Origin of the sequence: Leptospira ryugenii, from assembly GCF_003114855.1 — a bacterium.
Lineage (GTDB): Bacteria > Spirochaetota > Leptospiria > Leptospirales > Leptospiraceae > Leptospira_A > Leptospira_A ryugenii.
Genome location: NZ_BFBB01000002.1, coordinates 575,249 through 632,919 on the forward strand (window position 1 = coordinate 575,249; position 57,671 = coordinate 632,919).

Consider the following 57,671-nt stretch of genomic DNA (forward strand, 5'->3'; position numbering starts at 1 on the left):
AAGGTGGAATTCCTTCGTGTATTGTTCCGGAGCAAAACTTGCAAATATGAGAAATTCGATTTTCTGTGCATCAAAGGATTGAAGAGATAGTTTCGCAGTTTCTGTTGAAAGTGATAATGAGTTTCCATTCCATTTACCGAATTGACTCAAGGAAGGTGAATGAATGTAAACTTTAGTCATGGGTTGATAGTTTAGGCTTGCTTGAAAAGTGAAAGCATTTTATGTTTCCTAATTATAGCGAAGCCGGGCGGGAAAAACAATGAAAGGTAAAAAAGAAATCTTAGACATCTTGGCGGAAGTGTTGGCTGCGGAGTTAACAGCGATCAATCAATATTTCATTCATGCAAAACTTTGCAAAAATTGGGGTTACTTAGAATTAGGTGATTATCTAAAAAAAGAATCCATAGAGGAAATGAAACACGCTGATGAAGTCATTGAACGCATCCTTTACTTAGATGGTATCCCTGACCTTCAAAAGTATATGAAAATCAATGTGGGACAGGATGTACCTTCCATGTTGGAAAATGACTTACAATTAGAGTATAGTGCAGTAGAGCGACTGAACCGAGGAATCGATGTAGCCGTTCAATGTAAAGACAATGGCTCAAGAGAGCTTTTGGAAAAAATATTGGTTTCAGAAGAAGAGCATATTGATTGGATCGAAACCCAACAAAATGTCATCAAAGAGATCGGTTTACCAAATTACTTGTCTCAAAAACTAGGAGATAGTACATAAAAACACAGTCTCACATATACCATGCAGTTTGCGGAGAGGGCCTTAGCCCTCTCGTCGAAGAGGAGATCCTCAAATCCCAACTCACGATTGTTTCCAAAAATCGAGGTGGCATTTTTTTCACCGGAAAAAAACAGAATATCATACAATTTGCACTTTCCACTCGGTTCAGTTCTAGAATCAATTTCCAATTGATCCAAGAAAAGGCTCAATCTTACGATGAGCTCTATGAAAAATGCAAAAAAATTGCATGGGAACAATGGATTGCCACTGAGCATAGCTTTCGGATCGATGCACAAACAAAAGATTCTCTTGGCAACTCTCAATTCGCCGTACACAAATTAAAGGATGCAATTTTAGATCGTTTCCGTGAAAAAAAAGTCCCTTTGCCGAATATTGACAAAAGGATTGCAGATATAACGATAGTTATTCGCTCTTTTTTAGATAAATTCAGTATCGAAATCTCTCTTACGGGCGAGTCAATTGGCCGAAGAGGATATCGTGTGGATGCTGGTAAAGCTCCAGTCCGCGAACCGATTGCCCAAGCTATGTTGCACCTTGGAGGTTGGAAACCTGGTGAACTTTTAGTAGACCCCATGTGTGGCTCAGGAACGATTTTAATCGAAGCTGCTCTCTACCAAAAATTAAATGGAGAAATCAACCGGTTTATTCTAGAAGAATCTCCAACCTTTCAGCTCTTATTTCCAGAATATGAATTCTCACAGATTCTTCAAACAAAACCTAAGGAAGCCTTGTTCTTTGGATACGATATCGATCCAGAATCGATTCGGATCGCCAAGGAGAATGCTTATGAAGCAGGTGTTGAAGATTGGATTTTATTTGAAGTACAAGATGTACTACAATTAAAAAACTCCTTCAAAAAACCTGGTTTTCTCGTAACGAACCCTCCGTATGGAGAGAGGATTGGAAAACCAATAGATAATCTTCGAGAATTTTATTTTCAGTTAGGAAAGCATTTAAAAAATTATTTTCCTGCTTGGAGATTGAGTTTATTGTGTGGTGAATTTTCACTTTTGGGAAAGCTAAACATGAAAGAGGAGTCACATCTACCCCTAAAACATGCCAATCTTAAAGCAAAAATTGTCCAATACCAAATCCGAAACTTAACGAGCTAAGGGCATGGAATCAAAAGATATCCTAGCAAAGGTTTTCGAAATCACAAGAGATCCGAGAGATGGACTCCATTTCTTACAGGAATTTAAGTCACTCTCGCCAGAATCTTTTGCCTTACTCTATGCAGATACAAATACAATATTCGAATGTTCGGAGGCACTTTTTTCTGATATCAAACTATTGTCGCGTTTGGACTTATACCCTGTTGTTTTTTTAGAAGAGGAATCATTTGAATATATCAAATTATTCTTCCAGTCATCCAAATTCCAGGACAATAGAGGGATTGGCTTTGCTTTTGAAGTGATTCCTGATGAAGGTGATTATCTTGGTAATGTAAAATCTTCCATTCGCTCCAAGAAAATTCCCGTCATATTATGGCAAAAGAAAGAGATTGGGCTCGTAGATTCTGTCTATCAGATTATCAATGCACTTCAGATCAATAAGGTTATCCAACTACACCATGAAGGGCCCATCTATGAAGAAGATAGTGGTAAAGTAATATCTCTCATCCCAACTGGCGAGGCATTAGAAAGATACAAATCTAATTTTGCCATTGAAGAATCAAACCGTGATTTGCATTTCATACAATTTGCCGAAAAACTCATCGAACTAAAAAATGACCCTCGATTTTCTGTTGTTTTGACTTCACCTTATACATTATTACGGGAGTTATTTACTGTTAAGGGAAGTGGGACCCTAGTCAAAAAAGAAAACAAAATTTATAAATTCACACAACTCAGCGAGGTAGATACAAAAAAACTATTTCAATTGATTGAAACTAGTTTTAGAAAAAGGATTAGCCCACACTTTTTAGCATCTCACTTTGACCTTCTCTATTTAGAAGAAAACTACCAGGGCTGCGCTTGGTTAAATAAAACCCAGTACGGTTACTTGTTATCCAAATTTGCAGTGAACGAAACTGCGCGGGGTGCAGGTGTCGGACGAGATATTTGGGATTTGATTTCAGTCGAAGCTATCCCCTTGTTTTGGCGATCTAAAACAACGAATACGATCAACAAATGGTACATGAAAGTTGCGCAAGGCATTGAAAAAGATGAGCAATGGTATTACTATTGGTTAGGTTTAGATCGCAAATTGATTCCAAACGTGATCGAACATTTAAAGACTATGCCAGAAGATTTTATTGCCCCATGAATCCAGTTTTTTTTTACGATGGCTCCTGTTCCTTCTGCACCAATCTTAGGTCTTTTTTAGAGAAACGGCTAGTGGACAAAACGATCTCTTTCCAATCCTACCTAAATTTTTCTGAATCAGAATTAAAAAAAATCCATCCCGATTTGCAGCATGCTATTTGTGCAGGAGAGGTACAGTACATTCGAAACGGTAAGAGATACCCCGGTTTTTTCGCTGTAAGAGCACTTTCCCATTCTTTGGCTATCTATCGTTGGCTGTCTTTTCTTTTGTATTTGCCTTTGGTTCCTTTTATTGGAATGGCAGTCATGTATTTTTTAAAAAGGATCAGGAAGTAGAGATTCTAATCCTTTCCAATCCATCGTAAAATTTAACTCTAGCTTGCAGAGCTAACCGATTGCCTTTGATTACTTCCGCTTTTTCACTTTCGGATATACAAATAGAATCTATAAGATTAAATAGTCTCTTGCTGTGTCCCTCATCGGCATCTAAATTAACTTGAAAAAACTTCCCTTCGGGTAAATCCAAATCCTTTTTCAGAAGAAAGTAGGCATTTGAAATTTTTGCATATTCTAATTTTAGCAAATATTCATTCGCTGGTCCTAAAGCTCCTAAACCATAGAAAAAACTCTTTCCAATAATTTCTTCCATTTCACCTAGATACTCTTTGGTTTCAGGCAAGGCATGCAGTCCATTCACATCAATATCTAATTTTTTGAGAAAATCGGTCAGGATAGAAACATGTGTTTCCTCAAGCTTTCCCTCTCCTAACTCTTCCCAAATATTCTCTACTAAAACAATTTTAGCCGATTGATTTTTTGTGAGACTAGCAACTCTTAAAAACCAATCAATGAATCCTATGGAAACAAAATATTCTTGTGACAACCACAACCTAAGGTCATCGATTCCCATAGATTCCGATTTTGCCAAAAGCCAGGGATGCTTTAAAACAAAATGGTCTCTAACTTCTACTTTGAGGGATTCTACAAAAAGACTCATTTTAAAATTTACCTTTTCCATATAAAAATCGTTTTGAGTTCTGATAATTAAATGCGGAAGAATCGATTATCTTTTGGAACATTTCACGCTTTGAAATTCCGGAGGATTCGCAAAGAATCGGCAAACAAGAATACCTAAGAGAGAGTCCAGGTGTAAGATTTGCCTCTAGAAAATAAAAGTTTCCATCCTTTCTCATAAAATCAAATCTGGCAGGGCCTACAATCTCTAGTTCCGTTCCTAAATCTAAAACGTATTTCTTCAAACTTTTTTCTTCGGAACTATTTAAATCAAAGATAAGAGTTTCTGGCATTTCAGATTTTGACTTGGTATGTTCATCATAAACTTTTCCAGGTGTGACAATTCTTGCAGGCTTTGTAGTAAGATACTCTGGGAAATGACCCAAGAGTCCAACTGTAATTTCATCACCTAATAAATATTCCTCGGCGATTACTTCATCGAAGAGCTCAAATAATTCACGGATTTTAGATTCATATTCTTTTTGATTTTGAATGATATTGGAATCGTAGATTCCTAAACTTGATCCTTCGAAATTTGGTTTTAAAAAAATAGGAAATTCTAAATCTCGCAGCTCTCTATGGCCTTTCTTTAACAATTGGGAATTAGATGTAGGGATAGCTAGCTTTTTTGCAAACTCTTTGCAAAGGGATTTATCCAAAGATACGATTTGGGCATAGGCATCTGAACCAGTGTAGGCGATCCCTAAAAATTCGCATAAATTGGGTATGTAAGCTTCCCTATTTCTAGACTGGTAACCTTCTATTAAATTCCAGACGAGCCAATTTTCTCGATCTTCAGGTCGAATGGCCACCAAACGTTCAACTAGTGAGATCCTATCAGAATAGATCAGACTATGGTATCCAAGTTCTTCTAGTTCCTTTTGTATCTCTTGGACCGAAAGTTTGGACTCCCATTCTTGGTTCCAAGGCCTTGGACCTTCTTCATAAAGATCAGCTGCTATCAATATGTTCTTCATTCTAATTGATCCCAAACGTTTTCACCTAGTATGGGATAGGTGAAGGACTCACTACTTTCTGGCTCAAAAGAGTAATGTACTTTGCCTGTCAAAGCAGATCGAAAGGCATGCTGACGGGTCTTGGGATTGTAGCCTAAATACCAATTTGGAGAGAGGGTTATTTTGCCTCCGCCAGCCGGTAGGTCATTTACGAAATGTGGGATGCCCATTCCGCCAATTTTCCCGCGCATATACTCTATGATTTGGATCCCCTTCCCGAGCGGGGTACGGAAACCCCGTGAGCCCGGTATCAATTCAGGGTCATACAAGTAGTAAGCGCGAACCCTCATTTCCAGAAGTTTCTTATGTAATTGGAGCATGGTTTCCTTGTCGTCATTGATACCCTTCAATAGAACTGCCTGGTTGCCGACAGAGATGCCAACCTTTAACAAACGCAAAATTCCTTCTTTCGCTTCCTGAGTGCACTCCTTTGGATGATTGAACTGTGTATTGCAAAAAATGGAAAGTGAATCATCATTGTATTTTTCTAGAATGGTAAGAAGGGATTTTGTGATGCGAAAAGGCAATGTAACTGGGTTCCTTGTTCCCAATCTGCACAACCTAACATGCGGAATCGCATTTAACTCTGCCAATATCCATTCAATGCGGGAGTCTGGGAGATTCAATGGATCCCCACCGCTTATCACAACATCCTCAATTTCGGGATGGTCTTTGATATAGGCAAATGCTTGGATTAAATCTGCCTCTTCCATCCTTTCGTCATTTGCCGAGACCTTACGGCCACGCATACAGTGGCGGCAGTAAACCGTACAAGAATGGTTCGAAAAAAGTAGAACACGGTTTGGGTACATATGGGTGAGTCCCTTCACAGGCGAAAGCCTTTCTTCGTGTAAAGGGTCAGGTGATTCTTCTGGGGAAAGGACAGTCTCATGCGAGTCCGGAACGATCATACGTCGTATCGGACAGTGCGGGTCAAAAGGATCGGAAAGTTTGAGGTAATAAGGACTTGCGGAAACATTGAGGCGAATCGTCTCCTTGATACCGATCTCTTCCGACTCAGTCAGGAGGAAGTATTTATGTAGGTCCTTTGCATGCACTCTATGTTTTAAGTGTGAATGATACTCTGCCCACTCAGTTTTGGCATACAGTTCGGCACGCGCCTGTATGATGGATTCTCTTACATGATTGCCTAACATAACTGGGAATTCCTTACTTGCCTTCTCACAACCGAAATCTTTCATGACGGTAATGCCTGTAAATCTACCGTCAGGAATCAAAATGTTGGCTTTCGATGTGGATGGGACCCTTTTTTCCTCAGAATCCATCATCTTCCAAACATATGTACAGGCAATCGAAGAGTTTGCGGCTAAAACAGGAAAAATTACAAAATTGCCGTCCCACGAAGCCATCATGGCAGAGATTGGAAAACCTGTAAAAACGATCTTTGAAAACCTTCTACCTGATCTTTCTCCAGAGGAGAGGGAAGGCATTTCGCATCGAGTTCTCGAGCTTTTATGTGATTCTATTCGCAACGGTGGTGGTGATTTCTATGCGGGTGTGGGTTCAACGATCCACCACCTAAAAGAAAAAGGGTATACCATCACCTGTGCTTCCAATGGCCGACGTGCTTATGTAGAGACTGTACTTGAGACAGCAGGAGTTCTTGCCTATTTCGAACCCATCTTGGTTGTCAACCAGGAGCATATCCTAACGAAAGGCGACATTGTCTCAGAATATCTAAAGAAATACCAACTCAGTCCAGAATCACTTGTTCTCATAGGAGACCGCTATAGCGATTGGGAAGCGGCGCGGAACAATGGATGTCGGTTTGCCTTTTGCTCGTATGGGCATGCAAACCCAGGTGAGATTCCTGATTTTGATTGGGAATTTGCTGACCTATTTGCTCTAAAAGAGTTTTTTTAAGCCTAAATTTCGTTTTCTCCCGATCTTTAGACTGTGGCCCCTCTCCCAAACCAAGCACAAGACAGAATGAAATCGCTTTCGTATTTGTTAGCGGGTCTTTTCTTTGTTTTGGTATTAATTGAAAAATCTATGGGCTTCCAAGGGACTCGATTACCCAATCCAACGCTCACGCAACAAGGATTTCGAAATCTCGGAAATACAAAAGCCCCCTCTCTCCAACAAAACCAAATGCAAAATCTGGGGGGGAATGGAGATTTAGATTGGGAGGATGATCTATCTTGGGAAGAGGAAGCATTAGAAGGTGCGATTCCTCTCCAAACAAATCCAACAAGCAACAAACAGAGTGTAGACGATTTTCAAATCCCAGAAATTAATTTTCCAGAGGAAGGATTTGCAAAGGGCAAAAAAAAGATTCAGGTAAACGCAGGTTTCGTTCCTATATACTTTCTCAAGTTTTATGGGCAAGGAAAACATTCACAATCTAACCTAGTCAAGGTAATGAGAGAGTTTTCGGGAGGAGATCCCATCCCGTTTGTCCTAGAACAGTTGCAAATAGGTCCGATAGCAGAGGAAAAACAAAAGGGAATTTTGAGCGCCATTCCCAAACGTATGAGGTATGAAAGCCAATACCGTCTCGAAGATGGAATCTTACATCTTTCCTTTTCCAAAGAATTAGGCATCGGTGGTAGCCCTGAAATTTTAAAGGATAGGCTAGACCAAATCACATTTAGTTTGGTGGGAAATTATGGGATCAAAGGTGTTGTACTATATATAGATAACCTAAGATTACGGTCTCTGGGAGGCGACGGCATGTCCTTACCCGATGTTTTGGTAAAAAATAATCGTAAAGTCATCCTTCTTTAATTGTATCTTAATACTTGCAATTCTAAGGAATGAGCTTAGTCTAGCAATCGAGAGTAGAAATGAGAAAGTATAGCCCAAGGAGATTTCTTTTTATAATCAAGAAGCTATTCCTTCGTACATACCACCCTACTTTTATCTCCACAAATTTTTCTGACATTCGATCCGCAGTTGTGATTTACGGAGTATTGAGTGCTTTTACTTCTATGGTATCTTTGTTTTTTGTGGACTCTTTGGTACGCACAAAGGAAGCAAGTTTTTGGATTTCATTCTTTCGTATCTCTTCTCTACTCATCTGCTTCTCCGCTTACTTTCTTGCAAAAAAGAGATTTCGGTTTTTTGAGAGACATATTTTTTCTTTTACCGGCTTCTTCATTACCTCTCTGATACTTATTTATATACCGATGATGGTATATGATAAACCAAACCATTCCTATTACCTCTTTGGATCTGCCATTGTCATCGCTAGCTCAGCCATCATTTTATGGTTAGAACCAATCCGTATCTTTTTCCTTTCTATTCTTTATCTTTGTATTTTCATCCCTTTGCATTTAAATTTTTCTCAAATCTTAGGATTTGATCGTTATGTTTTTTACCAAGATGTTCTCATCGTATGTTTTTTATTAGGTGTTGGTTTCACAGCTAATCTTCTGATAAACTATTGGAGATTTGAGGAGTATCGCTCAAAAATAAGATTGAGAATTACAGTTGGCAAATTGCTAAAAATCAACCAAAAGATCCATGACCTTTCCAGGATTGATTCCATGACCGAATTGTACAATCGTAGACATCTTTTAGAGCAGTTTGACCTCTACAAAAAACGTGCAAAACGGGAAAGTTTTTCCATCGGATTAGTCATCCTAGATTTGGATCGGCTGAAAGTAATCAATGACCAATATGGCCATAAACAAGGCGATCTTGCCATCCAAGCATTTGGGAAAACATTAAAAACGAGAGTCCGTTCCACCGATATTGCCGCTCGCATCGGAGGAGATGAGTTTTGTATTTTAGTATCTCCTGCCGACAAAGCCGGATTGGAAACTCTCACAGAAAGTATCCGCGAAAAAATCGAAGTGCTTCGGATTCCGATCTTTAACCAGGCAGGGGACTCCATACAAATCACCGTATCCATTGGAGCAACTTTGTTCTCATCGGAAGAAGATCCGAGTTTTGATGAACTCTACCATAGAATTGATACCGCACTCTACGAATCGAAAAATGCCGGACGGAACCGAATCACCATCCTTCCTCCATTTGAGCGCCAAACGTAAGCTAGACTAGCTGAGTGATTGTTTGCTCATTGTAGAGCAAATCCCTTCTCACAGGAGAAAAACCACCCTCTTTTAAAAATTTTTGGGCTTCCTTTTCCGTTTTTAAGCCAAAGGATCGGAGCACATTCTCTTCAATGACAACAGAAGAGATATCGTCCGCTCCACTCAGCAAAGCAAGCTGGCCCACACCCTTCCCAAGTACCATCACAGAAGTTTCAATGTGTTTGATGTTATCCAAAAAGATTCGACAAATGCCTAAAACTTTTAAGTATTCATGAGTTGGTACAGATCGTACGGTAAATCGTTTTGTTTGTGGTTGAAAAGTCCAAGGAATGAAAGAAAGGAAACCTCCGGTTCGATCTTGCAAATCTCGAATCACTTGTAAGTGTTCGATCACTTCTTCTTTTGTTTCTTCAGAACCAAATACGACATTGGCAGAGCCTGGCAATCCCACCTCATGGCAAGTCTCCATGGCCCTCACCCATTCGGTTACACTAGCCTTTTTGGGAGAAATGATTTGCCGCATACGTTCTGTTAAGATTTCCGCACCAGCACCAGGCACAGAATCCAATCCATTTTCTTTGAGTTCTATGAGGACATCTCGCAGAGGTCGTCTTCGGATAGATTCAAGGTTTATGATTTCAACGGGACTGAAAGCCCTAATGTGCATTTTGGGAAACCGTTTCTTCACAGCTTGGAGAACATCTAAATAATATTGAAACTCAATATCAGGATAAACACCGCCTTGCAAGAACATCTGGTCGGCTCCCATCTCGACCGCATATTCCATTTTCTCTAAGATCTGCTCTACCGTTAAGATATAACCCTTTCCATTTCCAATTTCATCCATGAAAGAACAGAAACTACACTCGACATTGCAATAATTTGTATAATTCACGACCCGAAACATGGTATATGATGCTTCCGTTAAAGGGCGAACCTTAGACCGAAGTGCCCTTGCCACCATTTGGACTTTCAAAAAGTCAGCGGACGAATACAATTCTAAGGCTTCTTCCGCTGTAATGCGTATGCCCGCGAGGGCTTTTTCCAGTATATGATCTGTTGGCTCAGACGGAACAAAGGAGAGGGAAGAAGATTGGCTCATATATGTATAGGACTGGGGAATCGCCCCACGAATCACGTTAAAATTTGAATTTTCCTAGACATTCATTTTTCTATGTAAATCATAGGAAATACCAACACCCTCAAAGGTAAAAACATAAATGGATATCGGAAGAATTCTCTTTCACTTACTCTTTACAGCGTTTTTTATCGTCGCAAATGTCGTCTTTGTAAGAGCCATCCTCTACAGACTTCGTTTGATCTTTCACGGAAGACCAGCCTTCTTCAATGAAGATGCTAAGAAAAATCTCAATCTTCCCTTTCGTCTAAAATCATTCTTCGAGAATGTAATCCTACAAAAGAAGAACTTTCGTGAGCCTGTCCGCGGAATCATGCATGCCTTTATCTTCTATGGATTCATCGTCTATACGGTACATACCACAAGCCAGATGATTGCTGGTGTGTTTGGCTATGGAATGGATGATCCATATCGCTTCATGTTGCCAGAATTTCTTTTTGGTGAATCGGCAAACCACATCTATGAGCAAACCGTAAATTTTGTGTCTATCCTTGTCCTTACTGGGCTTGGCTTCTTTGCTTGGAGACGATGGATCAGAAAAGCGAAAGGATTAGATGTACACTCTCCTGCCTCTGCTATCGTAATCGGCATGATTGCCACTCTAATGGTGACAACTCTACTCGGAAACGGAGCAAAAACTGTTTCAGCAGTATATTATACACATGCAGGTTTGATTGACGGAGCCATCGGCTCTGTTTGGGAAAAGTTAGGTGTAGCCAATTCAAGTGCCGATTTGGTTTTCCAAATCATGTGGTGGGGCCACATCTTGACTGTATTCTCGTTCATGTTGTACGTGCCAACTTCCAAACATGCCCACCTAATCTTTGCGCCAATCAATTACTTCTTCGCGACAGACACTCCTAAAGGCCAGCTATCAAAACTCAACCTGGAAGATGAGAATGCGGTTTGGGGATCGAACCGTGTCGAAGACTTTCCTTGGCCAAACCTTTTGGATGGTATGTCTTGCATCGAATGCGGACGTTGTCAAGTGGAATGCCCTGCAAACCGTACAGGGAAAATGTTAAATCCTAAAGCAATCATCGTTGAATTGAAACACCAACTATTGGAAAAGATGCCGCAGGTGGATGCAGCTCGGGCAGGAAAGACAAATGAAGAAGCACAGGAAGCAGTTGCTGCCTTGGATACTGGAGTCATCAATTCACATGATGGACTAAGCGAGGAGTCGATTTGGGGATGTACCACATGTTATGCGTGCGTAGAAGCATGTCCAGTTGGGAACAACCAAGTCAACGCAATCATAGAGATGAGAAGGCATTTGGTTTTAGCAGAATCAAAAATGAGCCCTGAACTCCAAAAAGCTTTCACAAACATGGAAAACAACTCAAACCCTTGGGGTGTTGGAGCGCATACTAGAGCAGATTGGGCACAAGGCCTAGATGTTAAGATCCTTAGCGAAGCAGAAGACAAGAATGTCGATATTTTGTATTGGGTCGGATGTGCAGGCGCTTTTGATGAAAGAAACAAAAAGATTAGCCAAGACTTCGTAAAAATCATGAAGAAAGCGAATGTCAACTTTGGTATTTTGGGTACAGAAGAAGGCTGTTCTGGCGATTCAGCAAGAAGAGGTGGCAATGAATACCTATACCAAACTTTGGCTCAACAAAATGTGGACACGATCAATGGCTATGGCATTAAAAAAATAGTAACAGCTTGTCCGCACTGCTACAATACCATTAAAAACGAATATCCACAATTTGGTGGAAATTTCGAAGTTGTCCACCACTCCGAGTTCATCAACCAACTTTCTAAAGATGGTAAGATTGACGTACAAGTGGCAAACGACGCCTCACAGGGCAAATACACTTACCATGACTCTTGTTACATTGGAAGGTACAACAACAATTATGAAAACCCAAGAGATTTAGTTAAAAAAATCTCGGGAGGAAAGATTGAAGAGGCTGTTGACCACCATGGCAAGGGACTTTGTTGTGGAGCAGGTGGAGCACAGTATTGGATGGAGGAGCATGTCGATGAATCCAATCCAGAGAGTATGCGTGTTAACATGAAGCGAACCGGGCAATTACTGGATACTGGTGCGAGTACGATTGCGACTGCCTGTCCATTCTGTATCACCATGATCACAGATGGCGTCAAGGCTGCTGAAAAGATCGACGCCGTGAAGGTAAAAGACATTGCTGAACTAGTTGCAGAAAACTTAAAGTAAGATGTCTCCCAGAGCAAGGGCCCTAAAGAATCGGTTGAATCTTTTGGGGTCACTTGCTCTTTTTGTTTCAACTTCCTTTCTCCCTCTCCTTTTTGCAGAAGAATCCAACAAACAAGGCGAAGGTGGTATTACCATCGTTGTAGAAAAAGGTCAGACCCTGTCAGTCATTTCCAAAACCTATTTAGATGACCCCAGGAAATGGAAAGAACTTCTTAAATCCAATCAGATTGATAACCCAAACCTAATCCTACCTGGTAGAAAGCTGTGGATACCAGCGAGTTTAGGAAAAAAACCAAAAGCAGAGGTGAGTTATTCACAAGGAAATAGCTCTGTTTTTTTGCATTCCCAAAAAGAAAGCCAATGGAAGGGAGCAAGCTCTGGCATAGGACTTTTCATTCGAGATGAGGCAAAGACTGAGACAGAATCTATCCTAGGACTAAGGTTGAATAATGGTTCTGAATTGGAACTATCTCCTAACAGCCATCTAATGGTTGATAAACTAAAAGGAAATGAATCGGAAGAGGCATTCTTTCTTAGGAAAGGTAGACTGAAAGCAATCGTAAGTAAATCAAATGGTTCCACAAACAAAAAAATGCTTATCTTAAATACACCTGCTGCTACCGCAGATGTTAAGGGCACAGAATTTATCACACTCGTGGATGAAAAAGATAGTACGATCTTAAGTTGTTATGAGGGATTGGTGACGGTAAGTGCGCAAAATGTATCCGTATCTGTGCCAGCCGGCTTTGCCACTTTCGTGGAAAAAGGGAAAGCGCCTACCAAACCTTTTTTGATTCCAGAAGCGCCTGTGGTCCAACCGTGAGAATTTATCTATTTTTTTTCTTTTGCTTACTATTTATCCAAGGCTTGCTCCTTTCACAGACAGAGCCCTTTCCTATGACTTTATTTTTAGAGGACCAAAATCCGCTCATTGCATTCTATGAAATCGAATTTTTGCGTTCCGAAGATGCAAAATCAAGCCCCCTCTTTCCTATACAAACCCTTAAACCTGGAAGGTCGATAGTGAAAGCAGATGCCCTTGCAAAGTACTTTCGCGTGCGCGCCGTTTCAAAACTAAATGTTAGAGGGCATTGGTCAAAAATCCAAGAAATCAAACGCTACCCTGCTTCAAACGCTAATCTTTCGCAGAGAGAATATGCAAAACCCGCAGAACCCAAAGACCTTTTTGTAAAAACGCAAAGGCCTAACCAACTGGAACCAGATCTCTACCTTTCCAAACCAGAGATTTCATTTTTTTCCCCAAAAGCAGAATCGCAAAAAGTAAAGTTCTATTACCGGTATGCTGATGTGAATTGGCGATTGCTCACAGAAACCTCTTTGCAATTTACCGAGGAAGGCGAATACAACCTAGAATACTATGCAATGGATGAATTGGGAAACCGAGACACAATACAGAAATATCATTTTTACGTGGACCTAAAGCCCCCGAGAACCTCTTTAAAGTTTCTTCTAGAAGGCAAGGATTTCTCAAATGGCCAAAATCAGGCTTTCATGCATCCGAACACAAATATTCAACTTTCCGCTGACGATTCTGGTTCTGGCGTGCAACAAATTTCCTACCGAATCGTCTGTCGGATAGATGAGAAGAAAGATTGGCTTGTTTACACAATTCCAATTCCTGTGAGTGAGATCCAGTCTCTTGCTTGCCCATCAGATTCTTTTATCCAGTTTAGAAGCATAGACTTTGTAGGTAATCAGGAACTCGACCAATCCATACGATTTCAATTTAATCAAAAATAAAGGACTATGGGTAGACTCAAATTCCTACTATTTCCTTTTAAGCTCGAGATTCTTAAAACACCATCTTTCTTAAAACTATTCTTTTCTCTAGTCGTATTCATTGTGCTTCCCTATGCGATACTGATCTCAATCTTTATCTATCAGAATTATAAAGAAATTTTGGATTGGAACTATCGCTTTCAATTAACAAGAGTTCAATTAATGTCAATTGATTTAGAGAACCAAATACGAGATCAATTGCTAACATTTTCAAAGGAACGAACCCACATCTGGAAAGGAAGCCGCATAGAATTATCGGAAGAAAAAAATTTCAGTATGTGCTTAAAGGATTTGTATCTTTCTTCTATAGATACACAGAGGAGTGTTCAATTGTTTTATTGTCCAAAGGATAAAGCAGGGAAGAACTGGATCCTCCTAACGCAAGAAAATGTGCTTTGGATTTACTCGGCAAATTTTTTAGAAGATTCCCTATTGGCGAATTCATTTAGTGATCCAGAGGATCAGATCTTTCTCATCAACCAGGATTCAAACTTTGGTATTTCAAGTGAAATTTCTGATCAGTTCCAATTATCCGAAGATTGGTCAAAACGACTTTTAGGTCAATTGTCTGGAGAACATTTACCTATCATTAAAGAGATTGAAATTCTAGACAAAACGTTCTTTCTTTCTAGTTTTCCTATGTATGGGTTGCCATTCACTCTCTATGTAGCTAGCCCAAAAGAAAACGTTTTAAGGCAACTCAAAGAAAACTATCGAAACCATTTGGTTTTAATCATAAATTTATTTCTCATTAGCCTTTTCTTCTCGGCCTTCATTTCTGGCAGAGAGCTAGAAGACAAGCGCAAATTGAGCATAGTATTCAGGGAATTTCCTCATGCCGCTTTACTGTATGACGCGGAAGGCAATGAACTATTATCAAATCCTAATTTAGAGTCCAAAATTGATATTCGATCCCTTGAATATGAAGGAGAATCTGTTTATCACAAGGTAGCAATGGAAGCAAGGAAATTCATTTCGCTTGCCCGTGATACTATCTCAGACAATACAAAATCAAAGATGGAAGAATGGGAAACTCTTTATAAAGATGGAGAAAAAATTACCCTGGCAGTAGAATTTCATTTATGGTTCTTAGAAAATGCAAGTCAGGATCCAAGAGGGAGCCTTATCATCATCGAGGATATATCAGCAAAAAAATTAGAATTTGAGAAGGAGATGGTCTATGCAAAGATTCTGCAAAAAAAATACCTTCCAGAGAAAAAGTTATCAATCCCTGAATTAGACTACGATCTTTTTTACTTACCATTGCTGCACGTTAGTGGCGACTATTATGATTTTTTAAAACTTTCTGACCAAAAATACTTATTCGTTTTGGCTGATATTGTTGGCCATGGTGTGCAAGCTGCAATGATGATGACTGTATGCAAAGTTTTGTTCCACCAAATAGTTGATGCCTACGATCAGCCAAGCGACATCCTAGAAAGGATGAATTTAGGAGTGAGGGGTCACTTCCCAGAAGCATCCGCATTTGTACCCCTTCATTTTCTCTATTTCGATTTTTCTCAGATGATGGTTTACTATGCAAACGCAGGCCATCCAGGCGTGTTCTATCTGAAAGCTTCGGGCGAGGCTATGGTCATCGAGAAACTCAATCCTCTCCTTGGGATGTTTCCCAAAATACAAGCAAAGGTTATCTCTATGCCTTTGCAGAGAAAGGATAGATTCTATCTATACACTGATGGATTGTCCGATGTAAGAAATCCCGAGGGGGAAGCTTTCGGAACAAAGGTTTTGCCCGAATTTTTAAGGCAAACAAAGGACCTTTCCATTGCAGAAATAAAGAAGGCTTTGCAAGAAAGAATCAAGGATTTTGCCAAAGGAACGCCAGCAATTGACGACATCACTTGGATTGGGATCGAAATCCAAGAATCAGTTTAATTCCAAAGCGTCAATCGGTGGTGCATTCAAAAGTTGAATCGTTTCGTTATTCTTTTGGAAGTAATTCATATCCCACTCCGAATCAAATAGCAAAGATAAATTTCCGAACATATCCTCCACCAAATTTACGTTACTTGGCAGTTTAGTCTGGTCTGCTCTATCAATCCAACGAGAAACAGTATAAGGCAAAATTTGTAAATTTGTATCGGCATTGTATTCATCCTTGAGTCGCCTCTGGAACACTTCGAATTGAAGTTTGCCCATGGCACCAATGATGGGAACACCACCCCCTATAGTCCTAGAACTAAACAAGTGCAAGATGCCCTCTTCAGCTAACTGGTCTAAGCCTTTTTTAAAGGACTTTAACTGTAATGTATCCTTACAAGAAATAGTGGCAAATAATTCAGGAGCAAAACTTGGCAAGGGGCGAAGGGCTGGAGCTGTTCCTGAAGATAGAACGTCTCCTATCTTAAACGTACCTGGATTGACGAGCCCTATAATATCTCCTGGATAAGCTAAATCCACTGTATTACGGTCTTGGCCAAAAAATGCGAATGAAGAAGAAAGTTTCACCTGTTTCTCAAGTCGATTGTGGTTCACATTTAAACCACGCTCAAAAACACCAGAACAAACTCGTAAAAAGGCTATCCTATCTCTATGCGCTTTATTCATGTTTGCTTGTACTTTAAATACAAAGGCACTAAAGGGCGCCTGAACTGGGTCAAGATATGAACCATCGCGTAGAGGAATATGGTCAGGCGGAGGAGCTAAATTAAGGAATTTGTTCAAAAAAAGCTCGATACCAAAATTATTGACAGCGGATCCAAAATACACGGGAGTTTCGTTGCCTTTCAGAAAGGCATCCACATCCACAGCACCTATACCACCCGATACCAGTTCGATTTGGTCACGGAAGGCCTGGACAATCTCTGCATCAAATTGTTCGTCTAGAGTTTTGTCATGCGGACCGGCTACACGAAAGCCTGCCTTTTGTTTGCCACCAGGGGTTCTATCAAATAGGTAGAGTTGTTGGTCACGCAAATCATAAACACCTTTGAAATCAAAACCAGTTCCTAGGGGCCAAACATCGGGCACAGCCTTGATGCCCAAAACCTTTTCAATCTCATCCAAGAGTGAGTAGAGGTCCTTGGTAGGCCGGTCCATTTTGTTGATGAAGGTGATGATGGGTATCCCGCGGTCTCGGCAGACTCGGAAGAGCTTCACGGTTTGTGGTTCCACTCCCTTGCCCGCATCTAAAACCATAACAGCTGTATCCGCAGCCATCAAAGTACGATACGTATCCTCCGAAAAGTCTTCGTGGCCAGGAGTGTCCAAAAGGTTTAGGATAGAGCCGTTGTATTCAAATTGGAGAGCAGCGGAAGTAATGGAAATGCCCCTTTCCTTCTCCATGGCCATCCAGTCCGAGGTGGCTGATTTGCCTTGTTTCCGTGCCTTTACGGCCCCTGCCAGCTGAATGGCACCCCCATATAGAAGAAGTTTTTCGGTAAGGGTGGTTTTCCCCGCATCCGGGTGGGCGATAATGGCAAAGGTGCGCCTGCGTTTGACCTCAGTTTCTATTTCAGCAAGGGACATAAAATGAATTCCATCTTGTGAAAAAACCCTTCTCTGTCGAGAATAAAGAAAGGCTTGCTCGAAATCGAGAGCCTGGTTTAGTTCCGGATTGACTTAATCATTATGTCCCATTGTATAGGGAGAGGGAGGAGCCTATTTTGATCAGATTTCTGAGTTTATTTCTCCTTCTATTGACCACCCAGATCCTCTCGATAGACTTTCCGAATTTCACCTTACTTGAGGAAGCCGCCAGGGAAGAATTCAAAAGAGGACTCACCTATAAAAACTTACGCCAATATTCTGCGGCAAAAGAACGATTACAAAAAGCCATTCAACTCAAGAAAGACTTCCATTTGGCCAGGTTAGAACTCGCAAACAATTACTACCTATTAGGCGAATGGGAACAAGCGCTGGAAGAGTTAGAAATTTTAAGCTCCCTCAGAAAAAACGATCTACTAATACAAAGCAAGATTGAAGTCTTACGTCTGGCGATTGCCGGAGGAAGTACATCTTTAGAGCGGATTTACTTCAAATCGATTGAAGGAGATGCCCTTCGGCATAATCGGTTTCGCAATCCTTCTGATATTACCTTTGATTCTTTAGGAAACTTTTATATCGCAGGTTTTGGGACATCTAATATCATTAAATTCAATTCGGATGGTGCTCCCATCGCAAATTGGAAAGGCTCTTTTCGCCAAAAAATTGAAAAGCCAGTAGCCTTGGCAAACTACCAAGATCACCTTTATGTCTGCGATTTTGCAAGGGATGAAATCTTAGAATTTGATCAAAATGGTTCCCTGGTAAGAAGTATTGGTGGTTCAGGCAATCAAAATGGTAAATTTCATGGCCCTTCAGGAATCGCATTCGATGAAAAAGGAAGTTTCTATGTTAGCGATTCAGGCAATAATCGTATACAAAAATTCAATTCTAGAGGGGAATTCGAAATTTCTTTTGGACAGGATGTACGCTTTGCTCTTAAAAATCCTGCGGGCCTAAGTTTTTATAAAAACCAGATCTACGTCGCAGATAAAGACAATAAACGCATTCTTATTTTTGATACTGATGGAAACACCAAAGGTCAAATCAAAAAATCTGAGTGGGAAAAACCTAGAAGTTTACGGATTATACAAAACCAACTTTATGTTTCTGATGAAATCTCAGGGATTTGGTCTTATGGTTTGGATGGAGGTGAATGGAAACAAAATTCAAAATTTAGAGACCAGAAAGGCGTATATCGAATCTTAACAAGACCCTTTTCAGTGAATATCGACTCAACTAATACATTTTATGCGGTTGACTATGCACGTCATAGAGTTGATATATTTACAGATAAGAATACACTGCTTTCTAATTTAGATCTACGCATTGAATCCATTGATACGAGTGACTTTCCAAATGTACATTTATATACAAGACTACGCAATCGATCAGGTGAAGAGTTGATAGGAGTGGATCGCTTGGCTTTTCGAGTCTATGAAAATGATAATATGACTCCCCTTTTCTCTCTTGCGAGACGACAAAAGTTGAACGAGAGGATGAAAATTGCCCTTGTCTTTGAAAATAGTAAGACTCTTGAAAAATCATATTCACTTCTTAGTGATTCACTCCAACCATTCTTTTCCTCCATTACGGATTGGGATGATATGAGTTTGTATCGTTCAGGAAAAGATTCTGTTCTAATTCTACCCAATACCCAAAGTAAACTAGATATTTTAGCCAAGATACGCGATACAAAAAAGGAAAACAATTTTAACTTTGGTAAATCTGGGTTTCAAGCTTTAAGCAAATTATCCACACACGTAGGACCGAAAGCTCTGATTTATTTGGTTTCCGATGAAGCTGGCGAGCAGGGATTTTTACAGTATTCAAAAACTCGCCTTGTAGAATTTGCCAAGTCGCATATGATCCCAATCTACGTCCTATATGTTGGTAAGAACTTAGAAAAGAAACAGTTCTGGTCTGATCTAACGGAACCTACAGGTGGAAAGTGGATCTTGTTAGATGGAGAAGGTGAAGAAAGGGATCTCTACCAATCTTTGAGAAATCACTTTGACAACCGCTATATTTTATCTTACAAAACCGATATCAGTCCGGATTTGGTCAATCGATATATAAAACTCGTTGTGGATGTAGAACACAGAAACGTTAAAGGTAAAGATGAGGCAGGTTATTTTGTTCCAGCTCCGTAAGCCAACCAAAGTCTTAGTTCTTTCACTCCTTATATTTGTATTTGCAGTATTTGCGGAAACAAAGGATATGGACGAACTTCTGAGACTTGGAAAGGAAAGCCGCCTCCAAGGAAATTGCAACGCAGGCATCATTCATTTCCAAAAAGCTCTACAAATCAATATGAATTCGTTGGAAGCAAAGCTCGGTTATGCGCAATGTTCCAAACAATTAGGCTCATTCTCGGATGCAAAGAAAGCTTTTGGAGATATTTTAAAGAGGGATCCTAAATTCTTTGATGCAGTCATCGGTCTTTCAGAAATTGATTTGGAAGAAAATGCACCAGACAAAGTCGAAAAGCGACTAGAGCCCTTACTCACAGAATTTCCGAATCATACGGGTTTGCGGATTTTAGAAGCAAGGCTACTTGGGAAAAACGGAAAACGAGAACTTGCAATCTATAAACTCAAAGCACTTAGCGAGAAACTCAGCAGGCCAGCAGATGTTGAAAAAATGCTTTCTGAATTGTACATAGAGACACAGAAGTGGAAGGAGGCCGAAGAGAGTTTAAACCATTATGTGTCTAAAGCACCTAGTGATCCAAGCGGGTTTACCTTACTTGCTAAGCTCAATCTCTATAGAACTTATTTTTCGGTTCCCGACCTTTTGGCTATATTACCAAACGCTGAAGAGTATCTACAAAATGCCTTAAATCTTAACCCCAAAGAAGAAAGTGCGCGGTTACTTTTAGTACATTTAAAGATGATTGAAGCATACCAAAATCGATCTAAAAACACCATGGTACTTGAAAAAGCATTTCGTAATATTTATGAATTAGCTCGTGAATTTCCCGAAAACCAGTACTACCATTCACTGGAGGCTAGCCTTGCTGATGATTTGGATCGAAGCAGATTTGCAGAATTCCATTTCCGAAGAACCCTGCAATTGGACGATTTAGATGAGATTACACGCTTTGAAGCCGAAGAATATGCAATCCGTCAACTAAAAGAGGAATCAAAATTTCGTCGTGAACTAGGAGATTATCGAAAAGAGCGTTTTCATGCAGAGAAGCGTTCCCTTTATTATAAAAGTGCCGTCTTTCATCTGTTACGTGCAAAAGATTTAATCCCTGGCAATGTTCGACAAGAACTTCTTGAATCGTATGATACTTCTGGCAATTTAATCGATTATATAAATCTGCTGATAAAATTACGTGATGAGGATCCCAATCACTTCAAACTTCAAAACAAATTAGAATTTGCGATCCAATCATTAAAGTCTTCCCTCGAGTATAAGGAAGGCCTAATCTCCTTAGAACCCAAAGGTGTAATTCTAAATCGAGTCTCAGTCAGTCCAGAAATCTTTGTTTTTGATTTAGAATCGAGGGTTCCCTTTCCAGAACATTATCCAGGGGGCCGCTTATTGGCAAAAGCCCTTAGATACGAATTGAAGAAAGTGTTCGATGTTAGGCTTCCAGAAGAAAGTGAATTCCAATTGATACGAAATTCTTTGCAGGAGACTAATTTCCATCCTTTCACAAAGACGATTCCTTTTTCTATAGAGTCCTTGTACCAGCTTGACCAATTGCGGAGGAACAAGACAAAAATTCGATATGTATTGCACGGGAATTATTCCTTCCATGATGACGTAATTGATTTAGAGATCAGTCTGTATGACAGAAACACATCAAAAGACATCGGAAAATGGAAAACGAGCCAAAAAGGACGGGATGGGCTTTCCGTCCTCTGCGCAAGGATTTCTGAGAAGGTAAAGCAACTCCTTCCCATTGAAGGGAAAATCTACCGCATCAAGGATTCAGAAGTGCTCGTGAGCTTAGGAAAAAAAGATGGGATAAGGTCCGATGCCAAAATCCTTTTCCAGAGGAAAGGTAAGGATTTGATGGAAGGAGAAATCACAGAACTAGGTATGGAAATTTCTCGTGTTCGGCCTCTGCAAAGAGGATGGGAAAAGGAACTCGCTACTGGTGATTTTGTGACTGTTCGTCCAAAGGTGGAAGTAAGTCCATAAAGTAATCTAAAACCAAATCAGAGATTTGCCTTTCGGTACCGGGACTTAGAATAAAACCTTTCCTTGTTTCAATTTGTAGCACCTTATCTCGAGCATACAGAGAAAGCACGGCCTCCACTGAGAAAAGCTCTGCCAAAAATCGTGGGCATTGGCTTTTTTCCACGGCTGACCATTCCTTGCCCGGGTTCGTAAACCTTCTGTTTGCTACCAAAGAATGGATCTCCGCCCTTGGAGTTTCCTTCCAAACCAAATCTACATAGGGAAAAAAATAAAATCTGTTTTCTTTCTCTTCAAAGGAGACTTTTCCTTCAGATAAAATTTCTTTCTCCGAATCTGCAAACACAAGCAGTTCTCGGCTTTTCAATGGGCGCGCTTCAAATCCTATGCGAATGGCAGGGTTGTGATTTGGCTTTCTATCAATTTCTAATCGTAGGCGAAGAGCTTGGTTTTGTTTTTTCTCCTCTGCTTGGAGTCTAATCAAAGCGGACTCCTCTAAATGTATTTTATGCTTTGTGCCGAATTTTCTTAAGAAATGAAACAAGGAATCCTCTAAAGGAAAGTGCTATATGTATTTTATCTGTAAGTCGGAGTTTTTTACGAGCGCAAAAAATTTGTTTGCCTTTCATGAAAGTCCAGAGGGTTTCACCTCTCTCGTAGCTGCTGTTGGAGGTGTGGATGTTTTACAAAGGCCAATTTCTTTACAGATAGGAGAAGTGGCCATCCTACGAGTTCCTGTATTTCCAGGGATCAAATTAAAATGGATAGCAAAACATACAGCTTACGAATCGGGTAAACTCTTTGAAGATACCCAAGTAAAAGGCCCCTTTCTTAGATTTGTCCACCGCCATATCATGAGAGATCTACCGAATGGACATTCCATCTTAGAGGATCGTATTGATCTCCAAGCTCCCTTCTGGTTTGTATCTCGTTTTATTGTCCTTCCTATACTGAAACGACAGTTTACCCAAAGACACCGCATAACGGCTCAGGCTCTTGACTGTCCTCATCATTTAATGTTTTGCGGGTATTCGAGTACCGTAGTCGATTAATTGACGGTTGTACTCTTTGTCCATCAGCGGGGAAGAAATTAAAAAATCTGCGCTTGATCGGTTGCAAGCCATTGGTATATTATAAAGGACTGCTACACGTAACAATGCCTTTACATCTGGATCATGTGGTTGTGCTGTTAGAGGGTCCCAAAAGAAGACCATAAAATCTATCCCGTCATCTACAATCTTTGCACCAATTTGTTGGTCGCCTCCGAGAGGACCAGAAATGAATCTGTAAACAGGCAATTGGGTTTGTTCTTGGATCAATTTGCCAGTTGTGCCAGTGGCTGAGAGATGGTGCTTGGAAAGCGTCCCTCTATTGTATTGAACCCAATCAAGTAGGTCTTGTTTGCGATTGTCATGGGCAATTAGAACGATCTTTTTTGCGACTTCCATTTTTCTTTGAATAGAGCTCATATTGTGATAGTTCTTGCCAAGTTCCAGGATTCAAGGAAACTTTCAAAATGAGCCTGAAAAGAATGAAAAACTGCGTTAGATTGCCCTTTTTTGCTCTCATGCTCTTGTTACATACAAACCAAACATTTGCATTCGAAACTAAGGTAGAGCAAATCCTCCCAACCAAACCAGAGAGAAATTCTCCCTGGGGGGAAGAGCCCGACCGACTGAAAGATCTAAAAATTCTGGATGGAGTTGATGAAGCCAATTCACTGGAACGTTGGAAAGAAGCGAACCGAGAATATTCACAAGCCATCGAAGGTTTTGAACTGCAAGAAAAGAACTTACTAAAGAAACACGAGGAAGCTCTCAAAGCATTTTATTACGAAGATAGGTATGATTGGCAAAAAAAGGCAAGAAAGGATAGGCTGGAAAAAGACTTACAGAAAAAAATTTTCGAGGCACGTAACATTGCAAATGCGAAACTAATCAAAGGTATCCTCTTACTAGATAAAATTGAAAATCCCAAGATCAAAGAAGGAGAGTCTTACCAAGATTTAAAGGCAGGGCTATTTCGGGAGTATATCAAACACCAAACAGCCTTTAAAAATTATATCCAAAGCATTGATTTTTTGGAACGATATATCGCATTGGGGGAAAAGTATGAAAAAGAGGCGGAGCCTCATAGACTCCTAGCACTTTCTTATGAAAAGCTAGAGACCACAGCCACCAAGGCAAAGAATGTCCCTCTCGCCGAGGAAACAAAAGCGGCTAAAAAGAAACACCTACTGCGGTTTGCTGAATTGCACTATGGAAAAGAATCAAAGGAATATCTAGCGATCGAAGAAAAGGTTTTAAAAGATATTTAATTGGATTTAAGTGAGTCCAAGCTGTTTTTTTAATCGTTTGTTTTCTTCTATCAACTCTTTGATTTCAGACTCTGTATAAGCGAATAATTTATCTTGTGCCCTGAGGATTTTGTCCAACTGCATTTCTTCGATTCTCGAATAGTTCAGTACTTGCTCAGTAGCTTTCTGTAACTCAAGCGCCTGTTTTAATTCTTTTTCACGCAGTTGGTCTAGTTGTTCGCTGGCCTTGACACGCTCATGCAATTCGATCAATTCTTGGTTTTTGAGATCAATCATCCGATCCATTGCAGAATTGATTCCTAGTTGGGATTTTTTCACCTGTTCTTCATAGTCCAAGATAGACTTCAAGGCAAGATTCTCTTTTTTTGAATCTTCGTATTCCTTGTGGGCAAGTGAAAAAACACCCTCAAAAAAACCAACGTTCTCTAAGCAGGTATTTCCAATTTCTAGAGCAGTGTGTTTGTAGAATTCCGTTTGGATGGATCGGTCTAGTATGATCCGTAATTCTCTAGTATGAAGCGGATTTTCCAAGACCAGATATTTGCTCTGGGTTTTGACCTCATCATAAATAACTTCGGATGCATCCTCCGAATAGACTATGATCAGGCTGAGGTAAGGCTGTGAATCAAAGCTTTGTTTTAAAATAGGCCGAAGTTGTTTCCACTCGGAGGCATTCACTTGTAAGAAAAGGAAGTGAAAGGAATGGGAATCAAAGGAAAGACTTTGGATGTCCGCGGTTTTAACCTGATTGACTTGGATGGTGATCTTTGGGTGCTTCCATAAATCCAAAGGAAATGGTTTTCTGTCTGAGACATTCCAAATGACCGACGTCTTCAAAAATTAGCTCCTCCGCTTCCTTACCTATACATAGAGAAAAGCAAGAAAGAGGATTTTTCCAGCAAAATTTCTTTTATTTTTTCCGAGGAAAACGGTTTTTTACTGCCTCGAATTTTGTTTCCCACCAATTCCGAAAGCGAAAGTAAAACCCCAGGTGCCTACGGATGGATTCCGGGAGTTTGGCATCAGTCCTTGTCATCATAATATAACCAGAGATCGCTGAAATGACGATATTGGCGGACCAGGGGCCAAGCCAATCAGGAACATTGGCTTTATACGAAATCCCTGTCCCAAAGATAAAAAAGAGATAGTATACGAGTAAAAACACCACGGCAAGGGTAAAACTCATTCCCTTACCCGATCGTTTGACGACAAGACCTAAGGGAAAGGATAGAAAGAAAAAAATCTGACAACTGAGAGGTGTTGCAAATCGTTTGTGAACCTCAATATTAAAGGCAGTGAGTGTCTTTTTTGACTCGTTCAATAGTTCCGAAAGCTGCGAAAAGATGGCAAATTTTTGGGTAAGGTCATCTTGGCCTCCTCCGCTTTGTGCCCCCATAAGAATTTCGAATTTTAATTTTTCTACAATTTGTGCGAGACCGTCCACACCTTTGATCGACATACCCATTTCATTCAGCATTTCCAAACCAGGTATCTTTTCCAATCCTTCGCTTTCAATCGCGGCTCTGATTTCAAGTAACATTGGTAAGGAGAAGGTATCGGGTTTCACATTGATGCCTAAGGTTTTGACTTCCTTTTTAGAAGGGACATTATAATCCATTTCTCCATTCATGAAATTTGTGATGTTGATTGATTCGGTTTCAGGATTCCACTCGATCACAAATCCCTTTTTTAAACGAATCGATTTTTCATATTCACCTTTCGCATTTTTCTTCTCAACAAGCAATCCTTCATTCGCATTGATGATTTGTAAAACCCTAGAGCCACCCATCGGAACCATTAGGTTATTTAAAACGATATAATCTGTACCTGAGGCTGAGATTTGCCATTCGCGGATCTGCACCTTACTTAGGTTGCCATTTGAGTCGACCCCTCCCGAATACATCGTTCTTCCCTTTTCCGCAAAAAGGTCTTGGGTTTTATCTCCTGAAAATTGACCTGGCTGGATGGCCAATAAGGGATTATAGGTTGCAATCCAATTGTCAAACTCCTTCATCTTACGCGTGTTTTCTGGACCAAGATAAAAGTTGAGATAAGCAACGATAAGAGTCGTAACAAAACCAAAGATTAAAAAGTTAGAGTAAATAAATGGAAAGGAAACACCTGAGGCTCTCATGGCGGTGATTTCCGAATCACCTGACAAGCGACCTGCAGCCATAATGCCCGACATTAAACAAGCCATAGGGATGGTCATCGGTAAAGTATTTCCAAAGACGTATCCCATATAATCTAAAAGTCGAAAGAAATCGATACCCTTACCAACAAAGAGTCCTATCATCTTTTGGATAGCGACTGCCATATAGATCATTGTAAAAAAGGAAAGGGCAACAAGAAAGGGACTGAGAATTTCTTTTAAAATGTAGAGACGGAGGACAGGTAGTTTGAACTTCCGAAAAAACCCTCCCCTGTCGGTATCGACCATAAAGCCTTCAGGAAGCTGGTCTTTGGAAAAGACACGGACGGTCCTTAAGTCTACTTTTTTAGGACTTGAATCCAGTGAAATTACCCTTTAAAGTTGCACTAGTTGCTGCCGTAACTTCCACAGTTACGATTTTCCCAATCCATTGTTCTAGGGACTGGTTCATACCTTCTGGAAGGGGAAACACCACCATACGCCCGCAATGCGTTCTTCCGCAGAGTTCTGATTTGCTTTTTTTGGAAGTATTTTCTATGAGTATTTCAAAAGTTTTGCCAACTTTTTCTAAGTTCTTCTGAAGTGAAATCGAAGTCTGTAAATCGACTAATTCTATCAGTCTTCGTGATTTGACTTCTTCTGGTACATCATCTATAAACTTCCGTTTCGCGATCGTTCCTTCTCTTTCTGAATATTTGAACATGAATGCCATGTCATAGCCGACCTCTCTGACTACCTCTAAGGTTTCCTGAAATTCTGCCTCGGTCTCTCCAGGAAATCCCACAATGATGTCAGTGGTAATGCCTACATCCGGGATCTCATTTCGGATGTTGTTGACTAGATCTAAATACTCATCCTTTGTATAACTTCGTTTCATATCCATAAGAACCTTGTTCGAGCCTGCTTGGAGGGGCATATGGATCTGTGAGGAAAATCTGGGCTCATCTTTCATGAGCTGAATAAGGTGCATGGGAAAGTCTTTGGGATGTGGTGATGTAAAGCGGATTCTTTCGATGTTTGTGCCGTTTAAAATCAACTTTACTAATGCTGCAAAATCATAAGACTCATATTGGTAGCTATTTACGTTTTGGCCTAAGAGAGTTACTTGTTTCACACCAGCTAATTCTAGTGACTTGATCTCCTTTACGATGGATTCGGGTTCTCTACTTCTCTCCCTACCCCTTGTATACGGTACCACGCAGAAGGTACAGAAGTTATTACATCCTCGCATAATGGTCACAAAGGCTTGGATTCCGTTGACCACCTTTGGTTCCAGATCATCATAGGTTTCCGTTCGGGAAAGTCGAGTTAGAGAAACATCCTTTTCTCCCGTCCTGATCTTTCCAATGAGATCTGGGAGGGAGCGATAATTGTCTGGCCCTACGATAAGATCGAGAGGCAATTCTTGGTGGAATAGATCCTCTCCCAGATTTTGAGCCATACAACCCAAAACTCCGATGACTAAGCTAGGATTTTTCTTTTTCAAATATCCCAATGATTGTAAGCGGCCATATATCTTTGCATGGGCATTCTCACGTACAGCACATGTATTCAGGAAAATAATATCAGAATCTTCTACGCTGGTTGCGGGCTCATAGTTTGCCTGACGAAAGAGCTCTTTAACGATCCCCGAATCATACTCATTCATTTGGCAACCATAGGTTTCCACAAAGACTTTCCCTAAGCTGGGTACTATCCCTGTATTGGGTGCTTCCACTTCCTGCAAAACTGGCTTCATAATTCTATCATTTTCAGAAAATAATCCTTGTAAAGCAAAGATCATGGCATACACAAATGGAGGTCTAGCCTGATTTATGTCATTGGTCCGCAAAGAAAATTATTACGAAACCCTAGGACTCCAACGGAATGCAAGTACCCTGGAAATAGTAGAAAGTTTTGAGAGGAGCAAAACATTTTGGGAGCAGTTAAAGTCGGAGCATCTGACAGTTGCGGAAGAAAAAATTTTTGAAATCACAAATGCATACTCCACATTGATCGATCCAGTCAAAAGAAACCTGTACAATGAAACTTTAGATTACGAATTTGTGTTGTTAGATGGTAAACCTATTGATGAAGACATGGAATTTGCCTATGTCAACTACCAACAGAACCAACGTAAGTCCTATCCAGAGGTATTAAAGGAATTCCAGCTGTTCAAAAAGGGTCTTGGCCAAATGCTCTGGCTTTTAAAAATGACCACTGCCTACTTTCTTTTTAGCCTCTTTCTCTACTCTTGTATCGTTCTTGTCTTAACCTTTCTCTGGGAGCAAAAAGAGTGGGAAGACTCGCCAATCTTTATTCCGAGCTATATGACCATCACATGGATCATTTATGCGATCCTACGAAAGTACTATCTCATTCCAAAATCTAAAACAAAACATAACATTCCCAATCAAGGAATAGATTGAAAAAGGATCGGCAGTAGATTTGGAAAACAGGCTCCACTTAAATGGAGTGAGTCCACAAAGTCTTTACAAGTCCATCGAGAATCCTGACTGGGATCAACGATCCGAAAGTCTGCCTTATATTTCTGTTTTGATTCCAAGACCAAAGCTGATGTTGCCTTTTGAAAATCAGCTAGAAGGGAATTTTTTTCCATCCGGCTTCGTAGAGGTGGAGCTACTACAGGGTAATAAAAAATCACAGGGATGTTTTTATCCTGAGTGATTTGAATCATTTGTTTGAAAAAATAAATTTGAGTGATGGATATTTGAAATGGATTCAGGTAGGTTTCAAACATATTCTCCGCATCTTTTTCTAGAAAAAAATCTGCATTGGCAAATTTGATTTCGTTTGGCATCGCACCTAATAATTCTCGATTGGCCATCAAAATTTTGCTTAGAAAATCTCGTTTGTGTTCTTTCCCAGTAATATTTGCACTCAAGCCTGGTACGAATCCAATTTCAATATTTTGGTTGTTTGCTTTGATTGCACCGAAATCTAGAGGATATTTGTACAGGGCAAATAGCTTCTTTAAAAAATAAGTTTCAACTTCATCAACGCTAAATCCATTGCTTGAAACGGTCCAAGGGTCTCCTTTGTTTTCCCTATAAAGATCCATATGTGTCAAAACAAATGAAGTCTCATAGGAACCATTGAGGGAATACTGTATCGCCGACTTGGTAAATAAAAGAGGATCTATCTCAACCATAAAGTAGGCAATTGGGATATCTTCACTAAGAATCCTCTCCATCCAATAGTATTGGAAGGAGATAGGACCAAATGGTGCGGCAAAGTTATAAGTATCTGTATTCGCCACAAATCGAGAAATTAACTTGGTATCAAACTCACCCGACCTTGAGCTTCCTAAGATAACACCGATTCGCCGATTTGGATTTTTTTGATGATTCTCCTTCATCACTTGGAAGAGATCTTCTTTGTATTCATAGAACGAGCGTTCTATTTTTTTCCAGCTATGGGTATTTTCTACAACGATTGGCAAAAAAAAGATCTTATCTACTAGAAACAAACATCCAGAGAGAAGAATTGGCAAAAAAAACCATGGATTAAACTTTTTTATCATACTTTAAAACTGAAAGTAAATGAATTCAGTTCCTCCTGGGGATAAATAGCCTAATAAAACAATGGCCAAAAATCCAAATCCAAATAAAAAGAAAAAACTCTTTTGGTTGGACCAAGCTTCTTTTGGGAAAAGAGGCTTCTCTTGTAAATAGTTCAAAAGAAAGGTGATTACTAAAGAATACAACAAAAGTTCTAATTTGGGTGTCCTTTGTCCAGAATGTCCGGTTAGAGAATTGACCCAAAGACTCCATCCATTTTTGACATTTGGTGCATTGAAAAAAGCGGCGGCCAAAGAAAAGACTGTAAAGGAATATACAACTCCTAGTATACTTTGTGTTCGCTCCGTCCAAACATTAGATTGTTTGAAAATTGTAATTTGCATTAGCTTCCATTTTCGCTCCAAACAAAGGAAGAAACCTTGGATCAAACCCCAGATGATAAAGGTAAAGTTCGCTCCATGCCAAAGACCTGTAAGCGCAAACATAAGGAGTAGATTAAAATAAGAACGGAGCTCGCCTACTCTTGATCCACCCAATGGAATGTAAATATAGTCTTTTATCCAACTGGCAAGTGTCATATGCCATCGAGTCCATAGTTCACTTACAGACTTGCTTAAGAAAGGAGCTCTGAAGTTTTCAGGCAACTCTATCCCCAAAAGTTTTCCGAGACCACGTGCCAGATCTGTATAACCAGAAAAATCGCAAAAAACACGGCAAGAATATCCAAAGTAAGCTGCAAAATTGCTGACTGCATCGTATTGATCTGGGTTACGAAAGATGGGATCTATGACCAAAGCAATATTGTCCGCTAACACGACTTTCTTTAATAGGCCTAAAAAGATTAAGAATGTCCCTTGGTAAGCTTGTTCCCGTTTGAGGTTCCACTGCCCTAGTTGGTGGAAGAACTCACCATGCCGAACAATGGGGCCCGCAACCAATTGAGGAAAGAAAAATATAAATAAAGCAAATTCTGCAAAATTAGGATTTTCTTCAGCTTCACCACGTTTGACATCTATGTTGTAGGCAATCATCTGGAAGGAATAGAAACTTATGGCAAGAGGCAAAGTGATGGATGCAAAACCAAACTGGTTGCTAAGGAAGGATTCCAAAACATCCTTTGCAAATACTGGAGAGGCAGTGATGAGAAATACAGTCTCCCATACAAAGTAAAAGTATTTAAATAAGAAAAGATTTCCAAAATTCAACAATAGAATCAAATAAAACCAAAAGGAGCCTTTATTTTTTAAAATTTGTTTGTTAGCGAAGTGATTGAAGGCAACCAAACCTAAAAAATGGAATGCAAAGGGAACCGACCAAGCCGCATAAAACAGAATGGAGGCGATCAGTAAAAAACCGATCCTGAACTTTCCTCGCAATGCCCAATGGATGCAGTAAACTAAAAAAAAGAAGAGTAAGAAACTAAGGGAAGTAAACTTCATGGACTGAGGTTTCCATTTTCTAGGTCCTACCCTCTTTCATCAACCTGAATCAGAAAGCCCTTTAAATATTCTCCTTCCGGATGGAAGATGCTAAATCCGTGGTCTGGACTCTGGGATAAGACTTTCAAAACCCTTGCTTCCCGTCCCGCATCCTTTGCGGCCGCAAAGATAATTTTTTGAAATAAATCCCGTGAGATATGTTGTGAGCAAGAGAACGTAAACAAGAATCCATTTTTTTTAATTTTCAGCAAAGCTTGTCGGTTGATCTCTTTGTAACCGCGACTCGCCTTTTGGATTGAATCTACGGATTTACTGAATGCTGGAGGATCCAAAATCATTAAATCATATAAATCTGATTCCATATTCTTCAGGAAAACAAAGGCATCTTGCTGGATGCTTCTATGATTCGCTTTGCTTGGAACCAAAGCATTGCTGTGTAAGTTTTTTTCTAGGATTTGAATCGCTCTCTCAGAGATATCTAAGCTATCTACTCGTACTGCGCCTCCCACAAGCGATGCCAAGGAAAATCCTCCAGAATAAGAAAATGCGTTCAAAACGGACTTCCCTTTTGCATACTGTTTCACTAAGTCTCGATTTTCCTTCTGGTCTAAAAAGAATCCTGTTTTTTGGCCTTCTTCCCAGTCCAAAAAATATTGGATTCCTGATTCATAGAAATAGACATCCTTTTGTTTGCCGTATAAAATGTTCGTTTTCTCCTTCACCAAATGATCTTTAGCTGGTTTTTCTATGATTAGTTCGACGCCTTGCTTTTTCAAAAATGTACACAAAATTTCCTTTCGCTCTCTTGCTTTGGGTGTTGTACATAAGATGACGGCTGTTTTGTCATAACAGTCCACTATCATCCCAGGGGAAAGATCCGATTCGGAGAACAAAAATCGGAATGCATTGGTGTCTTTGCTCAGGAAGGTTGAGACCTTTCGATTCCAAATATCAGCCCACCTCTTATGCCAAAAGGATTCATCGAAATTTGTTTCTTTGTCAGTCCAATGGAAAACGCGGACTCTGATTTGGGAACCCCCATCCCAATCACCAAAGGCTAGACGTTCGCCTTTTGCGTTTTGGATCTCTACGGGCGCAGATGATTTTGGATTGATTTCAGCTTCTTGGATAGCACCGGAAAAGATCCAGGGATGTCTAGATAGGACCGACTTCTCTTTTCCGGGTTTTAATTTAACGTACATAATATTGAAATGTCATTGATTCGTTTTGATAAATTGTAAAATAGGACGACTCCACGCCTATGATATTTTGCCTGCCTCTCATTTTGATTCTAATCAGCACAGAAATATTTTCGGATAAACTCCCTATCAGTTTCCAAATTCAGAATGTAGACCAGGTTGTCAGCTTGGATTCTGATCCCTACAAACAATCATTTTGGTATGTCACCGAAGGAGATAGATCTTTAGAGGCACTTACGGACATTTCAAAACTTCAGTGGAGTGAAGTGCTAGTGCCTGGCAATGCCATCAAGTCAAATCCCAATCTGGCAGGCAAAAAAAACATTCTTCTACTCAAAAAAATAAAATTACCAAAAGAGCAGAGCGGAAATTTGGCTCTTCGTTTGGGAGTCATCAATGATAGGGATGTTGTTTACTGGAATGGCAAAAAAATTGCGGAAACGGGCAAATGGGACTCAGAAGAACCACAATCTTATGATAAGATTAGAATCTATTCACTACCTAGCCATTTAGTTCGATTTGGCGAAGAGAATACACTTCTGATTCATGTCCAACCATACTTCGATTATACGATAGGGATAGAACAAGATACAACCGCGATTGGTCCTTCCGAGCTAATATATAAAAAATTCTATACGGAAGAATTTACCAAGTTACTATTTTTGGTAGTATATCTTTCTTTTGGTAGCTACTTCCTTTTTTTGTTTATCAGAAGAAAACGAGAATCCGAAAATCTTTTCTTTGCACTTTTCGCTTTTAATTTAGTATTTTACAATGTATTAAGAAATCAGATCAAATACGAATTTGATCTTCCTTTTCTTTTTATGAAGCGTATTGAATACATGCTTCTCATTTCACTCATCCCTTTAATGTTTCATTTCATTCGAAACCTGTTTGATTTTAAATATTCCAGATTCTTTCAAATTCTTGATTGTCTTGAGGGTTTATTTCTTCTCGGATTTGTATTTTCGAAGAACATTGAATTCTACAATTGGTTTACGACAAAATTTATACAACCGAGCTGGATTTTTTATACGATTGGAATTCTTTACTTTCTAGTTAAACGTATTTCTCAAAAAAATAAAAAGGCAACTGTCATTTTAGTAGGTGTCTTATTCGTTTTAGCTGCGAGTATCATAGATATTCTTTCGACGAGAGGCTACTTCGTTTTTCCTAGATTACTTGGCTATGTTTTTTTAGCATTTATCATCTGCCTTTCACTCATTCTAGCAAATTCCTTTGTGAGACTGCATGAAGAAGTAGAAGATTTGAATAAAAATCTTGAGAAAAAGGTAAATGAAAGAACGGAAGAGTTGAACCATACCTTAGAAAAAGTGAGCGAATTAATGGAAATCCAAGACGGAGATTATTTTTTAACTTCTCTACTCATCAACCCACTTGCACGTAATGACAACCAAAGTAAGCTCATTACAACCGAGTTTTACTCAAAACAAAAGAAACATTTTTCCTTTAGGGGAAAAGAATCCGAAATTGGCGGAGATATCTGCATTTCCGATAGTATCCAAATCAAAGGACAGAGATATACTGTATTTATAAATGGAGATGCTATGGGCAAATCCATCCAAGGAGCTGGAGGAGCACTTGTTTTGGGAGTGGTCTTCCATGCGGTTGTTACACGAACCAAACTTTCCGAGAATGAGATTGATTCACCGGAGATCTGGTTACGAGATCTGATTCTGGAATTGCAAAGGATTTATGAATCCTTTGATGGCTCGATGCTTACATCAATATTTCTCGGTCTCATCGAGGAATCAAGTGGCTTTATGTACTATGTAAACGCAGAACATCCTTGGAGCATACTCTATCGGGATGAAAAGGCATCCTTTATTGAAACTGAACTCTCCTTGCGAAAATTGGGTTTTCCAAGAAACTTAGATTCCTTTCGGATCAAAACCTTTCCCCTATTGCCAGGTGATATTTTGATTTGTGGTTCGGATGGTAGGGATGATCTAGCGATCGAAACTCAAATAGACCAAAAAGGAAGAACCATCAACGAGGATGAAACACTCATTCTGAAATTTGTAGAGACAGGGAAAGCAAGATTAGAATCGATTGTAAAGGAATTGGAGACGTACGGAGAATTGACGGATGATTTAACACTCATTCGAGTAGAGTATTTTGGTGAATCAGAGAAGCAAATCTCTCATTCACCAACACTTGAAGATTTAGACAGGATCCGATCTCTATACAAATCACAACACTATACGGAGGCCATTGTTTTTATAAAAGAACTTGTCAAAGAGTATCCCAATCATACCAAACTGTTACAGTATCTAGGTAAGTTCTATCTGAAGACTAAAGAGTGGTCAGAAGCATTGCAGATTTGGGAGGAGATACTCAAACAAAATCCATCGCAAGAAGAGATTTTACTACTCATGAGTTATGCGTATTCTAAACTAAAGAAGTACGATTATGCATGCACCAGTGCAGAGAGACTTTATCTAAGAAATCCAAGACATTTTCGAAATTTTATGAACCTTATCGCTCTAGCAAAAAAAACCAACCAAAGCCAAAAGGTTAAACAACTCTTACGCACTGGGGTAAAATTATTTCCTGAAAATCCTGAATTACAAGCTTTGCTTTAGTCTTTAGGAACGAAGAAAATAAAGAATCACTAGAGCACCAAGAACGATTCTGTAAACACCAAAGGCAAAAAAACTTCTTCGTCTCAAAAAGCTAATGAATAGCTTGATCACAAAATAACAAAGTAAAAAAGAAACGATAGAACCAAACAATAGAATACTGATTGTTTCTTCATTTAAGATACTACGGTGTTTATACAGTTTGTATACGCCAGCTAACAAAAGAACTGGCACTGCCAGAAAAAATGAAAACTCTGCGGAATCCTTTTTGGACAATCCCAAAAGGCGTGCCGTGATAATGGTCGCCGCACTTCTAGAGACTCCTGGCATTAGAGCTAAACATTGAAAAATACCAATCAGGAAAGCATCCTTGCGATTCAGATGTTTCTCCTTCTCTCCTGCTTTCTCTCTCCACTGTTCTACAAATACCATAACCAAACCACCTAGGAGCCATGCCACACCTAGGATCATCAACAAATAGGGGCTTTCTTTGATGCGATCTAAAACAGATTTAAGAGCAAAGCCTAGGCAAACGATGGGAGCAATGCCGATGGCTATGTTTTGGTAGAATAAAGCGCCTGTACCATCTTCTTTCTTTTGAAACCAGAAGTAGTATGCTTTTCTAGCTTCTTCCCAAAACTTTTTGTGGTAGAGAACCAAAACAGATAGAATGGCACCCGACTGAATGAAGATATCAAACAAGTCTTCGAAAGAGGCACTTCTCTCCCCTAAACCTTGGAAAGGAAAAAAATAGCTGAATAAAAATAAGTGGCCCGTTGAGGAAACGGGCAGAAACTCCGTGACCGCTTCAATTACAGCACGGAGAAAGGCATTGTACTGGTTGTCCAAAACGGTTCCTAAGTGAGATTATTGTTTCTCTTCTGGTTTTGGTTCTACTTTCTTCTTAGGAGCAAGGTATGCATCTAAATCGAATTTATCATTTCGTTTAATGGTAACTTCCTCTTTGATGCGTTCCACAACAAGGGGTAGTTCTTCTCGAGACTGTTGGCCTTTTAACTGTGTTTGGGCAAACTGAAGGCATTTATCAATTGTTAAATTGCTTATGTTCTTGTCCAATCCTCGCAAACGCTCGCACTCCGCTTTGATTTGATCGTCGGAGATGCGGATTTTTTTGTCCACTTCTTCGGAGACATACATCTGTGCAATGGTCTGCATTTGGACTTGTTTGAGTACTTCTTGTACATCTGGTCTGGAAGTGTAACCCTTTTTCTCAGCAACGATTTGGGTCATTACCATTTGTCGGTACGTCTGGTAGAAGTTCTTTTTTTGGAGCTGCAGGTTGAATTCCCGAAACTGTGGAGGAACTTCTTCTGGGCTCTTTTCGATGAATTCAATGAGTGTTTTTTTATCGATATTTTGCAACCGACTGATGGAATTTAGAGCCGTATCATACTGTGCTTCGAAATCCTTTACTGTAATTTTGTGCCCATCCAATGTTTCGATAACGGCACTGTCGTCGCCACAGTGGACGACAAAAATAAAAAGGGAGAAGAGTATGGTAAGTTTGTTTGTTAGGGACATGGAGGCTTCCAAGGCAATTTAAAATCTATTGCTTGAGACTGTCCTGATTTCTAGCAGCAATGTCTATCATTTTTTTGACTCAGTATTTGTACGAAGGGCGAGAAAACTGAGCAAACTAAAGATTTTAGCAATTTTTTTGCTATCGTCTTCCTCCTTTATCGAATAACGAAGGATAGATGGCTCCTGCGGATGGATGGACAGTCCTTTAAATTCGTTGATGGCTTGGATGATTGAGCTCGGTTCCCCTCTAAAATAGGTACCACATTTGAAAAGAACCTCCCCACCCTTTTCTGCCACAGACTCAAATCCCAAGGAGGAGGATAGTGTCCGTATCTTTTCGAGTTCCACGAAAGTTTTTGCGATCATGGGTAGCTCTCCAAAACGGTCTTCCATTTCCATACTCAATTCAGCGATCTCATCTAAATCGGTTGCTCCCTCAAATCGTTTATAAAATTCGATTTTTTGCTTCGTGTCGGCTATGTAATCATCTGGTAAGTAAAAATTAGCGGATAGATTGACCGCCGTACGGACCTCTACTTTTACATCCTCACCTTTTATTTTTGAAATCGCCTCTTCCAACATCTTCACGTACAGATCGAATCCCACTTCCATGATATCGCCAGATTGCTCTCGTCCTAAGAGATTCCCCGCACCTCGGATATCCAAATCTCTCATCGCCACTTTGAAACCTGAACCGAGCTCCTGGTATTCGAATATGGTATTTAGCCTTTTTTCTGCGACCTCTGTAATCAGAGACTTTGATGGATAGAACATATAAGCATATGCCTTTCGGTCACTTCTTCCCACTCTTCCTCTGATTTGGTAGAGTTGAGAGAGTCCGAACATGTCAGCACGTTTTACAATCAATGTATTGACATTGGGAATGTCGATTCCAGATTCAATGATGGTTGTCGTGACAAGGATATCATACTTCTTGTGATAAAAATCCACAAGGGTTTCTTCAATTTCATCTTCTGTCAATTGACCATGTAAGATACCAATGGAAACCTCAGGTACAAGAGAACGTACGTAGTTTGCCTCCTCCTCAATGCTTTCCACCCGATTGTAAACATAAAATACTTGTCCTTGTCTTTCCATTTCCTTACGGATAGCTTCTTGGATTAAAGTATCATCTTCTTCTAAAACATATGTTTCTACACTTTGTCGATTTTTGGGAGGTGTGGAGATGATGGAAAGTTCCCGAATCCCAGTAAGTGCCATATGAAGAGTCCGCGGAATAGGGGTAGCTGTTAATGTTAAAACATCGACAAGATTTTTAAACTTTTTGATTGTTTCTTTGTGAGTAACACCAAACTTTTGTTCTTCGTCGATGATGAGAAGCCCTAAATTCTTTGGTCTTACCTTGGAAGATAAAATTGCATGTGTACCGATCAACATGTCCAATTTACCTTCAGAAAATAACTTTAAATCATTTTTGATTTCTGTTGCTGATCGAAATCGTGAAACAAATCCAATACTGATAGGATAATTTTCGTATCTAGATTGGAAGGTATTAAAATGTTGTAAGGCCAAAATGGTCGTCGGTGTAAGTAACATCACCTGCTTTCCTGCCATTATGACTTTGAAAGCAGCTCGGATAGCAACCTCAGTTTTTCCATAGCCAACATCTCCGCAGACCAAACGATCCATTGGCCGTTCTGATTCTAAATCTTGTTTTACCGATTCAATGGCTACAATTTGGTCTGGTGTTTCCTCATATTCAAAAGCAGCCTCAAACTCCTCTTGCCAAATGGTATCTGGAGGGAAAGCAAATCCTTGTAATTTCAATCGATTGGAATACATTTTAACCAATTCTTCTGCCAATTGGTCAACACTTGTCTGAACCCTATCTTTTGCTTTTTTCCAAGAATTTTTACCAAGAGTATCTAACCTAGGTGAGTCGGTGCCTCCGATATACTTTTGAACGAGAGAAATTTGGTCAAGAGGTACAAAAAGTGTATCACCCCCAGAATATTCTAATTTTAGAAAATCTCGTTCCCGTCCATCTGCTTTTGTTCGTTCAATCTTTACAAACTTTCCGACACCATGATTAACATGTACAACATAATCCCCTTCCTTTAGGTCAATAAAGGATTCTATCATGCGGGAAGCTTGCTTTTTATATCTGGTTTTTCTTTTGTATTGCCTTCCAAAAAGATCGTTATCTGTAAAGACAAGCAAACCAGCATTCGTTGCCTCAAAGCCTCTTCTCAAATCAGAAAGTACAAACTGTACTCCTTTTGACAAGCTAGTAAAATCTATCCTTTCAGGCTCTTCTTGTTCTGTACTTGGTTTGGGCGGGACTTCCGATGGAAATAATCCCATCATTCGATTGAGTTGGGCAGAAAAGGAAGAAGTTATCAATATCTTTCGAGAGGGATCTTCTAGTAAGAGTTCATCGAAGTATTCCTTTGCCTCTCGAATCTTTCCTCGAAAACTCTTCACCTCTTTGAAAACATTGCATTCAAAATTATCGTTCTTTTCTGGTAATAAGGAAAACTGAATCCCAGGCGAATCTTGAGAGGTAAGAGAAGTCCATTCAGTTCCAAAAGATAAGAGTTTTTCGGGAGGGAGGCAGATGCTTTCCCCATTCTTTTTTTCAAAGAGAGTCTGGTATTCTCGCTGCATTCCAAATGCTCTTTCTTTGCTATCAAGAGGTCTTGGAAATAATAGGATGGGCTGGCTCTTAAACAATTGGAAAAGACCAGCCATTTTTCGCACCTGCGGAAAATGCTCTTCGATAATGTGAAAGGATTCTAGGACTGGCTTCTTTTTATCTGAAAACTGCTCAATGAATTGTTCATAGGCTTTGAACTCATCTTCGCTGGGTACCGATTCGTTCGCTGCTGTGATATTTACCTCATCAATCTTTGCAATTGACTTTTGGGTATTGGGATCGAAAGTCCTCAATTCATCAAGTGTGTCCCCAAAAAAATCCATACGAACCGGTTGGCTAAGATATGGAGTGTATATATCTAATATACCGCCTTTTAAACTGAATTGACCAAATTGTTCACAGACCTCAACTCTTTCGTAACCAAGCCTAACCAGCTTTAAGGTCAAATCATCAAGTGAATACTCTTCACCTAATTTCATCTGTATGGTTTTTCCTGTTAGGCTCTTTTTTTCTGGGACTAACCTTAAATAAGCAGATACTGACGTTACAAAGACTGCAGGTCGATTGGTCAGAATCCGATTGATCGATAGGATACGGTCGCGTTTCCACTCTTCTTGCCATTTTGTATATTCGTAGGGAATATTCTCTGGGCCAGGAAAAAAGAAAAAATCCTCCAAAGGAAGAAAGCTGACCAATTCTTTATAGAAGGCTTCCGCTTCGGAATTTGTTGGCAAAACAACAACACAATTTTCTTTATTGTCTTGGGAGAGAAAAATCTCAGCTACAAGAATAGAATGCGCCTGATCAGGGACTGCGCTTAGGTTGATTCTTTTTGTATAGGCAGACTTTACAATCTCCTGAAAAGAAAATGAATATTCAAATATACTTTTTTTAGTTTTCACAAGTTCCAAACTTTAGCTGATTCTAAGGAGTCGATTATCGATCAATCGTGTTTGGCCTACAAAGATAGCAATTGCCAAGAGAGAGTTGTCTTTTAACTCATCTAACTCTTGTAATTGAAGAGGGTCTACAAACTCTATATAATCAATTTTTATCATTGATTCTGATAAAAAAAACTCTGATACAATCTCTCGTAAAGAAGATACCTTTCTTTCCCCACCCTTCACAAGTTTTTCAACCAAAGAAAACATGCGTGGGATCATACTAGCAACTTCTCTTTCTTTTGGACTTAGCCTTACATTGCGTGAGCTCATCGCTAAACCATCTGCTTCACGTAAAGTTTCAATTCCTTTGACTTCAATCGGGAAGTTTAAGATCCTAACCATCTCTTGGATGATTCTGAATTGTTGGAAATCTTTTTGGCCGAAATATGCTAGATCCGGTTGGACCAAATGAAATAATTTTGAAACTATGAGCATCACCCCTTCAAAATGACCAGGCCTTGTCCTACCGCACAGGTTTTTTTGTAAGAGGGGAAGAGTCATAACCAGCTCAAAACCTGTTGAAGGATATAGATCATCTGTTGAAGGATAAAAGACAAGATCCACACCTGCCTGTTTACATTTGTTTAAATCACCATCCAAATCCACAGGATATTTCAAAAAATCATTGGGATCATTAAATTGTTTAGGATTGACAAAGATTGACATGACCACAAAGCCAGATTCCCTCTTTGCCTCTTCCACCAAACTGATGTGACCTTGGTGCAAATAACCCATAGTCGGAACAAATCCGATCTTTTGATTCTTTGCTTTTGCAGAATCAATAGACAATTTTAATTCAGAAAGATTCTTGGCGACGATCAATGTTGATGTCCTTCCGTTCTCACTTTAACACTTGTTCCGTGCTCTTCATCTAAACCTTCGAGCTCAGACATCGTTTTAACATATGGATAAAGCCTGGAAAGAGATTCTCTACTGATTTCCTGGAAGGTCACCCTTTTTAAAAATGTATCGACTCCTAAAGACGAATATATTCTACTTCCCCGGGCTGTGGGAAGGATATGATTGGTTCCACTGATATAATCTCCCATTGCTACTGGTGAATAAGGACCCAAAAAGACAGATCCTGCATGTAGAATGCCTGCAAACACTTGCTCGGGGTTTTTGGTCTGGATCTCCAAATGTTCAGGCGCAAGTTCATTTGAAAAGCTGATACATTCTTCTATGTTTGGCATTACTAGGATTGCTGAATTCTCATAAATTGCTTTTTTCTTCATGGCTAGTCTCTTGGGACGTTCTTCAAAAGCTTTCTCTAATTCTCTGGAGACTTCTTTTGCCAAAGCTTCACTATCTGTGAGTAAAATTGCAGAGGAATCTTCTCCATGCTCTGCTTGGGATAACATATCGCAAGCAAGCCACATAGGATTGGCAGACTCATCGGCAATGATGCAAACTTCCGAAGGCCCAGCAGGGCTATCAATTCCAATTAAACCCAAACCAGCTAAATATGATTTGGCGGCTGCAACATAGGTATTCCCTGGCCCTACTACAAACTCAGACTTTGGCACCGACTCTGTTCCATAAGCACAAGCAGCTATCCCCTGGGCACCGCCCACCGTGATGATCCTTTTGATTCCCAATATCTTTGCTAACCAAACTAAGATGGGTGGTAGACCTTCTTTTTGTGGGGGTGTGACCAATTGGATTTCTGGAACACCAGCAATGATTGCTGGAATGACACCCATAAGAACACTCGAAGGATAAAGAGCCGTGCCGCCTGGTGCATAGACAGATAGGGAGGGAATTGGGCTATGTTTCACTCCCAAACGATTGCCATCTACTTGTATGGACCAATCCTTACGCAATTGCGCTCGGTGAAAGGATTCAATATTTTCTTTTGCTTTTAAGAAAGCTTTCTCGATGTCCGGATCGATATGAACCTGAACATCCATTGGGTTCCAAACGATAGATTCCAGTTGAATCCCATCAAAGGTTTCTGTAAATCGACGAAGAGCCAAATCACCCTCTGTTTCTACGGACCTTAGGATGGGTAAGATTTTTTCAGTTGCATCCTTCAAATCTGATTTCGCAGATTTTAGATACTTACGATACAAAGAAGAATCCACTCGATTGGTTAGGATGATGGGAATGGACATATCTAGACTCTATTCCAGACAGCTTTCCGATGAAAAGTTTTTTTGCTCAGAAACGATACTGGATTTCTAAAGAATACCTAGGGTCTTGAGAAAAAATCTCATTGCCTCGCATGGGATTTAGTTTGGCTTGGGACTCAACCTTAACATCCATTCTCAAGTATTCGCTGCCAAGTGCAAAGCCTGGGTCTGGCATCGTGGCACTAGCCACATTCCGTCTTGCACTAAAGTATGCGTCTACCAGATTGTACAAGGCAAATGCAGCCAATGCACCTATTCCAGCACGGATTCCATTTAACTCTTGTTTGGCTTGACTATAACTGGATTCTGCGCTGTTTCTATTGAGGAGCCATAACAATTGCGTATCTTGGCTCTCAGAGAGAAAAAAACCTAATAATGATGCACTTTCATAATTTGATTTCGCAGAGAGAAACTGATTATAAGACGATGAATAAGCACCAGCAATACCCACTGCAATAAGGGGATACGCGATTAACTTCCAACGACTACCTTCTATATAATTTTGACCCCAGCCAGGAAGGACACTAGCTCTCCAAAGTGTCGACCAATAAGGTGTCTCGTAATAGTCCTCAGGAATTTCCTTTTTTAAGATTCTCTCTTGTCGTTCGGCAAATCTTTGCGCCTTTTCTTTACTTTCACTTAAAACAATTCTCTGTTTGGCATTGAGAGTTTTCTTTCTGGGATTTTCGAGCACCAAATCATATATTCCAGTCTCCATACCAGATTCAATATCAAAAACCGCCTTCGCTGAATTAGGTGGATCTACAATGACAGATTTTGCAGGAATCTTTCTTCCTTCAAGGATCATAAAAACTTTCATGTCGGGTAAAAAGTCTTTTCCTTCTAATTGAAAAGTTTTTGTCTTTTCTTCTTTTGAAATTGAATATACTAAATCTTTTGTTAAGGTTGGAATTCTGGAAACAACAACCTCAAAACTCACCCACTCAGAAAAGGATCCCACCTTTCCAAATTTATTGATTACACCCACACGGTGTTCATACCTACCTGAAATAAAATTCTTTAGGATATAGTATGGCACTTCTGTCCTCTCTGAAATCACAGTATATCCACTGGAATTTTTGATTTCCAAGAGATAACCCGTAGCTCCCGGAACCTCAGCCCACCTAAGCTGTGTAGTCGTTTCCTCTGTACTAACCTCCTCAGCCTGCAAGGAATAGAAAAAAAGGAGGAAACAAATTCCAATCAATCTATTCCACATAAATGGTACCAGGTGTTAAAATTTTTGGTGGACTCAACTTTGGTAGATTGATAAAGAATTCGGAACGAAAAGGAAGTGATTCCTTTTCTCCCTCTGGGCTTGGGTAGAGTGCCAAAAGTTCCAGTCGATGGCGACCTTCATTTAATTTACCAAAATCCGTAAAATTAAATTTTGTTTGTGTGGTTCTCTCGTTGATGATTAGCCTTTCCTTGATCCCACTTACATCCCAAACTTTCAGTCGATAAGCAGTGGCGCGCTCCTCGGCTTTCCAGATAAATCCTATCGCATTCTTTGCCCCTAAATCAATTGCTTCATTTCTTGTCGGACTGAGTAAACTAGGTGTTTCTCTCTGAAAATTCAAAGTGAAGGAGTGTATGGGGCTTGTTTGTTCTTTCTCATTCTTTTCCGCTATGACGCGCCAAAAAAATTTACCACCATCTCGGTTCGTCCACTCAAAGTAAGGGAGTGTCACTGTGTCTTGCGCAAGCAATGGATTGAAATTATTGTTTTTCGAGATTTCAATCCGGTAATTTACCTTTCCTGTTAATTTTTTCCACTTAAAGATTACAGTTCCCTTCTCATTACTATCCAAATCCGCGTTGTTGCTTGGACTTAAGAGGACTAGTTCTTCTTGCTTTACTAAAGTGAAATTGGAGACGAGAGAAATAGATTCTAAAGAGGAACTCGTGAGACCTCGGACACGCCAATAATATTCTCCTTCTTGCAGATCTTGGTTTAATTTCAAGAATGGAGCATCTGTTGTTTGTTTGACGACTAAATTTGCGAAATTAGCTGACCCACTTAATTCAAATTGGTACTTTACATAATCGGGATTATCCTTCCAGGAAAAAAATAGATTCCCCTGCATTTCCTCTTTTGAAAGTACCTTTCCTTTATTTGGCTCCACCAATACAGGTGGCTCTAAACTTTGTCGTTTCCCTATCGTAAATTTACTTACCGAAGAAATCTTTTCATTAACATCCGTAATATTGGAACGGGCAATGACTCTCGCATAGTACGTTCCATCGCTCAATCCTTCAAAGGAAATAGCTTGTCCCTGAATAGATTTTGATTTTAGTTCTTGGGTAAACCCAACATCCCTTGCAATTTGAGCGGTATAACTTGAATACAAATCAATCTCACTCCATGCTAGTTTAATCACGGGAAGTTCAGAAGTGTAAGAAAAGATTTCTCCATCTTTGGGAAGGTACAATTTCAACTGAGGGATTTGTAAGATACGGAAGCGGTGAGTTTCCGAGACAGCCCTTGTGTTGGATTCTGGATCTATATAAGCGATTCGCCAAAAATATGTGCCAATAGATAAAGGCTTACTTACACTTTCAGATTTTAGGTTTTCTTTTATGAGGATGTTTCGGAAATCCACTTGGCTAGACACTTCTAAAATTGGCTTTACCGCCGATTGGTTACTATTGTTTAGACCCGCGATTGTAAAGGTAATCGTCTCTTTCCCAGATTCGGATAAGATATTCTTTTTATCAAGAGGATAGACTAGATTAAATTTTGGTTTACTTACTCTTAATCCTTCGTTGGTAACGTTTGCTACCTCATCTTTTGAAACCTTCTCTTCCTTTCCATTAGCAGTGACTTTCGCTTCACCTTCCCCAACTTTTAGACTTAAGGAATCTTTTGTCTTGTCGAGTTTAATATCTCCTTTACCAACTTCGACTACTTTGTCGCCCGCCGTGATGTTGAGCTTAACATCACCATCTTTTGTTTGTTCTCTTGCCGCCTCAAAAGATCCGTACGCAAAATTGACGTTAATTTTTTTATCAGAAATATCCAATAAAATCATGGAATTTTCTGCTATATTGATTTTGGTTCCATCGTTCAAAGTAAGAACAGCATCCGAGAGATCTTCCGTACGTATTGTATCTCTATTTTTTACTTCCTGGTTTGATTCAATACTATCCCAAACCACCTGGTCATTGTATTTACGTAAAACGGTTTTTGTTTTAAATGTTAAAATTCCAATCGTTGGATTGTCTGAACTTGCTTTTTTTTCATTTAAATTTAAGTACAATAAAGTAGAAAAAAAGACAATTAGAAGCAAAAGGAGCGGAATCACAAATCTAGTGTCGTTTAGAAGGCGCATCGATTTATTTGTGTGTTCGTGTAAACACACCATCCCATGACTCATCTGGTTTAGAGATTTTATATTCTTCGCATCTTTCGATTAGGACATGACAAGCTTTGTCTTTCATTCCCTTCGCACGTTCTGACTCTTCAAAATAGGCAATTGCTTTATTCCAATCTCTATCTAGATAAGACTGAAATCCTTCTTCATACAAACGGGCAGATTGCAAAAGAGATTCAGAAATATTGGATCGATATCCTATCAGCTCATGTATCCTGACTGGTTCATTTTTTCCCTTGACTCGGACTAAATCTAAATATCTCGTTACCATCTCGTCTTGGAGTTTTGCTTGTACTGAGTCTGTGATAAGAATGTTAACACCATAGTCTTTTCCAGCCGCTTCCAGTCGGGCAGCTAAGTTTACAGTATCTCCCATCATGGTGTAGGATGCGAGCGCATCTGTGCCCATAAAACCAACCTTAGCTGGCCCAGAATTTAATCCAATTCTGCAATCCATTTCTTGGGCTTCTCTTGTATAAAGTTGATTGGCTTTCCAGTATGCACGAAGGTCTTTGAGCTTTTCAATCATGTCAACACTCGCTCTAGCTGCCTTCAGCTGGTGCTCTTCAACAACAACTGGTGCAGAAAAAATTCCGACAATCGCATCACCAATGTATTTATCCAAAACCCCCTCATGTTGTTTCAAAATGATGGTCATTGCACTCAAGTATTCATTCAATAGAGCTGCCAAATCTTGGGATTTTAACTGCTCTGAAATCGTAGAGAAACCGGCAACATCTGAGAAAAAGGCCGTGATCATTGTCTCAGAGCCTCTCTTCAAGGCCGCAAGATCAATCATGGCCTCTTTGACCACAACAGGATCGATCATACTTCCTAAGATATTTTTTACTTTTTCTCTCTCTTCTAAACCTTTGCCCATCTCTATAAAGTATTCAGTGAGTAAGCCTACCTCATCTTTCGTAGTCGGCTTGATCCCGATGCGAAAATTTCCCCTGGCAATTTGCAAGGTGGCAGTTAAGAGCTGCAAGATGGGTTTTGTAATCGTTTTTGAGAAAAGAAAGACAAATACCAAGGCAGCACAAAGACCAATTGCCATGATGTATAAATTCTTTTTTTGGATGTCATAGACTGCTTCGAATGCTTTGTCCTCAGAAACGATCGTGATGACTCCTGTGTCCGCAAAGCCAATCTTTTTAAAAGAGCCTAAGAAAGAAGTTTTTGTGTCCTGGTCTAGATAACTGCTTTGGCCTGTTGGAGCCGCACTTGTTAACATTGTTTTAACAATAGGCATTTGAGAAAGATTGGATGCAGATAAAACCAGATCTTCTTTTGGATGCGCAATGACCATGCCAGAGCCATTCACAAAAAATGTAGTTTCGATTCCCTTTTTTTCGAAAGCCCCAATGATCTTTTGTAATTTGATGATCATAATCAATATATTATCCAATCTACCGTTCTCTTCTGTGGGGATTGCTAGCGAAAAGGATGGTTCAGAAAATCCTGGACTAGTATTTAAAAGTACAGGTTGTCCAGTAAATGCCTCAGAAAATGCATCTTGGTTCCGTTTGACAACATTGTGAAAATCTTCTTCGGTGACAGAGCTAAGTTTCAATTCTTCTTCATTGAATACTTCCTTTTTTAGACTGAGAGCATCTCCTTGTTTTTCATAAATCCCTAGATAAATAAACTCTTTGTCGGCTAAAAAATACGAGTCGATCAATTTCCGTTTTTGGTCTTCTGGAATTCCTATTGTGGTTAAGGTAACAGCGATTTGTTTTCCTCTCTCCGCTGCATTGAGTACGTCTGAAGCTACTTTAGAACCGACTATTTCGGCGATTCTTAGGTTATTGTCACGAAGTTGCAATTCGGTTGATTTGCGAAAGAAGTTTGATGCAAAAAAGATAATAGCACTTACGGTTAAAATGAAAAGGATTGAAATCACTCCCATCATTTTTAACTGGATTGAAAATTTCGTATTACCAACTTCTTGTGGTTCACTACTAGCGTCCACCTGAGTTGATTTTGATTCTTCCTTAACTTCTTGTTTTTCTGGCTCTTGTGCGGGCTCCGTCTCCTTTGCGGCAATCGCTTCCGTCTTTTCCTTCTCCTCTTCCGGGGAACTTACTTCTAAGGCCACAGCAGGAGCATTCTCTCTCGAATCCAAAGGTGCTTCGTGGATCTCCATGGGAGTGGAAGGCAATGTATTTACAGGTTGTACTTGTAATTCCACTTCTCTCGGACGAACACTTTGTAATATTGCTTCCTTCTTTATACCGCCAACTAAACGGATAGGAGGCAGACTCTCAAAAACTTCTGATGGGAATAATGTAGTCTTCTTCCACTGCTTAGCAGTTTCTTCTAGCTGGAGATACAATTCCCCGATCAAACCAAAGTTTTTGGCCGCCTCCTCCCAAGCCAAATTCGGCAGAGAAGATAAAGACAACTTTGCAAATTCAAATCGAATCCTTTGTTCGTCCTCTTGTGGGCAGAGTACGATTACTGTTTCTTTGGAAAGGGTTTGTGACCAAACTTTTTCGATTTTTTTATAAGAATGTAAATCCTTCGTCGGTACAAAAGGATATTCAATATAACTTATATTAGATGGTATTCCCCAAAGAGGAGCACCAAACCTCATCTCCGAATATAAACTTTGAGGACGAAATTGTACGAAGCAATAGATACCTTGAGACCAATCCCAAGTATCAAGGCTACGGGGAGAGCGATCCCAAAGCAAAAATTGCAATCGAGAATCATGCAGAAAGGAAATCTCTGGAGAAATTTCTAGCATACTAATTTAAGTATCGACCAAAACTTTGATTTATTCATTCGAATTCCTTATGAAAATCCTGACTTTAAATTGCAATGGAATCCGTTCAGCAGAGAGCAAGGGCCTATGGGATTTAATCCATAGCGAAAATCCTGACATCATTGGTTTCCAAGAAACAAAAGCCCCCGCCTCAGAAATCTTAAAACCCAAATGGGAGGAGATGGGCTATCTTGGCTACATTTGTTTAGCAGAAAAACCAGGTTACAGTGGGGTTGCCTTTTTTGTGAAAGAGAAACCAAGTAAGGCACAGGTAGGCTATGGAGATGGTCGATTTTCTTCGGAAGGTCGGTCCATACTCTTGGAATACCCAAAGTATCTTATTTGGAATCTCTACTTTCCTTCCGGAACGTCTGGAGAGGAAAGACAAACGATTAAGTATGAGTTTCTAGACCAGGTACTATTACTTTCCCAAGAATTACGAAAAAAGAAAAAACCTCTCTTACTCATGGGAGATGTAAACATTGCCCACCAAGAAATGGATATCCATAACCCAAAGGCGAATGCAAAGAATAGTGGATTTTTGCCAGAAGAGAGAGCATGGCTCGGCAAATTTCTGGCAGAAGGATTTATCGATTTTTATCGGATGTTAGAACCAAACCAAAAGACATACACTTGGTGGAGCTACCGAGCAAATGCGAGACAACAGAATAAAGGTTGGAGAATTGACTATATCTTTGGCTCAGAACATTGGAAAGGTAAGGCGAAACGATGCTATGTTAAAAACGAACCTATCCTTTCCGACCATGCTCCCCTCGTTTTAGAACTTCAAATGCCTTGACAAGCATCCTTTCTCTCATACAAAGAAAGAATGTTTAGCAAGCTTTTCCTTTCGGTCTGTTGTTTTTTGTTGGTTCAATGTTCCATACTCGGAGTCCTTAAGGATAAGGTACCAAAACCTGAGTTTTCTTTTGAATCCATCTCCATCAAAGAAGTTACCTTAACTGACCTAACCCTCAAAATGAATACTCAATTTGAAAATCCCTACCCAGTCAGCTTACCAAAATCGCTTTTAAATATGGATTTAAAGATTGAAGGTACAAAACTGAGCCATATTTCCACTGACCTGGGAGAGATCCAGGCGAAACAAACGAGGCAGCTCCCTTTCGAAATCAAAATCAAATATTCTGATCTACTTAAAATCTACCAAACTATACCCGATAAACAAGTATTAGCTGTTTCTCTCATTGGTGATCTAAAAGTGCCTCTTCCACAATCCATTGCGGCCCTTGGCAAGGAATCAGTCAGCTTTCCCTTCCAACAAGAAAGAGTGATCCCCGCAGTTTTACCAAATGTTGACATCCAAAACTTTGCGATTGAGATGCCCAGCCGAGAAAGCATTGTGTCCCAGACAAACACATCTGCACTCGCAGAAACAACGATCTCTTTCCTGGATGGATTGTTGTCTGGGAAATCAAAAACCCAAAGTGCAAAATCAGCGGCAAGTGCTGGGCTTTCCAATCTTAACTTAAAACTGAATACCAATTTTGATTTGAACTTTCAGAACAAAGCTGCTTCCGAACTGTTGTTCCAAGACTTTGCCTACCAATTGAAACTTGCCGGAGAGCCCTTTCTAGACGGTAAACCAAAGGAAATCGTGAACAATGGTCGGCAGTCCACTGTGAAGATTAACACTGCCTTTCCCATCGCCCAAATCAGCCAGGGACTTTACAAAACCATCCAGTCCAAAACTGCTTCCTTTGATTTGAACGGAAAATCTGGTATGAAAGTTCCTGGAATTGAAGATACAATGGACTTCAACTACTCCAAGTTAGGAAAGTTTAACTGGTAGTTATTTTTTCTTTTTTAACATCTGTTTGATTTCGTCTCTTGATTTGTGAGGGTAGAGACGAATCTGGTAGCTAATCAAAAATTTTGTTACGAGGGGCAGTCCATCTTTTGAGACATGCTCATAGTTCCATCGTGAGGCATCATTTTGAATGATCTTTGCCAAGTCATTCATTCGAGGGACCCGGCGGTCAAATGCGATTGTTTCCAATTTGCCAGTGGTTGCGTTTAGACCAATGGCAACAAATCCATCATCTACAAAATTCAATAGGTCAAATCGTTTGATTTCTTCTTTCGCAAGCTCATCACCACCCGGGTCTGGTTTTCTACGGATTTTGTCAGAGGAGCGGATTTGTCTCACCTGGTAGGAATCGGAGGCAATATAGACTCGGAATAGTTCCGCAGGGTTCTCCGACTTCTTTTGAAAGAAAGGAAGTTCATTGGTATGATTGCTTACAATCTCTCCGTTTTCATTAAAGAGAATCTCGCCTACACCACCTGGAGATGGAAGTTGTTCACCTTGACTTACAACCGATTGATTATTTTCCGTTGAACTTTTATTAGCTGATTTGCAGAAATACAAGCTTGGGAAAAGTACGAAGGCAACGAAAAAGGTAAAAAACTTCATAAATCAGTAGGTTTGTGACACTCTGTTTTCGAGCAAGTAGAATTCAAATAATAAGGTATTTGTAAAAAATGGTCGCAAGTCCCAAGAAGAAGAAAAATCCACACACATCTGTAGTTGCCGTTACAAATATAGATGAGGCAATAGCAGGGTCGATTTTAATAGCCTTCAGAAGTAAAGGTACCAGTGATCCAGAGAGAGAAGCAACTAACATATTGACTAACATGGCAGCACCAACTACTAGCCCCAATGTCATATTTCCTTTTACAAAAAAAATCAAACAACCAGTGATAGAACCAAGAACAATTCCATTGATGCAGCCTATCATAACTTCTTTTCGAACTGCTTCCCACCAATTGGAGACAGTTAGGTCTCCCAAAGCCAGATTTCTGATAACAACTGTTACGGACTGAGTACCCGCATTCCCTCCCAATCCAGCAACGATAGGCATCAGGGTCGCAAGTACCACAATTTGAGAGATTGTATCTTCAAAAAAAGCAACCACAGTACTAGATAAAAATGCGGTAAATAAATTTACATTTAACCATAAGATCCGTCTCTTTACGGACTGCATGATGGGCGTGCTCAATTTCTCATCCTCAGAAACCCCTGCCATGAGGAGGATATCTTCCGAGGCCTCTTCTTCGACGATTTCTAGAACATCATCGAGTGTAATTCTTCCAATCATACCTCCGAGATCATCAACAACAGCCGCACTGACAAGGTCATACTTTTTGAACATCCTTGCCACCTCTTCCTGGTCTGTATCATAATGAAAGGAATGCACATCCAGGTTAGTGATCTTCTCTACCTTAGTGTTGATAGGGCTTAAAAAAAGATCCTTTAAGGGAATAAATCCTCGCAAAATCCCATCTTCATCTGTGACATACACTTGGTAGATATCTTCAATCTCTTTTGCCTTTTTTCGCACATTGATGATGGCCTTTCTTACAGGATCTCCGAGACGGGCCGTTGCGAAGTCTTTAGACATTAACCTGCCTGCACTGGATTCGCGAAAACCCAACTGGGACCTAATTTCAAAACTATCTCTTTTTGATAGTTTGGAAAGAACCAACTCTCTTCTAGCGGATGTTAGATGTGTTAAAAGATAGGTCGTCTCATCGGTCTCTATGTAGGTCAGCGCTTCCGAAATTTCCTCTATCTCCAAATCGTCCAAAAATAGAGATAGGGTCTCATCGTCCATTTTGATCAGAGTATAGGCTTGGTCTTCTTTGGGAAGCGAGCGGAAAAGTAATAGTGATTCTTCGTGTTCAAGAGAAGGAAGTAAACTTGCAATATCCGCAGGGTGAGCTCCCTCCAGCAACTTTTTTAAGCCAGATGGTTTTTCTTCCCTTAATGCGTTCTGAAGTTCCTCGAGGAACAAATCGAATGACTCAGATTCTTTGTCGAACCTGTTTCGAAAGAGTGCCTCTTTGCTTACTTCTTCTTCCATCTAATGCCCACTCACCAAAATTAACTATTGACGATTATGTCACAAACTACATGTCTATGTATATGTCCCGATCTACTATCATTTCTCGGAGCCTTTTTTTCCCAAGCCTACTTTTTTTTCAATGTGTGCTCTTTGAGCCAAAATTGACCACAGTTCCGGATGCCTACGTTCGTGAAGAGGTCATGAATGAGGAACAAAAAACGGCAGTGAAAGCCATTAAACAGAGAATCATAAGTTTAAATAGTGAAATCAATGCCCTCAAAAAAACCATAGAAGTCAATGCTCAGTCCATCAGAATCTCCAAGTCCAAAATCCAAAAGCATATTGCCTCCAAGGATCTTGCAAACGAAAAGGAAAAACTTGCCCTCATCAAAGAAGACCCAAGCCTCGCCAAACGTTATTTAGATGAAAGCCAATCGGCTGAATTGGAACGCGGGAAGGAAGAGAGTAGACTCCAAGCTTGGAACCAAAAACAAAGTGAGGACCAGGCTAACTTAAAATTGAAAGAAGCAACTCTTTCAGAAGCCATCGCCGAATTGGAATTGGTTCGATCGGAAATTGGGATTAAATACCAAGAGTTCCAAGGCAAAACAACAAAAGATCCAGAGTATATAGACAAAACAAAATTTGATACTCAATACAACGAGCGGAAATCGGAGACAAGAAGAAGAACTGCAGAATGGGAGAAGATTAAAAATTCTGCACCGAAGATTCCCAAGATCAATATAGAGGACACCTATTCCGATGAGATTAAATAATCGCTTACTCTCGACAAGCTTAGTACTTTTATTCCCCAGCCTAGTCTATGCAGATTGGATCTATTTCCCTATCGAGTACAACCAACTCTATAAAGAAAAGTATGCCTTAGAATTGCAACTCGAAGATTTGCGAAAACAATACCAAAATGATTTAAAACGCCTTGAAGAAGAAAACCGCAATCTGCAGGCAAAAAACCAAAACCTCCAAGAAGATTTGGAGCTTGAGAAAAGAAATCGCAATGCTGACAAAGATGCTTACGCTGACAGAATTCGTGATTATGAAATTCGGATCAGAGGATTAGAAAAAAAGGGATCAGACAAAGAAAAGTCTTTGTTAGATGATGCAAAGCGAAGAGAGGAAAAGGATGCAAAAGAGATTGCAAGTTTAAGAAAGAAACTTGAAGACGATGAAAAAGCCCACCTCCAGAAAGAACAAGAATTACGGGAGCAATACGAAGCAAAAATCAAAGATCTAAAAGACCGCATTCGCAATTTAGAAAACGAAATTTCTGAACTCAAACAGATGAACAAAAACCAAAAACGAGAGTTAGAACGTTTATCTGACCAAGCAAAAGAGTTGGAAGAGAAATTATCAAAAGAGATCAACAATGGAGAGATCAGACTCAAACGATTCCATAACAAATTGATCATCAATATTGATGATAAAATTTCCTTCGATAGCGGTTCTGCTGAGTTAAAACCAGCAATCCTTCCAGCCATTGATAAAATAAAGGACATACTTGCTGCCTACCCTGAAAACTACATTTCCGTAGAGGGCCATACGGACAACGTTCCTATCAAATCTAAATACCGAAATAATTGGCAGCTCTCTACAGAACGAGCCTTGGCAGTCTTGGAACAATTGCTCACCAATAAGAACTTGAATCCCAAGAACTTCTCTGCGGCAGGTTATAGTGAATACCAGCCAATTGTTCCTAACACAAGCAAAGAAAACAAAGGTTTAAACCGCAGGGTTGATATTGTTGTCATTCCTCGGGCTATGAGCCAATCAGGTTCCTCTGAATGAACGATCACCACAGCCACCACCAAGAGAGTCTGAAATTGAAAAAAAGATCCAAACTCCTCTTATTCTTAGGTCTATCTGGTCTTCTTTCGATTGTAATCTTTTTCATCGAAGCGATTGGTTCACAAGAATCTGGTAGCCTTGCTCTCTTTGCTGATGCAGGCCATATAGCAACCGACATCTTTGCGCACCTAATTTCACTCTTAGCAGTCTACTTCTCTGCCAAAAAAGCAAACGATCGATTCCCTTTTGGATACTATCGAGTGGAAGTGATCGCAGCTCTTTTTAATAGTTTATTATTGGTTTGTATTGGATTTTTTATTTTATATGAGGCATACGTAAGGATGTTACACCAAGTTCCGGTTGAACCTCATTCTATGCTTACATATTCACTGGCAGGTCTTGTAGTGAATATCATTTCTGCGCTCCTGCTTTCCCAGGTAAGCCAAGATAGCTTAAATGTAAAAAGTACATATTACCATGTACTCAGCGATCTTTTAGGAACAGTGGCAGTTGTGATTGGAGCCATCATTATCCAAAACACTGGTTATCTTTTGGTGGATAGTATTTTGAGTTTATGTTTGGGTATTTTTATTGTGCGCTCTTCTTATCTACTCTTAAAAGAGAGCATTCAAATTTTACTCGAAGCAAGTCCTAAAGACTTTGAACGGGATCATTTCCTAAACCACCTAAGAGAGACCAAACATGTCATCGACATTCCCTCGATAAAAATTCGAAAATTGACATCAGGCGTTTTCACGGCCGAATTGCAGATCGTAGTTGAAAAAGATGCTGATAGAGATAAGGTGATTCTAGAGATACATAAAATGGCAAAGACACATTTTGGAATTCCCTATGTATTTGTAGAATGTATCGGTGATGGCTTGGCTGAGCATTTATCTCAAATCCTAGTGAAGGAATTGGACCTAAGCCACAATCACCACGGGCACCACCACCATTAATTGTTTCTTCGTGCCTTTCGTTTGAGGTACCTGGTGAATGGGTCTTCCCATACAAACATTTGATAATTGGGGTCTACATCGATGAGTGTTTTTCCCATTGAAATCTCCCTCGTGTTTTGGATGGCGTCAAGAAGAGGTTTGATTGGAAAGGGAAACTTGTCTTCGAGTATGCGCCTAAAGTCTCCTTCTACTAACGAATAGGCAACTTCATCTCGCCAATCCTCAAGTGTTTTCCATGCAAATTGAATTGATTGGTCTAGGTTCACATAATTCTTTCGTTCTGTATCACCTAACAATAATGAAACAAGACTAAAGAGCTCTCTCAATCTAATCTCAATTCCCAAATCTCCATAATCTTCTAAAACCAGAGATTCCGATGTTAGATGATAATTCTCAAGATGTAACTTCATGTGATTGCAAAGAGGAAGGAATGGAACCACCACTCTCTCTTTTTGGAACTCTACTGCTGGAGATTTCATAGGAATTCGGTATACGGGGAACTGATCACCGATTTTCAGCACCCAAAGGATCGAATCAGCAGAAAAGCCATTCGAAATGAAGGATTTAGTAGCGGTTAATGTGCCTTCCAAAGAAGGAGACTTTAGGTTCTTTAAATTGCCTTCCCAATTTGGTTCGGATACACCTGTTGCAAAGGTTTCTTGGCCTAAGGACAGCATTTCTAAGCTATGTTTCGCACATTTTGTCTGGCCCTTTCGCAATATTGTCCTTGCAACATTGATCTCTACCATAAGGCACATTGCCAAATCCATACCATGTGAAAGAGAGGAGAGTTTTTGGAGGTCTTTTTGGAAGCTAAGGTAATTGCCCTTTTCCAGAAAGGAATCTTTGGAATTGGGAAAGAGTTTCTCTTCGAAAAGATACTTCTTTGCCGATTGGTAAAAATCAACTTCCCCAGTCCAAGATTCTAAAAAAGCAAGGATCGAATTCACTTCTTTGCTTTTTTCCATTTTTGGTCAAAGGTCTTCTCTTCTTGTAAAACTTTCTTAAGATACTTCCCTGTGAAAGAGGTTTTAACTTCTGCAACTTCTTCTGGAGTTCCAGTTGCAATCACCTCGCCACCGCCGTCACCACCCTCAGGTCCAATATCAATGATATAGTCACATGCTTTTATCACATCTAAGTTGTGTTCGATGATGACCATAGAATTGCCTTTATCTACCAACGTTTGTAATACTTGCAGCAATTTTTGAATGTCATCGAAATGAAGTCCCGTAGTTGGCTCATCTAAAATATATAAAGTCTTTCCTGTAGGGCGTTTGGATAGTTCAGTAGATAGTTTAATCCTTTGCGCTTCGCCTCCAGAGAAGGTTGTGGCCGCCTGACCGAGTTTGATATATCCTAGCCCTACATCCAAAAGTGTTTCCAACTTTCGTTTGATGCTAGGAATATTTTCAAAAAAAACTGCGGCATCTTCGATTGTCATATCTAAAACATCAGAAATATTTTTGTTTTTATATTTTACTTCTAAGGTTTCTCGGTTATAGCGTTTTCCTTTGCAAACTTCACATTCAACATAGACATCAGGAAGAAAATGCATTTCAATTTTTAGAATTCCGTCTCCTTCGCATTTTTCACATCTACCCCCAGCAACATTGAAGCTAAATCGACCAGGACCATAGCCTCTAACTTTCGCTTCTTCCAATCCACTGAATAATTCCCTAACGAATGTAAATAGACCTGTGTAGGTAGCAGGGTTAGAACGTGGTGTCCTTCCAATGGGAGATTGGTCTATATTGATCACCTTATCAATGTTTTCTTTTCCTGTAATCTTTTTGTGTTTTCCCGGGACTAGCTTTGTACCAAGAAGAGAACTAGCCAATTCTTTATATAGAATTTCATTGATAAGTGTTGACTTACCTGAGCCCGAAACCCCAGTCACTACAGTCATTGTACCCAAAGGGATAGTGACACTGATATTTTTTAGATTATTATGATGTGCACCTAAGATCTGTAGCTTTTTGCCATTGCCTTCTCGCCTGGATTCTGGCATCAAAATCCTTTTTTCGCCAGTCAGATACTTACCAGTGACGGATTTAGGATTTTTCTTTATTTCATCTGGTGTACCAAAGGATACGATTTCACCACCATGCACACCAGCACCAGGTCCCATATCGATGATATAATCAGCCTCTTCCATAGTCTCTTTGTCATGCTCAACTACGAGTACGGTATTCCCCAAATTCCTAAGTCCTTTTAGGGTGGAAACCAATTTTGAATTATCTCTCTGGTGTAGGCCAATGGAAGGCTCATCTAAAATGTATAAGACACCCATCAGGCGAGATCCAATTTGAGTCGCGAGCCTAATCCTCTGCATCTCACCGCCTGACAACGTACCTGCGGAGCGACTTAGATTTAAATAACCGACGCCAACATCATGTAAAAAACTCAATCTTTGCAAAATCTCTTTTAAAATAGGCTTTGAAATGATCTCATCTGCACCCTTCCACTCTGAAGTTTTTGTAAACTCTAAGGCTTTCGTAATACTGAAACCGGTATATTGGTCGATTCCGATTCCATTTACCTTAACCGCTAGGGCTTCTGGTCGTAGCCTTTTCCCATGACA

Annotated in this window: 48 protein-coding genes (2 of these 48 running past the window's edge); 22 read left to right on the top strand and 26 right to left on the bottom strand. The window is 39.9% G+C overall.

Annotation, left to right across the window (positions count from 1 at the left end; translation table 11 throughout):
- Positions 1 to 180 carry the 5' portion of a thiolase family protein gene (locus DI060_RS03500; protein ID WP_108973719.1) on the bottom strand. It extends 924 nt beyond the left edge of the window, so the window shows 180 of its 1,104 coding nt (coding positions 1-180); its start codon is at positions 178 to 180; its stop codon lies beyond the left edge, outside the window.
- Positions 181 to 259: 79 nt separating this feature from the next.
- Here DI060_RS03500 and bfr point away from each other — a divergent pair, with 79 nt between their 5' ends.
- From bfr to DI060_RS03520, 4 genes are all read left to right on the top strand, one after another.
- Positions 260 to 736: a bacterioferritin gene (gene bfr, locus DI060_RS03505; protein ID WP_108973721.1), complete on the top strand. Its 477-nt coding sequence runs from the start codon at positions 260 to 262 to the stop codon at positions 734 to 736.
- Between the two features lie 188 nt (positions 737 to 924).
- Complete coding sequence (locus DI060_RS03510; protein ID WP_439956879.1) at positions 925 to 1,869, top strand: THUMP domain-containing class I SAM-dependent RNA methyltransferase; 945 nt, start codon at positions 925 to 927, stop codon at positions 1,867 to 1,869.
- 4 nt (positions 1,870 to 1,873) lie between these two features.
- Positions 1,874 to 3,022 (top strand): acetylglutamate kinase, encoded by a 1,149-nt coding sequence (locus DI060_RS03515; RefSeq protein ID WP_108973725.1) that lies wholly within the window; start codon positions 1,874 to 1,876, stop codon positions 3,020 to 3,022.
- Positions 3,019 to 3,357, top strand: coding sequence for a DCC1-like thiol-disulfide oxidoreductase family protein (locus tag DI060_RS03520; RefSeq protein WP_108973727.1), 339 nt, complete (start codon positions 3,019 to 3,021; stop codon positions 3,355 to 3,357). The genes DI060_RS03515 and DI060_RS03520 overlap by 4 nt, the downstream gene beginning before the upstream one ends.
- Here the strand turns inward: DI060_RS03520 and DI060_RS03525 are convergent.
- From DI060_RS03525 to DI060_RS03535, 3 genes are read right to left on the bottom strand one after another with little or no spacing between them, the layout of a single operon-like run.
- The gene (locus tag DI060_RS03525) at positions 3,347 to 4,018 is read right to left on the bottom strand and encodes an iron-containing redox enzyme family protein (protein WP_108974044.1); all 672 of its coding nucleotides are present in this window, start codon (positions 4,016 to 4,018) and stop codon (positions 3,347 to 3,349) included. The two genes, DI060_RS03520 and DI060_RS03525, sit on opposite strands and share 11 nt — an antisense overlap.
- Before the next feature lies 1 nt (position 4,019).
- A complete protein-coding gene (locus DI060_RS03530) occupies positions 4,020 to 5,012 on the bottom strand; it encodes a D-alanine--D-alanine ligase family protein (RefSeq protein WP_108973730.1) in 993 nt (330 codons plus the stop codon).
- Positions 5,009 to 6,208: a KamA family radical SAM protein gene (locus DI060_RS03535; protein WP_244594280.1), complete on the bottom strand. Its 1,200-nt coding sequence runs from the start codon at positions 6,206 to 6,208 to the stop codon at positions 5,009 to 5,011. The genes DI060_RS03530 and DI060_RS03535 overlap by 4 nt, the downstream gene beginning before the upstream one ends.
- 82 nt (positions 6,209 to 6,290) lie before the next feature.
- Here DI060_RS03535 and DI060_RS03540 point away from each other — a divergent pair, with 82 nt between their 5' ends.
- From DI060_RS03540 to DI060_RS03550, 3 genes are all read left to right on the top strand, one after another.
- A complete protein-coding gene (locus tag DI060_RS03540) occupies positions 6,291 to 6,935 on the top strand; it encodes an HAD family hydrolase (RefSeq protein WP_108973734.1) in 645 nt (214 codons plus the stop codon).
- A 66-nt stretch (positions 6,936 to 7,001) separates the two neighbouring features.
- Positions 7,002 to 7,799: a GerMN domain-containing protein gene (locus tag DI060_RS03545; RefSeq protein WP_108973736.1), complete on the top strand. Its 798-nt coding sequence runs from the start codon at positions 7,002 to 7,004 to the stop codon at positions 7,797 to 7,799.
- 59 nt (positions 7,800 to 7,858) lie between these two features.
- Positions 7,859 to 9,067: a GGDEF domain-containing protein gene (locus DI060_RS03550; protein ID WP_108973738.1), complete on the top strand. Its 1,209-nt coding sequence runs from the start codon at positions 7,859 to 7,861 to the stop codon at positions 9,065 to 9,067.
- 1 nt (position 9,068) lies between these two features.
- On the opposite strand, the gene mqnC is transcribed toward DI060_RS03550, so the two are convergent.
- The gene (mqnC, locus tag DI060_RS03555; protein WP_108974046.1) at positions 9,069 to 10,172 is read right to left on the bottom strand and encodes a cyclic dehypoxanthinyl futalosine synthase; all 1,104 of its coding nucleotides are present in this window, start codon (positions 10,170 to 10,172) and stop codon (positions 9,069 to 9,071) included.
- 118 nt (positions 10,173 to 10,290) lie between these two features.
- Here mqnC and DI060_RS03560 point away from each other — a divergent pair, with 118 nt between their 5' ends.
- The 4 genes from DI060_RS03560 (at position 10,291) to DI060_RS03575 (ending at position 16,089) form a co-directional block, all read left to right on the top strand.
- Positions 10,291 to 12,393: a heterodisulfide reductase-related iron-sulfur binding cluster gene (locus DI060_RS03560; RefSeq protein ID WP_108973740.1), complete on the top strand. Its 2,103-nt coding sequence runs from the start codon at positions 10,291 to 10,293 to the stop codon at positions 12,391 to 12,393.
- Between the two features lie 34 nt (positions 12,394 to 12,427).
- Positions 12,428 to 13,216, top strand: coding sequence for a FecR family protein (locus DI060_RS03565; protein WP_167836901.1), 789 nt, complete (start codon positions 12,428 to 12,430; stop codon positions 13,214 to 13,216).
- 74 nt (positions 13,217 to 13,290) lie between these two features.
- The gene (locus tag DI060_RS03570; RefSeq protein WP_135354979.1) at positions 13,291 to 14,154 is read left to right on the top strand and encodes an LBF_2017 N-terminal domain-containing protein; all 864 of its coding nucleotides are present in this window, start codon (positions 13,291 to 13,293) and stop codon (positions 14,152 to 14,154) included.
- A 6-nt stretch (positions 14,155 to 14,160) separates the two neighbouring features.
- Positions 14,161 to 16,089: a PP2C family protein-serine/threonine phosphatase gene (locus DI060_RS03575; RefSeq protein ID WP_108973746.1), complete on the top strand. Its 1,929-nt coding sequence runs from the start codon at positions 14,161 to 14,163 to the stop codon at positions 16,087 to 16,089.
- On the opposite strand, the gene DI060_RS03580 is transcribed toward DI060_RS03575, so the two are convergent.
- Entirely contained in the window at positions 16,081 to 17,682 is a 1,602-nt protein-coding gene (locus DI060_RS03580) for a peptide chain release factor 3 (RefSeq protein WP_108973748.1), read from the bottom strand. The genes DI060_RS03575 and DI060_RS03580 overlap by 9 nt on opposite strands.
- A gap of 137 nt (positions 17,683 to 17,819) precedes the next feature.
- On the opposite strand from DI060_RS03580, the gene DI060_RS03585 reads away from it, so the two are divergent.
- Together DI060_RS03585 and DI060_RS03590 are read left to right on the top strand one after the other, a co-directional pair.
- The gene (locus DI060_RS03585) at positions 17,820 to 19,850 is read left to right on the top strand and encodes a 6-bladed beta-propeller (protein ID WP_108973750.1); all 2,031 of its coding nucleotides are present in this window, start codon (positions 17,820 to 17,822) and stop codon (positions 19,848 to 19,850) included.
- Between the two features lie 67 nt (positions 19,851 to 19,917).
- Positions 19,918 to 21,855 carry a tetratricopeptide repeat protein gene (locus DI060_RS03590; protein ID WP_244594260.1) on the top strand — a complete coding sequence of 646 codons (1,938 nt, stop codon included), beginning with the start codon at positions 19,918 to 19,920 and terminating at the stop codon, positions 21,853 to 21,855.
- Here the strand turns inward: DI060_RS03590 and DI060_RS03595 are convergent.
- Positions 21,806 to 22,336, bottom strand: a complete 531-nt coding sequence (locus DI060_RS03595) for a hypothetical protein (protein WP_135354980.1) — start codon at positions 22,334 to 22,336, stop codon at positions 21,806 to 21,808. The two genes, DI060_RS03590 and DI060_RS03595, sit on opposite strands and share 50 nt — an antisense overlap.
- Positions 22,337 to 22,421: 85 nt before the next feature.
- Between DI060_RS03595 and DI060_RS03600 the strand changes: the two genes are divergently transcribed.
- Positions 22,422 to 22,904: an SRPBCC family protein gene (locus DI060_RS03600; protein ID WP_108973757.1), complete on the top strand. Its 483-nt coding sequence runs from the start codon at positions 22,422 to 22,424 to the stop codon at positions 22,902 to 22,904.
- Here DI060_RS03600 and DI060_RS03605 read toward each other — a convergent pair.
- A complete protein-coding gene (locus DI060_RS03605) occupies positions 22,866 to 23,300 on the bottom strand; it encodes a methylglyoxal synthase (protein WP_108973759.1) in 435 nt (144 codons plus the stop codon). The two genes, DI060_RS03600 and DI060_RS03605, sit on opposite strands and share 39 nt — an antisense overlap.
- Before the next feature lie 68 nt (positions 23,301 to 23,368).
- On the opposite strand from DI060_RS03605, the gene DI060_RS03610 reads away from it, so the two are divergent.
- Positions 23,369 to 24,169: an FcpA-related putative periplasmic flagellar protein gene (locus DI060_RS03610; RefSeq protein WP_244594261.1), complete on the top strand. Its 801-nt coding sequence runs from the start codon at positions 23,369 to 23,371 to the stop codon at positions 24,167 to 24,169.
- Between the two features lie 6 nt (positions 24,170 to 24,175).
- On the opposite strand, the gene DI060_RS03615 is transcribed toward DI060_RS03610, so the two are convergent.
- The 3 genes from DI060_RS03615 to miaB form a co-directional block, all read right to left on the bottom strand.
- Positions 24,176 to 25,006, bottom strand: coding sequence for a hypothetical protein (locus DI060_RS03615; RefSeq protein WP_108973761.1), 831 nt, complete (start codon positions 25,004 to 25,006; stop codon positions 24,176 to 24,178).
- Positions 25,007 to 25,079: 73 nt separating this feature from the next.
- Positions 25,080 to 26,690, bottom strand: coding sequence for an LptF/LptG family permease (locus DI060_RS03620; protein WP_244594281.1), 1,611 nt, complete (start codon positions 26,688 to 26,690; stop codon positions 25,080 to 25,082).
- On the bottom strand, positions 26,668 to 28,059 hold the full coding sequence (gene miaB / locus DI060_RS03625) for a tRNA (N6-isopentenyl adenosine(37)-C2)-methylthiotransferase MiaB (RefSeq protein WP_108974051.1): 1,392 nt from the start codon (positions 28,057 to 28,059) through the stop codon (positions 26,668 to 26,670). Before miaB ends, DI060_RS03620 begins: the two co-directional genes overlap by 23 nt.
- 76 nt (positions 28,060 to 28,135) lie before the next feature.
- On the opposite strand from miaB, the gene DI060_RS03630 reads away from it, so the two are divergent.
- Positions 28,136 to 28,729 (top strand): DnaJ domain-containing protein, encoded by a 594-nt coding sequence (locus DI060_RS03630; protein ID WP_108973766.1) that lies wholly within the window; start codon positions 28,136 to 28,138, stop codon positions 28,727 to 28,729.
- Here DI060_RS03630 and DI060_RS03635 read toward each other — a convergent pair.
- Genes DI060_RS03635 through DI060_RS03645 form a run of 3 tightly spaced genes read right to left on the bottom strand, consistent with a single transcriptional unit; the run spans position 28,714 to position 32,483 of the window.
- Entirely contained in the window at positions 28,714 to 29,844 is a 1,131-nt protein-coding gene (locus tag DI060_RS03635) for a DUF1574 domain-containing protein (protein ID WP_108973768.1), read from the bottom strand. The genes DI060_RS03630 and DI060_RS03635 overlap by 16 nt on opposite strands.
- Positions 29,845 to 29,847: 3 nt before the next feature.
- Complete coding sequence (locus DI060_RS03640; protein WP_108973770.1) at positions 29,848 to 31,281, bottom strand: MBOAT family O-acyltransferase; 1,434 nt, start codon at positions 31,279 to 31,281, stop codon at positions 29,848 to 29,850.
- Between the two features lie 26 nt (positions 31,282 to 31,307).
- Positions 31,308 to 32,483, bottom strand: coding sequence for a class I SAM-dependent rRNA methyltransferase (locus tag DI060_RS03645; RefSeq protein WP_108973772.1), 1,176 nt, complete (start codon positions 32,481 to 32,483; stop codon positions 31,308 to 31,310).
- Positions 32,484 to 32,542: 59 nt separating this feature from the next.
- Between DI060_RS03645 and DI060_RS03650 the strand changes: the two genes are divergently transcribed.
- Positions 32,543 to 35,086: a SpoIIE family protein phosphatase gene (locus DI060_RS03650; RefSeq protein ID WP_108973774.1), complete on the top strand. Its 2,544-nt coding sequence runs from the start codon at positions 32,543 to 32,545 to the stop codon at positions 35,084 to 35,086.
- 3 nt (positions 35,087 to 35,089) lie between these two features.
- Here the strand turns inward: DI060_RS03650 and DI060_RS03655 are convergent, their stop codons facing one another.
- The 8 genes from DI060_RS03655 to DI060_RS03690 all read right to left on the bottom strand — a co-directional run bounded on the left by DI060_RS03655 (position 35,090) and on the right by DI060_RS03690 (position 48,441).
- Positions 35,090 to 35,932, bottom strand: coding sequence for an undecaprenyl-diphosphate phosphatase (locus DI060_RS03655; protein WP_108973776.1), 843 nt, complete (start codon positions 35,930 to 35,932; stop codon positions 35,090 to 35,092).
- An 18-nt stretch (positions 35,933 to 35,950) separates the two neighbouring features.
- Positions 35,951 to 36,625 (bottom strand): lipoprotein LipL31, encoded by a 675-nt coding sequence (locus tag DI060_RS03660; protein ID WP_108973778.1) that lies wholly within the window; start codon positions 36,623 to 36,625, stop codon positions 35,951 to 35,953.
- A gap of 66 nt (positions 36,626 to 36,691) precedes the next feature.
- A complete protein-coding gene (gene mfd / locus DI060_RS03665; RefSeq protein ID WP_108974053.1) occupies positions 36,692 to 40,126 on the bottom strand; it encodes a transcription-repair coupling factor in 3,435 nt (1,144 codons plus the stop codon).
- 30 nt (positions 40,127 to 40,156) lie between these two features.
- A complete protein-coding gene (gene panC / locus DI060_RS03670) occupies positions 40,157 to 41,008 on the bottom strand; it encodes a pantoate--beta-alanine ligase (RefSeq protein WP_108973780.1) in 852 nt (283 codons plus the stop codon).
- Entirely contained in the window at positions 41,005 to 42,300 is a 1,296-nt protein-coding gene (gene hisD / locus DI060_RS03675) for a histidinol dehydrogenase (protein WP_108973782.1), read from the bottom strand. Before hisD ends, panC begins: the two co-directional genes overlap by 4 nt.
- Positions 42,301 to 42,346: 46 nt before the next feature.
- Positions 42,347 to 43,537, bottom strand: coding sequence for an LIC11435 family protein (locus DI060_RS03680; protein WP_108973784.1), 1,191 nt, complete (start codon positions 43,535 to 43,537; stop codon positions 42,347 to 42,349).
- Positions 43,527 to 45,650 carry a DUF4962 domain-containing protein gene (locus DI060_RS03685; protein WP_108973786.1) on the bottom strand — a complete coding sequence of 708 codons (2,124 nt, stop codon included), beginning with the start codon at positions 45,648 to 45,650 and terminating at the stop codon, positions 43,527 to 43,529. The genes DI060_RS03680 and DI060_RS03685 overlap by 11 nt, the downstream gene beginning before the upstream one ends.
- 4 nt (positions 45,651 to 45,654) lie before the next feature.
- The gene (locus DI060_RS03690; protein ID WP_108973788.1) at positions 45,655 to 48,441 is read right to left on the bottom strand and encodes an adenylate/guanylate cyclase domain-containing protein; all 2,787 of its coding nucleotides are present in this window, start codon (positions 48,439 to 48,441) and stop codon (positions 45,655 to 45,657) included.
- 49 nt (positions 48,442 to 48,490) lie between these two features.
- On the opposite strand from DI060_RS03690, the gene DI060_RS03695 reads away from it, so the two are divergent.
- Both DI060_RS03695 and DI060_RS03700 read left to right on the top strand, forming a co-directional pair.
- On the top strand, positions 48,491 to 49,258 hold the full coding sequence (locus DI060_RS03695; protein WP_108973790.1) for an exodeoxyribonuclease III: 768 nt from the start codon (positions 48,491 to 48,493) through the stop codon (positions 49,256 to 49,258).
- 30 nt (positions 49,259 to 49,288) lie between these two features.
- Positions 49,289 to 50,269 carry an LEA type 2 family protein gene (locus DI060_RS03700; protein WP_108973792.1) on the top strand — a complete coding sequence of 327 codons (981 nt, stop codon included), beginning with the start codon at positions 49,289 to 49,291 and terminating at the stop codon, positions 50,267 to 50,269.
- Here DI060_RS03700 and DI060_RS03705 read toward each other — a convergent pair whose 3' ends face one another.
- Complete coding sequence (locus DI060_RS03705; RefSeq protein WP_108973794.1) at positions 50,270 to 50,893, bottom strand: LA_2219 family laminin/E-cadherin/plasminogen-binding protein; 624 nt, start codon at positions 50,891 to 50,893, stop codon at positions 50,270 to 50,272.
- 43 nt (positions 50,894 to 50,936) lie between these two features.
- Positions 50,937 to 52,343, bottom strand: a complete 1,407-nt coding sequence (gene mgtE, locus DI060_RS03710) for a magnesium transporter (protein ID WP_108973796.1) — start codon at positions 52,341 to 52,343, stop codon at positions 50,937 to 50,939.
- Between the two features lie 143 nt (positions 52,344 to 52,486).
- Between mgtE and DI060_RS03715 the strand changes: the two genes are divergently transcribed.
- Genes DI060_RS03715 through DI060_RS03725 form a run of 3 tightly spaced genes read left to right on the top strand, consistent with a single transcriptional unit; the run spans position 52,487 to position 55,087 of the window.
- Positions 52,487 to 53,101 carry a hypothetical protein gene (locus DI060_RS03715; RefSeq protein ID WP_244594262.1) on the top strand — a complete coding sequence of 205 codons (615 nt, stop codon included), beginning with the start codon at positions 52,487 to 52,489 and terminating at the stop codon, positions 53,099 to 53,101.
- Positions 53,088 to 54,128 (top strand): OmpA family protein, encoded by a 1,041-nt coding sequence (locus DI060_RS03720; RefSeq protein WP_108973801.1) that lies wholly within the window; start codon positions 53,088 to 53,090, stop codon positions 54,126 to 54,128. Before DI060_RS03715 ends, DI060_RS03720 begins: the two co-directional genes overlap by 14 nt.
- Positions 54,125 to 55,087: a cation diffusion facilitator family transporter gene (locus tag DI060_RS03725; RefSeq protein ID WP_108973803.1), complete on the top strand. Its 963-nt coding sequence runs from the start codon at positions 54,125 to 54,127 to the stop codon at positions 55,085 to 55,087. The genes DI060_RS03720 and DI060_RS03725 overlap by 4 nt, the downstream gene beginning before the upstream one ends.
- On the opposite strand, the gene DI060_RS03730 is transcribed toward DI060_RS03725, so the two are convergent.
- Together DI060_RS03730 and uvrA are read right to left on the bottom strand one after the other, a co-directional pair.
- Complete coding sequence (locus DI060_RS03730) at positions 55,084 to 56,055, bottom strand: hypothetical protein (RefSeq protein ID WP_108973805.1); 972 nt, start codon at positions 56,053 to 56,055, stop codon at positions 55,084 to 55,086. The two genes, DI060_RS03725 and DI060_RS03730, sit on opposite strands and share 4 nt — an antisense overlap.
- Positions 56,034 to 57,671 carry the 3' portion of an excinuclease ABC subunit UvrA gene (uvrA, locus tag DI060_RS03735; protein ID WP_108973807.1) on the bottom strand. 1,224 nt of this gene lie beyond the right edge of the window, so only the last 1,638 of its 2,862 coding nucleotides appear in the window; its start codon lies beyond the right edge, outside the window; it ends in the stop codon at positions 56,034 to 56,036. Before uvrA ends, DI060_RS03730 begins: the two co-directional genes overlap by 22 nt.

What these genes read in the sequence shown, in the direction of transcription:
- miaB (WP_108974051.1), bottom strand. Translation starts at nt 28,059, where the DNA reads ATGAAGCCAGTTTTGCAGGAAGTGGAAGCACCCAATACAGGGATAGTA.
- DI060_RS03525 (WP_108974044.1), bottom strand. Translation starts at nt 4,018, where the DNA reads ATGAGTCTTTTTGTAGAATCCCTCAAAGTAGAAGTTAGAGACCATTTT.
- DI060_RS03550 (WP_108973738.1), top strand. Translation starts at nt 7,859, where the DNA reads ATGAGAAAGTATAGCCCAAGGAGATTTCTTTTTATAATCAAGAAGCTA.
- DI060_RS03545 (WP_108973736.1), top strand. Translation starts at nt 7,002, where the DNA reads ATGAAATCGCTTTCGTATTTGTTAGCGGGTCTTTTCTTTGTTTTGGTA.
- mqnC (WP_108974046.1), bottom strand. Translation starts at nt 10,172, where the DNA reads ATGAGCCAATCTTCTTCCCTCTCCTTTGTTCCGTCTGAGCCAACAGAT.
- DI060_RS03680 (WP_108973784.1), bottom strand. Translation starts at nt 43,537, where the DNA reads ATGTGGAATAGATTGATTGGAATTTGTTTCCTCCTTTTTTTCTATTCC.
- mgtE (WP_108973796.1), bottom strand. Translation starts at nt 52,343, where the DNA reads ATGGAAGAAGAAGTAAGCAAAGAGGCACTCTTTCGAAACAGGTTCGAC.
- bfr (WP_108973721.1), top strand. Translation starts at nt 260, where the DNA reads ATGAAAGGTAAAAAAGAAATCTTAGACATCTTGGCGGAAGTGTTGGCT.
- DI060_RS03695 (WP_108973790.1), top strand. Translation starts at nt 48,491, where the DNA reads ATGAAAATCCTGACTTTAAATTGCAATGGAATCCGTTCAGCAGAGAGC.
- DI060_RS03700 (WP_108973792.1), top strand. Translation starts at nt 49,289, where the DNA reads ATGTTTAGCAAGCTTTTCCTTTCGGTCTGTTGTTTTTTGTTGGTTCAA.
- DI060_RS03580 (WP_108973748.1), bottom strand. Translation starts at nt 17,682, where the DNA reads ATGTCCCTTGCTGAAATAGAAACTGAGGTCAAACGCAGGCGCACCTTT.
- DI060_RS03530 (WP_108973730.1), bottom strand. Translation starts at nt 5,012, where the DNA reads ATGAAGAACATATTGATAGCAGCTGATCTTTATGAAGAAGGTCCAAGG.
- DI060_RS03560 (WP_108973740.1), top strand. Translation starts at nt 10,291, where the DNA reads ATGGATATCGGAAGAATTCTCTTTCACTTACTCTTTACAGCGTTTTTT.
- DI060_RS03730 (WP_108973805.1), bottom strand. Translation starts at nt 56,055, where the DNA reads ATGGAAAAAAGCAAAGAAGTGAATTCGATCCTTGCTTTTTTAGAATCT.
- DI060_RS03610 (WP_244594261.1), top strand. Translation starts at nt 23,369, where the DNA reads ATGAGCCTGAAAAGAATGAAAAACTGCGTTAGATTGCCCTTTTTTGCT.
- DI060_RS03660 (WP_108973778.1), bottom strand. Translation starts at nt 36,625, where the DNA reads ATGTCCCTAACAAACAAACTTACCATACTCTTCTCCCTTTTTATTTTT.
- DI060_RS03570 (WP_135354979.1), top strand. Translation starts at nt 13,291, where the DNA reads ATGACTTTATTTTTAGAGGACCAAAATCCGCTCATTGCATTCTATGAA.
- DI060_RS03515 (WP_108973725.1), top strand. Translation starts at nt 1,874, where the DNA reads ATGGAATCAAAAGATATCCTAGCAAAGGTTTTCGAAATCACAAGAGAT.
- DI060_RS03690 (WP_108973788.1), bottom strand. Translation starts at nt 48,441, where the DNA reads ATGCTAGAAATTTCTCCAGAGATTTCCTTTCTGCATGATTCTCGATTG.
- DI060_RS03575 (WP_108973746.1), top strand. Translation starts at nt 14,161, where the DNA reads ATGGGTAGACTCAAATTCCTACTATTTCCTTTTAAGCTCGAGATTCTT.
- hisD (WP_108973782.1), bottom strand. Translation starts at nt 42,300, where the DNA reads ATGTCCATTCCCATCATCCTAACCAATCGAGTGGATTCTTCTTTGTAT.
- DI060_RS03590 (WP_244594260.1), top strand. Translation starts at nt 19,918, where the DNA reads ATGGACGAACTTCTGAGACTTGGAAAGGAAAGCCGCCTCCAAGGAAAT.
- DI060_RS03685 (WP_108973786.1), bottom strand. Translation starts at nt 45,650, where the DNA reads ATGCGCCTTCTAAACGACACTAGATTTGTGATTCCGCTCCTTTTGCTT.
- DI060_RS03650 (WP_108973774.1), top strand. Translation starts at nt 32,543, where the DNA reads ATGATATTTTGCCTGCCTCTCATTTTGATTCTAATCAGCACAGAAATA.
- DI060_RS03520 (WP_108973727.1), top strand. Translation starts at nt 3,019, where the DNA reads ATGAATCCAGTTTTTTTTTACGATGGCTCCTGTTCCTTCTGCACCAAT.
- DI060_RS03640 (WP_108973770.1), bottom strand. Translation starts at nt 31,281, where the DNA reads ATGAAGTTTACTTCCCTTAGTTTCTTACTCTTCTTTTTTTTAGTTTAC.
- DI060_RS03720 (WP_108973801.1), top strand. Translation starts at nt 53,088, where the DNA reads ATGAGATTAAATAATCGCTTACTCTCGACAAGCTTAGTACTTTTATTC.
- DI060_RS03645 (WP_108973772.1), bottom strand. Translation starts at nt 32,483, where the DNA reads ATGTACGTTAAATTAAAACCCGGAAAAGAGAAGTCGGTCCTATCTAGA.
- DI060_RS03705 (WP_108973794.1), bottom strand. Translation starts at nt 50,893, where the DNA reads ATGAAGTTTTTTACCTTTTTCGTTGCCTTCGTACTTTTCCCAAGCTTG.
- DI060_RS03635 (WP_108973768.1), bottom strand. Translation starts at nt 29,844, where the DNA reads ATGATAAAAAAGTTTAATCCATGGTTTTTTTTGCCAATTCTTCTCTCT.
- DI060_RS03605 (WP_108973759.1), bottom strand. Translation starts at nt 23,300, where the DNA reads ATGGAAGTCGCAAAAAAGATCGTTCTAATTGCCCATGACAATCGCAAA.
- DI060_RS03725 (WP_108973803.1), top strand. Translation starts at nt 54,125, where the DNA reads ATGAACGATCACCACAGCCACCACCAAGAGAGTCTGAAATTGAAAAAA.
- DI060_RS03630 (WP_108973766.1), top strand. Translation starts at nt 28,136, where the DNA reads ATGTCATTGGTCCGCAAAGAAAATTATTACGAAACCCTAGGACTCCAA.
- DI060_RS03535 (WP_244594280.1), bottom strand. Translation starts at nt 6,208, where the DNA reads ATGTTAGGCAATCATGTAAGAGAATCCATCATACAGGCGCGTGCCGAA.
- DI060_RS03600 (WP_108973757.1), top strand. Translation starts at nt 22,422, where the DNA reads ATGTATTTTATCTGTAAGTCGGAGTTTTTTACGAGCGCAAAAAATTTG.
- DI060_RS03540 (WP_108973734.1), top strand. Translation starts at nt 6,291, where the DNA reads ATGTTGGCTTTCGATGTGGATGGGACCCTTTTTTCCTCAGAATCCATC.